52 protein-coding genes (2 of these 52 cut by a window edge) are annotated in these 57,671 nt (G+C 46.2%); 42 read left to right on the top strand and 10 right to left on the bottom strand.

Annotated elements, in window-relative coordinates; translation table 11 throughout:
- From CEF13_RS20870 to CEF13_RS20835, 9 genes are all read left to right on the top strand, one after another.
- A protein-coding gene (locus tag CEF13_RS20870) for a cation diffusion facilitator family transporter (RefSeq protein WP_102713612.1) crosses the window boundary here: on the top strand, positions 1 to 198 show its final stretch. The gene continues 720 nt to the left of window position 1, outside the view; only the last 198 of its 918 coding nucleotides appear in the window; its start codon lies beyond the left edge, outside the window; it ends in the stop codon at positions 196 to 198.
- Between the two features lie 32 nt (positions 199 to 230).
- Positions 231 to 2,246 carry a single-stranded-DNA-specific exonuclease RecJ gene (recJ, locus tag CEF13_RS20865; RefSeq protein WP_102713610.1) on the top strand — a complete coding sequence of 672 codons (2,016 nt, stop codon included), beginning with the start codon at positions 231 to 233 and terminating at the stop codon, positions 2,244 to 2,246.
- A 46-nt stretch (positions 2,247 to 2,292) separates the two neighbouring features.
- The gene (locus CEF13_RS20860) at positions 2,293 to 2,820 is read left to right on the top strand and encodes an adenine phosphoribosyltransferase (RefSeq protein ID WP_102713608.1); all 528 of its coding nucleotides are present in this window, start codon (positions 2,293 to 2,295) and stop codon (positions 2,818 to 2,820) included.
- Between the two features lie 200 nt (positions 2,821 to 3,020).
- Positions 3,021 to 5,201 (top strand): RelA/SpoT family protein, encoded by a 2,181-nt coding sequence (locus CEF13_RS20855; RefSeq protein WP_102713606.1) that lies wholly within the window; start codon positions 3,021 to 3,023, stop codon positions 5,199 to 5,201.
- Positions 5,202 to 5,253: 52 nt separating this feature from the next.
- On the top strand, positions 5,254 to 5,697 hold the full coding sequence (gene dtd, locus CEF13_RS20850) for a D-aminoacyl-tRNA deacylase (protein WP_102713604.1): 444 nt from the start codon (positions 5,254 to 5,256) through the stop codon (positions 5,695 to 5,697).
- Positions 5,698 to 5,788: 91 nt separating this feature from the next.
- On the top strand, positions 5,789 to 5,959 hold the full coding sequence (locus CEF13_RS28900) for a hypothetical protein (protein ID WP_166742735.1): 171 nt from the start codon (positions 5,789 to 5,791) through the stop codon (positions 5,957 to 5,959).
- Between the two features lie 652 nt (positions 5,960 to 6,611).
- Positions 6,612 to 7,859 carry a histidine--tRNA ligase gene (gene hisS, locus CEF13_RS20845; protein WP_102713602.1) on the top strand — a complete coding sequence of 416 codons (1,248 nt, stop codon included), beginning with the start codon at positions 6,612 to 6,614 and terminating at the stop codon, positions 7,857 to 7,859.
- Between the two features lie 55 nt (positions 7,860 to 7,914).
- Complete coding sequence (gene aspS, locus CEF13_RS20840) at positions 7,915 to 9,726, top strand: aspartate--tRNA ligase (RefSeq protein WP_102713600.1); 1,812 nt, start codon at positions 7,915 to 7,917, stop codon at positions 9,724 to 9,726.
- A gap of 32 nt (positions 9,727 to 9,758) precedes the next feature.
- Complete coding sequence (locus tag CEF13_RS20835) at positions 9,759 to 10,514, top strand: tRNA threonylcarbamoyladenosine dehydratase (RefSeq protein WP_102713598.1); 756 nt, start codon at positions 9,759 to 9,761, stop codon at positions 10,512 to 10,514.
- Positions 10,515 to 10,648: 134 nt separating this feature from the next.
- Here the strand turns inward: CEF13_RS20835 and CEF13_RS20830 are convergent, their stop codons facing one another.
- Positions 10,649 to 11,182 carry a hypothetical protein gene (locus CEF13_RS20830; protein WP_102713596.1) on the bottom strand — a complete coding sequence of 178 codons (534 nt, stop codon included), beginning with the start codon at positions 11,180 to 11,182 and terminating at the stop codon, positions 10,649 to 10,651.
- A 216-nt stretch (positions 11,183 to 11,398) separates the two neighbouring features.
- Between CEF13_RS20830 and CEF13_RS20825 the strand changes: the two genes are divergently transcribed.
- Positions 11,399 to 12,709, top strand: a complete 1,311-nt coding sequence (locus tag CEF13_RS20825) for a replication-associated recombination protein A (protein ID WP_102713594.1) — start codon at positions 11,399 to 11,401, stop codon at positions 12,707 to 12,709.
- Positions 12,710 to 12,940: 231 nt separating this feature from the next.
- Here the strand turns inward: CEF13_RS20825 and CEF13_RS20820 are convergent, their stop codons facing one another.
- Positions 12,941 to 13,861 carry an IS3 family transposase gene (locus CEF13_RS20820; protein ID WP_244917170.1) on the bottom strand — a complete coding sequence of 307 codons (921 nt, stop codon included), beginning with the start codon at positions 13,859 to 13,861 and terminating at the stop codon, positions 12,941 to 12,943.
- Positions 13,810 to 14,127, bottom strand: a complete 318-nt coding sequence (locus CEF13_RS20815) for a transposase (RefSeq protein ID WP_102709085.1) — start codon at positions 14,125 to 14,127, stop codon at positions 13,810 to 13,812. Before CEF13_RS20815 ends, CEF13_RS20820 begins: the two co-directional genes overlap by 52 nt.
- Before the next feature lie 98 nt (positions 14,128 to 14,225).
- Here CEF13_RS20815 and CEF13_RS20810 point away from each other — a divergent pair, with 98 nt between their 5' ends.
- Complete coding sequence (locus CEF13_RS20810) at positions 14,226 to 14,696, top strand: hypothetical protein (protein ID WP_146022744.1); 471 nt, start codon at positions 14,226 to 14,228, stop codon at positions 14,694 to 14,696.
- Here CEF13_RS20810 and CEF13_RS20805 read toward each other — a convergent pair.
- Both CEF13_RS20805 and CEF13_RS20800 read right to left on the bottom strand, forming a co-directional pair.
- Positions 14,663 to 15,751 carry a copper resistance D family protein gene (locus CEF13_RS20805; protein ID WP_102713588.1) on the bottom strand — a complete coding sequence of 363 codons (1,089 nt, stop codon included), beginning with the start codon at positions 15,749 to 15,751 and terminating at the stop codon, positions 14,663 to 14,665. The genes CEF13_RS20810 and CEF13_RS20805 overlap by 34 nt on opposite strands.
- Positions 15,751 to 16,305, bottom strand: coding sequence for a copper resistance CopC family protein (locus CEF13_RS20800; RefSeq protein WP_102713586.1), 555 nt, complete (start codon positions 16,303 to 16,305; stop codon positions 15,751 to 15,753). Before CEF13_RS20800 ends, CEF13_RS20805 begins: the two co-directional genes overlap by 1 nt.
- Before the next feature lie 579 nt (positions 16,306 to 16,884).
- Here CEF13_RS20800 and CEF13_RS20795 point away from each other — a divergent pair.
- Positions 16,885 to 18,246, top strand: coding sequence for a hemolysin family protein (locus CEF13_RS20795; RefSeq protein WP_243864246.1), 1,362 nt, complete (start codon positions 16,885 to 16,887; stop codon positions 18,244 to 18,246).
- Positions 18,247 to 18,348: 102 nt separating this feature from the next.
- Here the strand turns inward: CEF13_RS20795 and mnmA are convergent, their stop codons facing one another.
- Positions 18,349 to 19,482 carry a tRNA 2-thiouridine(34) synthase MnmA gene (gene mnmA / locus CEF13_RS20790; protein WP_102713582.1) on the bottom strand — a complete coding sequence of 378 codons (1,134 nt, stop codon included), beginning with the start codon at positions 19,480 to 19,482 and terminating at the stop codon, positions 18,349 to 18,351.
- A gap of 196 nt (positions 19,483 to 19,678) precedes the next feature.
- Between mnmA and cymR the strand changes: the two genes are divergently transcribed.
- The 15 genes from cymR to CEF13_RS29350 all read left to right on the top strand — a co-directional run bounded on the left by cymR (position 19,679) and on the right by CEF13_RS29350 (position 35,808).
- Positions 19,679 to 20,098: a cysteine metabolism transcriptional regulator CymR gene (cymR, locus tag CEF13_RS20785; RefSeq protein WP_102713580.1), complete on the top strand. Its 420-nt coding sequence runs from the start codon at positions 19,679 to 19,681 to the stop codon at positions 20,096 to 20,098.
- Positions 20,099 to 20,110: 12 nt separating this feature from the next.
- Positions 20,111 to 21,265 carry a cysteine desulfurase family protein gene (locus CEF13_RS20780; protein WP_102713578.1) on the top strand — a complete coding sequence of 385 codons (1,155 nt, stop codon included), beginning with the start codon at positions 20,111 to 20,113 and terminating at the stop codon, positions 21,263 to 21,265.
- 17 nt (positions 21,266 to 21,282) lie between these two features.
- Positions 21,283 to 21,819 (top strand): PRC-barrel domain-containing protein, encoded by a 537-nt coding sequence (locus CEF13_RS20775; protein ID WP_102713576.1) that lies wholly within the window; start codon positions 21,283 to 21,285, stop codon positions 21,817 to 21,819.
- 13 nt (positions 21,820 to 21,832) lie between these two features.
- A complete protein-coding gene (locus tag CEF13_RS20770; protein ID WP_102713574.1) occupies positions 21,833 to 22,039 on the top strand; it encodes a hypothetical protein in 207 nt (68 codons plus the stop codon).
- Positions 22,040 to 22,191: 152 nt separating this feature from the next.
- Complete coding sequence (locus CEF13_RS20765) at positions 22,192 to 23,262, top strand: AI-2E family transporter (protein WP_102713572.1); 1,071 nt, start codon at positions 22,192 to 22,194, stop codon at positions 23,260 to 23,262.
- A gap of 356 nt (positions 23,263 to 23,618) precedes the next feature.
- Positions 23,619 to 26,252: an alanine--tRNA ligase gene (gene alaS, locus CEF13_RS20760; protein ID WP_102713570.1), complete on the top strand. Its 2,634-nt coding sequence runs from the start codon at positions 23,619 to 23,621 to the stop codon at positions 26,250 to 26,252.
- A 38-nt stretch (positions 26,253 to 26,290) separates the two neighbouring features.
- Entirely contained in the window at positions 26,291 to 26,554 is a 264-nt protein-coding gene (locus CEF13_RS20755) for an IreB family regulatory phosphoprotein (protein ID WP_102713568.1), read from the top strand.
- Between the two features lie 23 nt (positions 26,555 to 26,577).
- Positions 26,578 to 26,994 carry a Holliday junction resolvase RuvX gene (gene ruvX, locus CEF13_RS20750; protein ID WP_102713566.1) on the top strand — a complete coding sequence of 139 codons (417 nt, stop codon included), beginning with the start codon at positions 26,578 to 26,580 and terminating at the stop codon, positions 26,992 to 26,994.
- 8 nt (positions 26,995 to 27,002) lie between these two features.
- A complete protein-coding gene (locus tag CEF13_RS20745) occupies positions 27,003 to 27,299 on the top strand; it encodes a DUF1292 domain-containing protein (protein WP_102713564.1) in 297 nt (98 codons plus the stop codon).
- Positions 27,299 to 27,610 carry a DUF1292 domain-containing protein gene (locus tag CEF13_RS20740; protein ID WP_243864248.1) on the top strand — a complete coding sequence of 104 codons (312 nt, stop codon included), beginning with the start codon at positions 27,299 to 27,301 and terminating at the stop codon, positions 27,608 to 27,610. Before CEF13_RS20745 ends, CEF13_RS20740 begins: the two co-directional genes overlap by 1 nt.
- 150 nt (positions 27,611 to 27,760) lie before the next feature.
- Positions 27,761 to 28,876, top strand: a complete 1,116-nt coding sequence (mltG, locus tag CEF13_RS20735; RefSeq protein ID WP_243864254.1) for an endolytic transglycosylase MltG — start codon at positions 27,761 to 27,763, stop codon at positions 28,874 to 28,876.
- 43 nt (positions 28,877 to 28,919) lie between these two features.
- Positions 28,920 to 29,852, top strand: coding sequence for a peptidase U32 family protein (locus CEF13_RS20730; protein WP_102713562.1), 933 nt, complete (start codon positions 28,920 to 28,922; stop codon positions 29,850 to 29,852).
- 24 nt (positions 29,853 to 29,876) lie between these two features.
- Complete coding sequence (locus CEF13_RS20725; RefSeq protein WP_102713560.1) at positions 29,877 to 31,139, top strand: peptidase U32 family protein; 1,263 nt, start codon at positions 29,877 to 29,879, stop codon at positions 31,137 to 31,139.
- Between the two features lie 184 nt (positions 31,140 to 31,323).
- Complete coding sequence (locus CEF13_RS20720) at positions 31,324 to 33,519, top strand: methyl-accepting chemotaxis protein (RefSeq protein WP_243864256.1); 2,196 nt, start codon at positions 31,324 to 31,326, stop codon at positions 33,517 to 33,519.
- A 201-nt stretch (positions 33,520 to 33,720) separates the two neighbouring features.
- Complete coding sequence (locus CEF13_RS29350) at positions 33,721 to 35,808, top strand: peptidoglycan D,D-transpeptidase FtsI family protein (RefSeq protein ID WP_243864258.1); 2,088 nt, start codon at positions 33,721 to 33,723, stop codon at positions 35,806 to 35,808.
- A 644-nt stretch (positions 35,809 to 36,452) separates the two neighbouring features.
- On the opposite strand, the gene ytvI is transcribed toward CEF13_RS29350, so the two are convergent.
- A complete protein-coding gene (gene ytvI, locus CEF13_RS20705; RefSeq protein ID WP_102713558.1) occupies positions 36,453 to 37,568 on the bottom strand; it encodes a sporulation integral membrane protein YtvI in 1,116 nt (371 codons plus the stop codon).
- A gap of 165 nt (positions 37,569 to 37,733) precedes the next feature.
- On the opposite strand from ytvI, the gene CEF13_RS20700 reads away from it, so the two are divergent.
- Positions 37,734 to 39,146 (top strand): polysaccharide deacetylase family protein, encoded by a 1,413-nt coding sequence (locus CEF13_RS20700; protein ID WP_102713556.1) that lies wholly within the window; start codon positions 37,734 to 37,736, stop codon positions 39,144 to 39,146.
- Positions 39,147 to 39,266: 120 nt separating this feature from the next.
- Here the strand turns inward: CEF13_RS20700 and ilvD are convergent, their stop codons facing one another.
- Positions 39,267 to 40,952: a dihydroxy-acid dehydratase gene (gene ilvD / locus CEF13_RS20695; protein ID WP_102713554.1), complete on the bottom strand. Its 1,686-nt coding sequence runs from the start codon at positions 40,950 to 40,952 to the stop codon at positions 39,267 to 39,269.
- A gap of 228 nt (positions 40,953 to 41,180) precedes the next feature.
- On the opposite strand from ilvD, the gene CEF13_RS20690 reads away from it, so the two are divergent.
- The 12 genes from CEF13_RS20690 to melA all read left to right on the top strand — a co-directional run bounded on the left by CEF13_RS20690 (position 41,181) and on the right by melA (position 53,832).
- Positions 41,181 to 41,885 carry a response regulator transcription factor gene (locus CEF13_RS20690; RefSeq protein ID WP_102713552.1) on the top strand — a complete coding sequence of 235 codons (705 nt, stop codon included), beginning with the start codon at positions 41,181 to 41,183 and terminating at the stop codon, positions 41,883 to 41,885.
- Positions 41,875 to 42,978 carry a sensor histidine kinase gene (locus tag CEF13_RS20685; RefSeq protein WP_102713550.1) on the top strand — a complete coding sequence of 368 codons (1,104 nt, stop codon included), beginning with the start codon at positions 41,875 to 41,877 and terminating at the stop codon, positions 42,976 to 42,978. The genes CEF13_RS20690 and CEF13_RS20685 overlap by 11 nt, the downstream gene beginning before the upstream one ends.
- 93 nt (positions 42,979 to 43,071) lie before the next feature.
- On the top strand, positions 43,072 to 44,043 hold the full coding sequence (locus tag CEF13_RS20680) for a D-alanyl-D-alanine carboxypeptidase family protein (RefSeq protein ID WP_244917110.1): 972 nt from the start codon (positions 43,072 to 43,074) through the stop codon (positions 44,041 to 44,043).
- 223 nt (positions 44,044 to 44,266) lie between these two features.
- Positions 44,267 to 44,722: a MarR family winged helix-turn-helix transcriptional regulator gene (locus CEF13_RS20675; RefSeq protein WP_102713548.1), complete on the top strand. Its 456-nt coding sequence runs from the start codon at positions 44,267 to 44,269 to the stop codon at positions 44,720 to 44,722.
- 146 nt (positions 44,723 to 44,868) lie between these two features.
- Complete coding sequence (locus tag CEF13_RS20670) at positions 44,869 to 45,897, top strand: BMP family lipoprotein (RefSeq protein WP_102713546.1); 1,029 nt, start codon at positions 44,869 to 44,871, stop codon at positions 45,895 to 45,897.
- A gap of 473 nt (positions 45,898 to 46,370) precedes the next feature.
- Positions 46,371 to 47,870 carry an ABC transporter ATP-binding protein gene (locus CEF13_RS20665; RefSeq protein WP_102713545.1) on the top strand — a complete coding sequence of 500 codons (1,500 nt, stop codon included), beginning with the start codon at positions 46,371 to 46,373 and terminating at the stop codon, positions 47,868 to 47,870.
- A gap of 22 nt (positions 47,871 to 47,892) precedes the next feature.
- Positions 47,893 to 48,912, top strand: coding sequence for an ABC transporter permease (locus tag CEF13_RS20660; protein ID WP_102716478.1), 1,020 nt, complete (start codon positions 47,893 to 47,895; stop codon positions 48,910 to 48,912).
- A 1-nt stretch (position 48,913) separates the two neighbouring features.
- Entirely contained in the window at positions 48,914 to 49,837 is a 924-nt protein-coding gene (locus tag CEF13_RS20655) for an ABC transporter permease (RefSeq protein ID WP_102713543.1), read from the top strand.
- A 14-nt stretch (positions 49,838 to 49,851) separates the two neighbouring features.
- Positions 49,852 to 50,526 carry a sulfite oxidase-like oxidoreductase gene (locus tag CEF13_RS20650; RefSeq protein ID WP_102713541.1) on the top strand — a complete coding sequence of 225 codons (675 nt, stop codon included), beginning with the start codon at positions 49,852 to 49,854 and terminating at the stop codon, positions 50,524 to 50,526.
- Positions 50,527 to 50,529: 3 nt separating this feature from the next.
- The gene (locus CEF13_RS20645) at positions 50,530 to 51,252 is read left to right on the top strand and encodes a nucleoside phosphorylase (protein WP_102713539.1); all 723 of its coding nucleotides are present in this window, start codon (positions 50,530 to 50,532) and stop codon (positions 51,250 to 51,252) included.
- A gap of 27 nt (positions 51,253 to 51,279) precedes the next feature.
- Positions 51,280 to 52,200 (top strand): AraC family transcriptional regulator, encoded by a 921-nt coding sequence (locus CEF13_RS20640; RefSeq protein WP_208414268.1) that lies wholly within the window; start codon positions 51,280 to 51,282, stop codon positions 52,198 to 52,200.
- A 135-nt stretch (positions 52,201 to 52,335) separates the two neighbouring features.
- Positions 52,336 to 53,832: an alpha-glucosidase/alpha-galactosidase gene (gene melA, locus CEF13_RS20635; protein WP_102713535.1), complete on the top strand. Its 1,497-nt coding sequence runs from the start codon at positions 52,336 to 52,338 to the stop codon at positions 53,830 to 53,832.
- Here melA and CEF13_RS20630 read toward each other — a convergent pair.
- The gene (locus tag CEF13_RS20630) at positions 53,829 to 54,443 is read right to left on the bottom strand and encodes a 3'-5' exonuclease (protein ID WP_102713533.1); all 615 of its coding nucleotides are present in this window, start codon (positions 54,441 to 54,443) and stop codon (positions 53,829 to 53,831) included. The two genes, melA and CEF13_RS20630, sit on opposite strands and share 4 nt — an antisense overlap.
- 405 nt (positions 54,444 to 54,848) lie before the next feature.
- Between CEF13_RS20630 and CEF13_RS20625 the strand changes: the two genes are divergently transcribed.
- Positions 54,849 to 56,111, top strand: a complete 1,263-nt coding sequence (locus CEF13_RS20625) for an MFS transporter (protein WP_102713531.1) — start codon at positions 54,849 to 54,851, stop codon at positions 56,109 to 56,111.
- A 70-nt stretch (positions 56,112 to 56,181) separates the two neighbouring features.
- Complete coding sequence (locus CEF13_RS20620; RefSeq protein ID WP_102716477.1) at positions 56,182 to 56,655, top strand: DinB family protein; 474 nt, start codon at positions 56,182 to 56,184, stop codon at positions 56,653 to 56,655.
- Positions 56,656 to 56,731: 76 nt separating this feature from the next.
- On the opposite strand, the gene CEF13_RS20615 is transcribed toward CEF13_RS20620, so the two are convergent.
- Positions 56,732 to 57,671, bottom strand: partial view of a CotH kinase family protein gene (locus tag CEF13_RS20615; protein ID WP_102713529.1) — the 3' portion only. 881 nt of this gene lie beyond the right edge of the window; 940 of the gene's 1,821 nt are visible here — the last part of the coding sequence; the start codon falls outside the window, past its right edge; the stop codon is at positions 56,732 to 56,734.

Below are 57,671 nucleotides of genomic sequence, written 5' to 3'. Positions count from 1 at the left end.
GAAATCGTCATTAGTGTTAATCCGCGACTTTCTGTTCTAGAAGGACATGAGATTGCTAAGCGGGTAAAGCAGCTTGTTATGAAAAAATTCATACATGTCACAGATGTATCGATTTATGTTGAGCCTTATGATCCTGGTTATCCATACAAGTCCAATCATGATCCTAATCAGGAGCAGATGCCGACACTGCTGCAATAAGAACTGCCGACAGCAGGAGAGGAGATCGCAACATGATTAAAAGGAAAACACGCTGGGCTGTAGCACCGTGGTCTGAGAGTAATGAAAGTCTGGCCAAAAATCTAGCTTTGCAGTTGAAGCTTCCGCCTCTCGTTTCCCGATTGCTTGTACAGCGCGGGTTTGCGGAGGCGGAGGCGGCAGAGCAGTTTTTAAGAGGTGGACAAGAGCTATTCCATGATCCTTTTTTGCTGTTAGGCATGAAGGAAGCGGTTGAACGCATTAAGCTTGCTGCAGAACGTAATGAGAAAATTAGAATTTATGGAGATTATGACGCGGACGGTGTGTCTAGCACGTCATTGCTCGTTTTTCTGTTTCGCTTATTAGACTATGATTTCGACTATTATATCCCGCATCGTTCGGTTGAGGGTTACGGATTGAATCGCAAAGCAATTGAGCTTGCAGCGGATGACGGCATACGATTGATCGTAACGGTCGATACTGGCATCAGCGCAGTTGACGAAATTGCATACGCCAAGGAGCTTGGCATTGATGTGGTTGTTACCGATCATCATGAGCCTCCTGAACAAATCCCTAACGCAATAGCAGTCGTTAATCCGAAGCAAGAGGGATGCAGCTATCCCTTTAAAGGGCTTGCTGGTGTCGGTGTAGCCTTTAAGCTGGCACATGCTATGCTTGGACGTCCTCCATTGGAATGGGCTGATATTGTCAGCTTAGGCACAATTGCCGATCTTATGCCCCTGATCGATGAGAATCGAATATTGGTTCGCTATGGCCTTGAACGCTTGCGAAGCAATACGAGAACGGGATTCCAAGCATTAGCTGAGGCCGGCGGGATTGAGCTGGAGGGATTAACAGCGACCGGTGTAGCATTCGGTATGGCTCCGCGCATTAATGCAGCTGGCCGACTGGATCATGCCAAGCGTGCGGTTGAGCTGCTGACAACCGAGGACTACGACAATGCCATTCTGGCAGCGGCTGGGCTGGACAACTTAAATAAGGAACGACAGCGCATCGTGGAAAGCATTGTCAAGGAAGCGGAAGAGCAATGGATGGCCAAATGTACAGAAGCTGAAACAGCAGGCCTTGCATCGCCTTCAGTGATCGTCCTGGCAGGTGAAGGCTGGAACGTAGGGGTTATTGGCATTGTAGCTTCCAAGCTGCTTGAACGTAATTATAAGCCGGTTATTATACTTGGTATAGATGGGCAAACAGGGATGTGCAAGGGCTCAGCGCGTTCCATAGAAGGCTTTGATCTTCATAAGGCATTAACCGCTTGCGATGAGCTGCTCGATCACTATGGCGGACATCAGGCGGCGGCAGGCATGAGTCTTCATCGCGATCAGCTCGCCTTGTTTGAACAAAGACTATGCGAGTTATCGACGGAATGGCTGACGCCTGATGACTGGATACCAAAAACAACGGTTGATCTTATATGCTCGGTTGGCGAAGCAACGCTCGATACGATTACGGAGCTATCGCTTCTTGAGCCGTTTGGCATGGGCAATCCTTCGCCTCGGCTTCTATTCCAAGGTGCTGAGCTTGCTGACCGTAGAGCGATTGGCAAGGAGTTTAAGCACTTAAAGCTTTCACTTGGCAGCGGACGCCGCTTGCTGGATGGTATTGGCTTTAGTATGGGTATGCTGGCGAATGAGCTTCGTCCTGGATGTAAAATTGACGCGATTGGCGAATTGTCAGTCAATGAATGGAATGGTCAACGGAAGCCCCAACTGCAGCTTCATGACCTTCACTACGATCCCGCTGCGGAAGAAACGTTCCCAGAACGCGAGCAATTTGGAGTTGTGTACCAGCAGCTAAGAAAGCTGGGATCAGCACCTGTGCGTGGATTGGAAGAACGTTTATCGAAGAGCTGCGGATTATCTGTAGAAATGGTGCAGCTTATGCTCGATATCTTCGAGGAACTGCAATTTATCGAACGGTCTAATGGATATATGGTTGCGGCAGCAGCGCCGCAAAAAAGAGATTTATCATCATCTAAGCGCTATGTACTGGCAAAACAACAGTCAGAGCAGTCGCGAGTATCGGTATAAGTAATTCATAAAAAGATAATGCTGAAATGGAAAGGGTTGACAGAATATGTCGAACACAACTTACAATTTTAAAGATTACATCCGGGTAATTCATGATTTCCCGCAGCCAGGAATCCGTTTCAAAGACATTACAACGCTGCTAAAGGACGGAGGAGCTTATCGCGCTGCTATTGAGGAAATGCGTGCAGCTGTTCAAGACCTTCAAATTGATATTATTGCTGGACCTGAAGCTCGCGGCTTCGTAGTTGGAGCGCCGCTGGCATTAGCATTGGGCGTAGGCTTTGCTCCTATTCGCAAGACTGGCAAGCTGCCAGGCGAAACGATTACAGCGACCTATGATTTGGAGTATGGCAAGGATGAGCTTGCTATGCACAAAGATGCCATCACACCAGGCCAACGTGTACTGATTGCTGATGATTTGCTAGCAACAGGAGGAACGATTGCAACTTCGATCAACCTCATTCGTCAGCTTGGCGGCAATGTGGTTGGCGCAGCGTTCTTGATCGAGCTGTCTTATTTGACTGGTCGCGAGAAACTTGACGGAATCGACGTATTCTCGTTGATGACTTACTAATAAGAAGAGCGGCGCAAGTCGGCTCGAAAATGACCGCCTTTGGCCTAATACGCATCCAGCGTGAGGAAAAGGCGGTTTTATTTTATTCATGCAGGGCTCCAGCAGTTGACGTAACACCATTATTACAGGCATAATATTATAAAAACTCGGAAAACGCATGAATGGGATCCGCCAGGAGTGTATTCAGAAAGGGACGTTTCATGGGCATTGAGCATTTACTAGAGAAGGCATCCGCCTATATGAAAGAGCAGGACCTTATACGCATCCAGGAAGCCTATGATTTTGCGGAGCAAGCTCATCACGGACAAGTGCGGAAATCGGGAGAGCCATATATATTGCACCCCGTTGCGGTTGCGGAAATACTTGTTGATATGCAAATGGACGTGCTGTCTATTATTGCGGCATTGCTTCATGATGTCGTTGAAGATACGACGGTGGACCTAAAAACGGTTCATTCGAAATTTGGCGAAACCTGTGCGATGCTGGTAGACGGTCTAACGAAGCTCGAGAAAATTCAATTTCGTTCCAAAGAAGAACAGCAGAACGAAAATTATCGTAAAATGTTTGTCGCAATGGCGCAGGACATACGCGTTATTCTCATTAAATTAGCGGATCGACTGCATAATATGCGGACGCTTAAATTTCAATCAGAGGAAGCACAGCGTCGTATTGCTTATGAAACGCTGGAAATTTTTTGTCCGATCGCTCATCGTCTTGGTATATCGGCTATCAAGTGGGAAATGGAAGATATTGCGCTTCGATACTTGAACCCACAGCAATATTACCGTATTGCTAACTTGATGAAGAAGAAGCGTGCGGAACGCGAGCAGTTTATTGCAGATGTCATCTCGCGCATTACGGAGAAGATGGAAGAAATGGGCATCGAAGGCGATATTTCGGGACGCCCTAAACATCTATACAGCATTTACAAAAAAATGACCGACCGCAATAAGCAATTTACTGAAATCTACGATTTGCTTGCTATTCGCATCATTGTGGAAAACATCAAGGATTGTTATGCGACACTCGGAATTATCCATACACTATGGAAGCCGATGCCAGGCCGCTTTAAGGACTATGTGGCGATGCCGAAGGCGAATATGTATCAATCGCTTCATACGACAGTAATAGGACCAAATGGAGAGCCTACAGAGGTTCAGATTCGAACATGGGATATGCACCGCACCTCCGAGTACGGAATCGCGGCCCATTGGGCATACAAGGAAGGCTCGCTTGTGCCGGGCGGCAACTTCGAGGACAAAATGTCATGGTTCCGCGAAATTTTGGAGCTTCAACAAGAAGCTCGAGATGCGTCAGAATTTATGGAATCCTTGAAGATGGATTTTTTCTCCGACTTGGTGTTCGTATTTACGCCAAGCGGCGAGGTTATTGAGCTGCCAGCGGGTTCCGTACCGCTTGATTTTGCGTACCGAATCCATACAGAAGTTGGCAACCGGACGATTGGCGCGAAGGTGAACGGTCGCATTGTTCCGCTCGATCATAAGCTGAAGACCGGCGACATCGTTGAAATTTTAACGTCCAAGCATTCTTATGGTCCAAGTCAGGATTGGGTGAAGATTACACAATCCTCGCATGCGAGAAGCAAAATCAGGCAATGGTTTAAGAAGGAAAGACGTGAGGAAAACGTTGCTAAGGGCAGGGATTTGCTTGAGCGGGAGCTGAAGCGCCTCGGTCTTGAGCCGTTTGTATGGCTTACGGAAGATAAGCTGCAGGAGGCTGCGGCCAAATTTGCTTTTAATGATACAGAAGATATGATGTCGGCTATTGGCTTTGGCGGCATTACGGCAGCTCAAATTTGTACCAAGCTAACCGAGAAGATGCGCAGGGAAGCTGAGCTTGCGAGCCAAATAGAATTAACGAATGAAGTAAAGGAAATAAAGTCGCCGGGGAACCGGAAGACAAGACTGAATCAAGGCGTGACGGTTAGGGGAATTGATAATTTGCTCGTCCGTTTTGCACGCTGCTGCAACCCTGTGCCTGGTGATGACATTATCGGCTACATTACACGCGGGCGCGGAGTATCCGTCCACCGAATGGATTGCCAGAACATCCCGTTTGGCGACCAAGGCGAAGAGGGCGATCGCGTTATTGAGGTTGAATGGGAAGAGTCCATTGAGGCTAATTATAGCGTGGACATCGAGATAACAGGCAGTGACCGCAGAGGGCTTCTAAACGAAGTGCTGCAAGCTGTATCAGAGAGCAAAACGAACATATCTACCGTAACCGCTCGGACGGTGAAGAACAAAATGTCTTTGATCCATATGACGGTGCTTATTAGCAATGTGGATCATTTATCAGCGGTCGTTGAAAAAATAAAACGTGTTCAGGACATTTATACGGTGCAGCGTATTATGCAATAATAGGGAACTGCATGCAGTATACAATGAGATTGGATATCGGAGGTTTAGTGAAGTGAAGGTAGTCGTGCAGCGCAGCAAGCGGGCGAAAGTCATCATTGAGGGCGAAACAGTCGGTGCAATTGATTTCGGGCTCGTGCTGTTAGTTGGTTTAACACATGAAGATACGGAAGAGGATGTCCGCTGGATGGCGAACAAGATCGCAAATCTGCGTATTTTTGAAGATGAATCCGGTAAAATGAATCACTCCGTAACCGATATTGGTGGACAGCTGCTGTCGGTTTCGCAGTTTACCTTATACGGAGACAGCCGCAAGGGCAATCGGCCCAATTTTATGGCTGCAGCAAGGCCGGAGCAGGCGGAGGAGCTATACGATAAGTTTAATGACGCGCTGCGCGGACTAGGGCTAATCGTGGAAACCGGACGCTTTGGGGCGATGATGGATGTTGAGCTTGTGAACTCTGGTCCAGTAACGTTAATTTTGCAAAGCGGCGCTTAATAAAGCGGACGTGGGAAACAATATACAGTAAGCTTGCATGGCTGCTACTTACGCTGCGCAGGCGGTATGCTGTATGGGAGGACTACCGCGTATGCATCAATCACGCAAGGAACAAGGAATGGAACGTATGTCTAGAAGGCTGCTGCATCCGGACCGCAGAGAGGCAAAGGTGTTTGCAGAGCTGGAAGATGATATTGAGGTCGCAGAAGAGTGGGCAGGCTTTCCTCAACAGCCGCGCCGTGACAATCCTGGGCATGTATAGCCTTAACGAAGATGGCCGCCAAGCTTATAGCTTGGTTGGCCGTCTTCTACATAAAAACGCTTTCTAATTTGTAATATTATTGTAATCAATCTCTAACTTTCCTTTAACATCATTAACCTATAATGAAATTCGACCCCCTTTTTAAAAATATATTTTACTTTTGGACCTACAAACTGGTTTTGTAGGTTTTTTTCTGTCCATTTTTGTTAGATGCTCTGTTGTCTATCGTCAATGGGCAGATGAATGTTGACTTTAAGCATCGCGACAGGTAAAATAAATTATCAATATGATTTACTTATGAATAGGATTCGTTGATGGGACAAAGTAATTCTTCACGCTATACTCAGAGAGGGACGTCAATTGGCTGCAAGCGTCCTTATATCGGTGGAATGAACAGACCTCCCGGAGAACATACGGCGAAAGCGCGGAAGGTATAAGCACGATGCTTAAATCGGACGTTTAGTAGCTGTAATGCGATTGACGGGCGTTAACCGTCTTGAAGCGGGCTATGCATGTGATGCATGCTCGGAATGTGGGTGGTACCACGGGAGCTATACTCTCGTCCCTTTCGGCGCAAGCTGTTAGGAACGAGAGTTTTTTTGTGTTTTCTGATGTTGATTAGGCAGAAATAAGGGGTCAGGAGGGGTTAATAATGGCATTTCAGAAATCACCGGGAACGCAGGATATATTGCCAGGTGCCGTAGAGAGATGGCAGTACGTGGAGCAAAAAGCACGCGATATTTGCGGACGCTACAATTTCCGGGAAATACGGACGCCGATTTTCGAGTCGACAGAGCTTTTTCAGCGTGGCGTTGGCGAGACAACGGATATCGTAGAGAAAGAGATGTATACGTTCACCGATCGAGGAGACCGCAGCTTAACGCTTCGTCCTGAGGGTACAGCAGGCGTTGTACGATCTTATGTGGAAAACAAGCTTTATGGCGAGCCTGACGTATCGAAGCTTTATTATATCGGACCTATGTTTCGTTATGAACGGCCGCAGGCGGGACGTTATCGCCAGCTGCATCAATTCGGCGTCGAAGCAATTGGCTCTGTTGATCCGGCTATTGATGCAGAGGTTATCGCCTTGGGTTATACCTTCTATACGGAGGTTGGCCTGAAAGGTGTTCGAGTTGAAATCAATTCCGTCGGCACTCCTGCCGTTCGTGCTGTATTCCGCGAGCGTCTGCTTGCCTTCTTGGAGCCGAAGCGGGCTCTGCTTTGCAAGGACTGTCAATCAAGAATGGATCGTAATCCGCTCCGTGTACTGGATTGCAAGGTCGATCAAGAGCATTTTGTCGAAGCGCCGTCCATTCTGGACAGCTTGGATGAGGAATGCCAAATTCATTTCGACAAGGTCAAGATGTATTTGTCGGATATGGGAATTCCGTATGAAATCAATCACCGGCTTGTTCGTGGATTGGACTACTACACTCACACCGCTTTCGAATATAAAGCGGAAGGGATCGGCGCTATCGATACGATTGGCGGCGGGGGCCGCTATAATGGGCTTGTAGCGGATATTGGCGGTCCTGACCAGCCTGGAGTTGGTCTTGGCCTTGGACTTGAGAGGACGATATTGCTTCTGCAGCATCAGCAGACCGAGCTGCCTGCAGCCAATCAAGTCGACGTTTATCTTGTTGCGCTTGGCGAGGCTGCTGAACGCGAAGTTACAAAGCTCGTGTACCAGCTTAGAGGACGCGGCATACGTGCGGAACGTGATTACCTGGGTCGCAAGATGAAAGCCCAAATGAAATCGGCAGACCGCCTTCAGGCTCGTTATACGGCCATTCTTGGCGATGATGAGCTTGTGCGCGGTGAAATTGCATTAAAAGATATGAGCAAGGGCGAGCAGCGTTTCGTTGCCATAGACAAACTTGCTGATGAAATAAGCGGTTAAGCAAGAAGCAATAAAATAATTAACTAAATTAACTAAATGAGGAGAATGAAAAATTATGTTGCTAAAAACACATCACTGCGGCCGCTTAACGAAAGCGGATGTAGGCCAAAGCGTCATCCTTAACGGCTGGGTACAACGTCGCCGCGATCTTGGAGGCGTCCTATTCATTGATTTGCGCGACCGTTCAGGTATTGTTCAAACTGTATTTAACCCGGATTTCTCCGGCGATGCGTTGGCTATTGCAGATCGCGCCCGCAACGAATTCGTGCTTGCGATTGAGGGTACAGTTGTAGAACGTGACGCTGAAACGTACAATGCAAACCTGGCAACAGGCGAAATAGAAGTTCGCGTTACTAAGATTGAAGTGATGAACGCTGCCAAAACACCTCCGTTTCCAATTGAAGACGGCGTTGAAGTGGATGAGTCACTTCGCTTGAAATATCGTTACCTGGACCTGCGTCGTCCAGAAATGCAAAAAACGTTGTTCCTTCGCTCCAAAGCAGCGAAAGTATTCCGTGATTTCTTGGACGGAGAAGGCTTTATCGACGTTGAAACACCGATTCTTACGAAGAGCACGCCGGAAGGCGCGCGTGATTATTTGGTGCCAAGCCGTGTGCATGAAGGCGAGTTCTTCGCATTGCCGCAATCGCCGCAAATTTTCAAGCAGCTTCTAATGGTAGGCGGTATTGAGCGTTATTATCAAATCGCTCGCTGCTTCCGAGATGAGGATCTTCGTGCAGACCGTCAACCGGAATTCACGCAAGTGGACATCGAGACATCATTCCTGTCACAGGACCAATTGCTTGCTATGATGGAACAGCTTACGGCTAAGCTCCTTCGCGAGACGGTCGGAGTTGAGCTTGAGCTTCCGTTCCAACGCATTACGTATGCAGATGCTATGAACAAATACGGCTCTGATAAGCCTGATCTCCGTTTTGGACTTGAAATTGAAGATATTACAGATATCGTAGCTGCTAGCGACGTGAAAGTATTCGCAAGCGTTGCAGCAGGCGGCGGCGTTGTAAAAGCATTGAATGCTAAAGGCTGTGCAAGCTGGAGCCGTAAAGAGCTGGATGATCTGCAGCCGTTCGCTGCACGTTATGGCGGTAAAGGTCTAGCTTGGATTACGGTGAAGGAAGGCGAATGGCGCGGACCGATCGTTAAATTCCTTAAGCCGGAGGAAATTGCTGCATTGACGGAGCGTTTGCAAGTAGAAGATGGTGATTTGCTCACTTTCTCTGCGGATAAGAAGAAAGTAGTTGCAGACGTTCTTGGCAACCTTCGTTCGAAGCTCGGTAAGGATCTGGGCTTGATCGACGAATCCAAATTCAAATTTGCTTGGGTCGTGGACTTCCCGCTTCTTGGCTGGGATGAGGATGCGAAGCGTTATGTAGCGGAACATCATCCATTCACACGTCCGAATGAAGATGACCTTCATTTCTTCGAAACGGACCCAGGACAAATTCGCGCACAAGCGTATGACCTTGTATTGAATGGCTATGAAGTAGGCGGCGGCTCCATGCGTATTTATAAACGCGAGGTTCAAGAGCAAATGTTCAAAGCACTCGGCTTTAGCATGGAAGAGGCGCAAGAGAAATTTGGTTTCTTGCTTGACGCTTTCGAATATGGCACGCCTCCGCATGGTGGTATCGCGTTTGGCTTCGACCGTCTGGTTATGCTTCTAACAGGCCGTACGAACCTGCGCGAGACAATTGCATTCCCGAAAACGGCAAGCGCGACAGATTTGCTTTGCGATGCGCCGTCTGAGGTTGAACTATCCCAGCTGGAGCAGCTTCATATCCGGACTGTGCTTAAGGCTAAGCAACCCGTTGCCGCAGCAAATGCTGCAGCAGAAACAAAAGAATAATAATTGATCAATGCTAAGGAGGCGGCAGCCTAATGCTTCACCAATTTTCACGTACAGAGCTGGCTATCGGGCCAGAAGGGCTTGCGCTTATGAAGGGGAGCACGGTTGCCGTGCTCGGCATCGGCGGCGTTGGCGGAATAGCTGCTGAGGCTCTTGCACGTACGGGCGTGGGACGAATCATTCTAATTGATAAGGACGTTGTGGATATCACGAACGTCAATCGGCAGATTCACGCGCTTACGACAACGGTGGGACAGCCGAAAGCAGATCTCATGCGCGACCGAATTAAGCTTATTAATCCGGATTGCGATGTGGTAGCGCTGCGGATGTTCTACACAGAAGAAACGTACGAGCAATTTTTTGAGTATCCACTTGATTACGTCGTTGACGCATCCGACACGATTTCGTACAAAATCCATTTGATCAAGCAATGCTTGGAGCGGAAAATACCTATTATTTCAAGCATGGGTGCTGCAAACAAAATGGATCCGACCAAATTTCAAGTCGTTGATATTTCAAAGACACACACAGATCCTCTAGCGCGGGTCATCCGTACGAAATTACGTCAGGAAGGCATCAAAAAGGGCGTGAAGGTCGTATTCTCAACGGAGCTTCCCATGAAGCCGCGTGAAGATGTGACGAAACGGATCGTTCCGGACAATGCGCCTGAAATTCGTAAAGCAAAGCAGCCTCCTGCCAGCAATGCATTCGTTCCTCCCGTCGCTGGACTAATTATGGTTAGCGTCGTAGTGAAGGATTTGCTTAAGAGTGGCGGCATTGAATATTAAATAGCAGTATACTTGCAAAGTATATCTGATGAATAAAGGGATTGAATTAGCCGTATTGAGTGAGGAGCGCATATGCTCTTCTGCTCATGCGGCTTTTTTTTGATCACAATATATTGCACTAAACTGGAATGAAATCAGCTTGGATACTTGAGCCAATTGAATGATGGCATGTTCATATACATTTGATGGGTATCGAAGAGAACGGGAATAACATAATCGCCCTTATAATACGTTTCATTTCCGATCTTCTCCATAGGAATTCGAAAGCTGACACGCAGCGCACGATAGAAGACTGGCTCCAGCAAGGAAACGAAATAACGATAATGATGCTGATCAGCAAAAAATACGATGGAGGATAAGAGATCGGACAAATAGCTGCCTCGATAAGATTTCAGCAGGGCGATCTTATCGATTTCGGCTACCAAGCCTTTCTCGGCAGCAGCAAGTATATGTTTATGAAGCGTAGCCACTTTCATTAAGGAGCTGCAGTTTTTGTTAAATGAATTTATTTCAGCGGTACCTATGTATTGGCCGTCAGGTGTTACAATAATGTATCTCGCCAAGGGATGATCGCTATATTCTAATTCATATCCCTTTTCCTTCCATACACTAGTCCAAATGTCATTAAAAACCTCAATTTCTTTTTCATTTTCGACAAATTTAAACAAAATACATCAACCTCCCCATGTCTTTAGACTTATTAATTACAAAATATACACTTTTATTACAAAATACAATTATTCGACAGCAATATTATACTCATTGTCCCAAATTTTGTAAACCGCGCAAATGTGATTTAGTGTTGTCATCCTAGCAAATCTAGCGAACAAATGTGCTTGTATGCTATGATCGAGGTAACAGACTGAAGAAGGTTGTGAGGCTAGATGGATTTATTTTCTTATCAAGAGACAGAGGCTCCGCGTGCACGGCTGCTTGCTGACCGAATGCGGCCGCAAACTTTAGATGAATATATTGGACAAGAACATATAGTAGGAGAAGGAAAACTGCTCCGGAGAGCGATTGAAGGAGATCAAGTTTCATCCATTTTGTTATACGGTCCCCCAGGCTGCGGAAAAACGACGCTTGCGCATATCATTTCCGTCCGTACTGCAGGTGAATTCGTTAAATTAAACGCAGTAGACGCCTCGGTTAAGGACGTGCGGGAAGTGATTGATCTGGCACGCACAAATAAAGCGATGTACGGTAAGAAAACGATTTTGTTTTTGGATGAGGTCCATCGCTTTAATACAGCCAGACAGGACGCGCTGCTTCCAGCTGTTGAACAGGGAATTATCATTTTCATTGGAGCTACAACCGAAAATCCATTTCACCATGTGAATGGAGCATTGCTTTCTCGCTCGACGCTCTTTCAGCTTGAGCCGCTGGGCGAGGAGCATGCCTATGAAGCTATGAAGAGGGCGTTAGCCGATCGTGATCGGGGTTTAGGGTTTATGGACCTGCATGCGGATGAGGATGCGCTTCGGCATATTTCAGCTATGGCTGGAGGAGATATACGTCGCGCGCTTAACGCGCTGGAGCTTGCCGCAGTGACTACGCCATCGGAGATGGATGGTTCTGTCCGCTTGACGCTTGAGGTAGCTCAGGAATCGATCAGGAAGCCGAGCATTCGTGCTGACCTGTCGACGCAATACGATGTGCTCTCGGCTTTTCACAAAAGTATACGGGGCTCAAGCGATGCGGCATTATTCTGGTTTCTGTATGCCGTGGAGAAGTTGGGAATGGATCCGATGACCTTCCTGCGCAGGCTGATCGTGGCTTGCAGCGAGGACATTGGCCTTGCTAATCCACAGGCTATGATTCAGTCGGTTACCGCGATGGATGCTTATCATAAGATCGGCTGGCCGGAGGCCAAATATAATATCTCGCAAGCGATTCTGTTTGCAGTGGAAAGTCCGAAATCAAACGCTACTGCAATAGCAATCGGCAATGCTGAGGCTGCAATTGAGCGTGCTGGGGGAGCGGCGGTACCTCTGCATTTGCGTGATACGCATTACAGCGGAGCTCAGCAACTCGGACATCAGGGGTATAAATACCCGCATGATTACCCCAATCATTATGTGAAGCAGCAGTATTTGCCCGACACGCTGGGCGGAATCAGTTTCTATAAGGCAACTGAGCAAGGTATGGAGGACAAAATAAAGCAAAACCAGCAGAAACGCAAAAACCAACAATAAAAACGATGGAAGTAAATAGCGGATAGGAGTTCGAACGACGAATGTTGAGTGAATAGAGCTAGAAACTAGCTCTATTCTACAAACTCTGGTTACTTTTGGTGAAATAGAGCTAGAAATTAGCTCTATTATCAGGGGGAATGGCGGATATGAGCTCGTATGGCAGATGCTGAACGGAATAGAGCTAGAAATGGACCTCTGTCAATAAAGTGGACACTTATTTAGAAGAATTAGCTAGCGCTTTTTCTTATGAAAAAGCGCAGCAAAGCGAACTGGTGATAAATAGCCAAGTGAGCTATGGATACGTTTGCGATTATAGAAAAGCTCAATGTATTGGAATATTTCATCATAAGCTTGCTTCTTCGTCTTGAATGTCTTGCAGTAAACCAGCTCTTTCTTGAGTACGCTATGAAAAGATTCCATACTCGCGTTGTCATAACAGTTACCTTTACGGCTCATGCTGGCTGTCATCTTATAGGAGGAAAGCTTTTCTCGATATTCGGCAGAAGCATACTGCGAACCACGATCGGAGTGATGGATAAGTCCCTTTTTGGGTTTTTTCGTCTTAAAAGCATCTTCTAATGCGCCAAGGACAAGTTCAACAGTCATTCGAGCAGCAAGCCGCCAACCTACAATTTCACGTGTACAGAGGTCGAGAACACTGGCCAAATAAAGTCGTCCTTCACGACAAGGAATGTAGGTAATATCCGCTGCCCACACCCGGTTAGGCTCCTCTGTAGCAAACTGTTGATTCAGGATGTTCGGAACTACAGGTTGGTCATGGTTGGAATCGGTGGTGTTTACTCTGAATTTCCTTGAAACACAGGAACGCAATCCTACCTCATTCATGTAGTTGCTTACCGTACGTTCACAGGTGTTTATGCCCTCTAACGAGAGCATATGGGTAATCTTCGGACTACCATAGATCCCTTTGGTATCATGGAAATGATCGGTGATTCGCTCGATTACAGCTGCCTTGCGAAGCTTTTGCTCACTAGGTTTAGCTAGTTTCCACTTATAATAACCGCTCCGAGAAATCTCCATGACCTTGCACATCTTCTCTAGTCGATACTCAGAGCGATGATCTTCGACAAATTGGAACCTTAGTTCTTTTCTTTGCTGAAGATGTGCAGAGCCTTTTTTAAAATGGCCAATTCTTCTTGGAGATCTGCTAGCGCTCGCTCTTTCAGTTGATTTTCGCGTTCTTTCTCTTTTAATTGTTGTTCTAATTGACGAACTTTCTCGGGGTTTGCTAAAGATTCATTGTCGAATTCTCGGTACTTGGCTAACCATTTGTGTACAGTACTCGAGGAAATATTTAATTCTGTAGCAATCTCCGGTACGGACTTCGTCTGATCCTGAATATATTTAACCGTTTGCTTCTTAAAATCTTCATTAAATCGTTGACGTTGCTCCCCCATAAAGGACACCTCTTTCTTCGTTAAGTAAATTATCCATTTCTCCTTAACAGGTGTCCACTTTTTATTCTAGCTCTAAAACTAGCTCTATTCCACAAACTTTGGTTACTTTTGGTGAAATAGAGCTAGAAACTAGCTCTATTATCAGGGAAAATGGCAGATATGTTCTCGTATGGCAGATGCTGAACGGAATAGAGCTAGAAACTAGCTCTATTCCACAAACTTTGGTTAGTTTTGGCGAAATAGAGCTAGAAATTAGCTCTATTATCAGGAAAAATGGCGGATATGAGCTCGTATGGCAGATTCTGAACGGAATAGAGCTAGAAACTAGCTCTATTCCACAAACTTTGGTTACTTTTGGTGAAATAGAGCTAGAAATTAGCTCTATTATCAGGGGGAATGGCGGATATGAGCTCATACGGCGAAGGCTTTCCCTCTCTCGTAATCTGCTGACGCAAGCAAGCAGCAACACGTTCAAAAAAAGCCGAACAGGTATAGCAAACCTGTTCGGCTTTTTTAATAATATGGGGGAAGTACTCTACAAAGCAATGGAGAACATCAATCCGAAATAACCAAATACGGCGATGAACATTCCCATTATTAAAGCAGGTATTAAGCGTTTGGAGTTATACATCCAAATAAGGCCGATAACCATAAGCGCTGCTGCCGCGAACATGAGAATACTCTCCAAATAAAGCGTGAAGTGCAATGTAATATCGGGACTGAATTGACCTTTGTATAATGCCGTAAATAAGGGAGAAGGCGCTACGGTTTGAAGTGTTTCCTTGACCGTGTGAGGCGGCGCCTGCCGTCCGAGCACACTCGTTGCTGCAAGAACCAGTAGTGCGAATATGCTCTCCGCCTGCAGCCAGCGCTTTGGATTAAAGGAAGAATCACGGTCGGCCAGCTTCTTATATTTGAACCCGTTTGTGTAGGCAAAAACCAGTAAAGGAACGATAAGCAAATGCTTAATGAGCAGTGTTTGCCCATATGGAAGTATCCATGCTTCTACATAGTTTGATGTCGTGAATGACATAAGCAGAATTCCAGCTATCAGTGTGATCAGAACGGAAACAATCGCAACGGGCGAAAACCACTTCAGAAAAGCAGGCCAGTTGGCTTGATCTTTGGAAAACCAGCTAATCACGAACAAAATACCAATCCACACGCTTACTGCAAGGAAATGCGCAGCGTGCGTAATCAACCCTTTCAAGCCATAAAGAGCCGAAGCGTGGCTCGCATATCCGAGCCATACGATTAGAAGAAGGGTTACAAATAACGCAACCTTGGGCATATGCTTGTCATTGCGGAAGGATTTCAGGCCCAGTAAAAATGCGAGGCCAGCAGAGCCAATGGCTGTCCACAGCCAGGCTTTGCCGGAATTAATATCAAGCAATATACTTTTGAGAACAGCGCCGTAAGACATATCAAAGTCTTTGGTAAATAAAAGGGCAAGCTGATGAATCGGGACAAAAGACAAAATAGGAATCGCTATTACGCAAGCTAGCAGCAAGCCATCCGGAACGTGGACCGTAGGTCTTCTGTTCTCCGGCACGATTCGCAGTATTAAAGCTCCTGTCAAAATAGCGAAGCAAATATATAGAAGGCCTTCGCTAACGTAGATCATTATTTACGCCTCCGAAGAAGCAAGAATAATGCCGCAACGACAATAATAGCGCCGATGATTATAGTAGGCGTGTAATTGGTATTGTCCGTATTTTCAGTAGCTGCGCCTTGATCAGCAGTTGCTTCAGGAGAAGGAGCGGTTGTTTCAATTGGCGTCGTCGTTGCTTCCGGTTCAGGAGTCGGCTCTACCGTAGGCTCAACAATTGGCGCTTCGACTGTAAATGAATAATTTCCTTCCACAGAATGACCATCTGCTCCGATAATGGTCCATTTGACCGTATAAATCCCATTAGGCAGCTCGGAGAGTACCTTGCCGCTCATAGTTGCGCCATTAACTTCTGCTTTCTCGGTATCCATTTCTTCACCGGCAGCATTAAACAGCTTGAAGTTGCTCAGCTTCTCGATCTTAGTGTTAAAAGTCATCTCAATCTGCTGAGGTGACGCATCCAGTGTCTCATCCTGTGCCGGCACTGCCAATTCTATTTTTGAATGTGCCATCGCAACGCTGGGCATAAGCCACAAAGCAGCTAGGAAAATAAATAATATTCTTTTCATTTGAATCCTCCTTAAAGTTTTGTGAAGCAAAACTCACTTCGTAAGCATAAGCTTAAAGTTTTGTGAAGCAAAACTCACTTCGTAAGCATAAGCTCAAAGTTTTGTGAAGCAAAACTCGCTTCGAAAGCATAAGCTCAAAGTTTTGTGAAGCAAAACTCGCTTCGAAAGCATAAGCTCAAAGTTTTGTGAAGCAAAACTCACTTCGAAAGCATAAGCTTAAAGTTTTGTGAAGCAAAACTCGCTTCGTAAGCATGTTGATTGCAATTATAGCAGATTAAGAACGGCCTTTCCGATCAATAATTGAGCAATTCGTTGCGGCTTTATGAACTTTTGATGAATAGTGTGTTGGCTCGGCAAATTATTAAGCGAGAAAAAACTCCATAAAATAGCGTATAATGGCTAGCCTATAACGAATACACATAAATACAGTCATCGAAATAGGAATAACGGTATCGTTTGACACGGCGGCTTGTCAGCATGAAGTGTTCACACATTACACAAAGATTGCCGTATCTTTGTTTCAAAAGGAGGTGCACCTGTTATCACTCCGGCAGGAGGAGGGTGATAAGCAGGGAATCGTTGAGTGACCCTTTACCGCTCGCTTTGTCACTGGCGCTTATTTTGTTGTTAATCGTGATGAATGGTTTTTTTGTTGCAGCCGAATTCGCAATGGTTAAGGTTCGAGGCAGTCGAATTCATGCGCTCGCAGCCGAAGGACATTATTTCGCAAAGCTCGCAGCTCATCTGATGGGCAATTTAGATGCTTATTTGTCAGCGTGCCAGCTGGGCATTACACTGGCCTCGCTCAGTCTTGGCTGGGTCGGCGAACCGATTATCGCAAGAACGATTGAGCCAATGTTTGTTTGGGTTGGATTCCACAACATGACTGTCATTCAAGTGAGCTCATATTTCTTGGCATTCGTCTTCATTACGGTGCTTCATATTGTATTGGGAGAATTAGCACCCAAAACGATAGCGATTCGCAAATCGGAGACGATTACGATGATAGCGGCAATGCCGCTTGTTTATTTCTACAAAATAATGTATCCCTTCCTGTGGCTGCTGAATGGCATGGCCAATCAGCTTCTCCAACTAATCGGCGTAGAGGCGGTAACCGAGAAGGATGCTGCCCATACGGAGGATGAAATTAGAATACTGATGAAGGAAAGCCACAAAAACGGATTAATAGACAATACGGAGCTCACGCTAGTCGATAATATTTTCGAATTTACCGAAACCAATGCACGTGAGATCATGATTCCTCGTACGGAAATGATTTGTTTAAATACGAGTCTTACTCTCGCTGACAATAAAAAAATAGCTTTGGAGCAATTGCTGACGCGATACCCAGTATGTGAGAACGACAAAGACAATATTATTGGCTTTGTTCATATTAAAGATTTGCTGAAGGATAATTCCAATGCCCTGCACGATATTAAACAAATAACAAGGCCGATTACAACAGTACCTGAATCGATGCAGATCAGTACCTTATTGAAGCTTATGCAAAAGCGCAAATCGCAAATCGCGATTTTGATTGATGAATACGGCGGTACCTCCGGACTTGTGACGCTGGAGGATATTATGGAGGAAATTGTTGGTGAAATTCAAGATGAATTTGATGAGGAACGAGATCCTTTGGAAAAAAGGGAAGATGGCACTTATTCGATTAGTGGATTAATGCTCATTGAGGAAGTAAACAGTTTCTTTGGACTTGATATTGGTACAGATGATTGTGATACGATTGGCGGCTGGGTATATTCAACACTAGATACGCCGCCGGTAATCAATCAACGAATAGCCCACCCCAGCGGATATGAATTTAGAATCGAGGAAACGGAACATTTGCGCATTACTCGCCTGATTGTTTGCAGAAGTCGAGAACGGAAGAATGAGCAGAGCAGCAAGGACGGTAGTCAGAAGAGCAAATGGAGTAATTGAAAAAGGAAAAAGAGAACTATAATAAAAAACAGTCGAGCCGGATTCATCCTGCTCGACTGTTTTATTATGATCGAAAGCTGTTAAAGATAACGAAATTTATTGTTACGCTTGTTGAGCTAGAAATGCTTCGCTTTCGATCTTCTGAACCTTATCGATCGTACCTCCGCCAAGACAAACCTCACCGTCGTAAAGCACAACCGCTTGTCCGGGAGTAATCGCCTTCTGCGGCTTATCGAATACTATATGAGCGGTGTTATCCGGCCCAATCGTGACTGTTACCGCTTGATCTGCTTGGCGGTAGCGGAATTTGGCTGTGCAGCGGATTGTAGCGGCATCACTGGTTGGCAATATCCAATTCATGCCGGTGGCAGACAAGCTCTCGGAGTAAAGACTCGGATGCTGCTCGCCCTGCACGACATACAAAATATTGCGTTCCAAATCCTTATCGGCAACAAACCAAGGCTCACCTGAACCCGATCCGCCGATTCCTAGTCCTTGACGCTGACCAAGTGTATAATACATAAGGCCATCATGGCGTCCCTTGTTCTCGCCATTGCGAATATCAATCATATCGCCCGACTGCGCAGGCAAATAGCCGCTGAGGAATGTTTTGAAATTTCGTTCGCCTATAAAGCAGACACCGGTGCTGTCCTTTTTCTTGGCCGTATACAAGCCGGCCTCCTCAGCGATGCGGCGCACTTCCGGTTTAGGAAGATGCCCGATCGGGAACATCGCTTTCGCAAGCTGCTTCTGATTGAGCGCGCTTAAGAAATACGTCTGGTCCTTGTTGGAGTCTATGCCGCGAAGCAGCTTGGTCTGTCCATCCTCCGAGCGTTCAACACGCGCATAATGGCCGGTTGCCAAGTAATCGGCACCAAGCTCCATAGCCCGCTGCAAGAAATCGCCAAACTTAATTTCGCGATTGCACATGACATCCGGGTTAGGTGTCCGACCACGCTTGTACTCGTCAAGGAAATAGGTAAACACCTTGTCGAAATATTGCCGTTCGAAATTAACGGTATAATAGGGAATGCCGATTTGTTCACATACGCGGCGTACGTCTTCTGAATCCTCTTCAGCCGTGCAGTGTCCGAGTTCATCGGTATCGTCCCAGTTTTTCATAAATATGCCGACAACGTCGTAGCCTTGCTGCTTAAGCAGCAGCGCCGTGACAGAGGAATCGACTCCGCCAGACATGCCGACAACAACTCTTGTCGAACCATTTGGTTTTTCCATCGTAAACACCACCTTGTTGAATGAAACACCTCTCATTGTAACATAGGATGAAATCTTTTTCATGAAGATGTCAACCTTTTTGCACACGATGTGGGTATGATATGTTAACATAGAAGTGATATGGGAATACAGAGATATAACAATTATTTGTACAACTCATGAAATGACTCAAATAATAAATAAAAGAGGTGCCAATTTGAAGATATCAACGAAAGGCCGCTATGGCTTAACGATTATGATGGAGCTAGCGGCTAAATTTGGCGAAGGTCCAACTTCGCTTAAAAGTATCGCAGAACGCAATAACCTATCCGAACACTATTTAGAGCAATTGGTTGCGCCGCTTCGCAATGCAGGGCTAGTCAAAAGCATTCGAGGCGCCTATGGCGGTTATATTTTGTCTAAAGACCCTGAAAGCATTACATCAGGCGATATTATTCGTATTCTCGAGGGTCCTATTTCGCCAGTGGACTTCACGGAAGAGGATGATCCTGCAAAGCGTCATTTATGGCTCAGAATTCGTGACAGCATTGCAGATGTACTTGATTCGACAACACTTGCTGATCTTATCTCTTTCGAGGACGAAGGAAAACCAGACAGCTATATGTTCTACATTTAAGGAAGCTGACCGATGAAAACATATTATTTTGATCATGCAGCCACGACCCCCATGCATCCAGATGTTGCGAAAGCAATGCTGGAGGTCATGCAGGGGCCTGGCGGCAATTCGTCGAGTATGCATGCGTTCGGAAGAGCAGCGAAGCAGCAGCTCAATCGCTCGCGGGACCGTATAGCGGCTGCCATTGGCTGCAAGCCTGCAGAGCTGATGTTCACCTCAGGCGGAACAGAAAGCGATAATGCTGCTATAATCGGCGCCGCTAGAGCGCAGCGCAAGCAAGGCAAGACCCATATCATTACATCAGCGGGTGAGCATCACGCTGTTCTTCATACATGCGAGTGGCTGAGCAGGGAAGAAGGCTTCAGCCTTACAGTGCTTCCAATTGACAGCGCTGGACAAACAGCGCCTCAGCTAGTCAAGGATGCGATGACGCCGGAAACGGCATTAATTAGCATTATGCACGGAAATAACGAAGTTGGAACCTTGCAGCATATAGAGGAAATAGGCGCAATTGCAAGAGCAGGCGGAGCGCTTTATCATGTGGATGGAGTACAAACACTAGGATGGAGCACATCTCGGCTGAATGAGCTTCCTGTTGACTTGATGAGCTTTTCTGCTCACAAGATTAACGGACCACAAGGCGTAGGCGCGCTTTATGTGACGAATGGAACGCTGCTGGAAGCCATTCAGCACGGCGGGTCACAGGAACGAAAGCGGCGTGCAGGCACAGAAAATATTGCAGGCATCGTCGGTTTCGCCGAGGCTGTTGAAATTTCTGTGAAAGAACGTGAAAAGAAGCAACCTTTTATGGACGAGCTTCGTAAAAGATGGGTAGAGTTATTGCAAGAGCATGTCCCGGTTCCCGTTGTCGTTAATGGTCATGAGAGTCAGTATTTGCCGCATATCGTGAATGTCAGCTTTATTGGCGTTGACACAGAAACGATGCTGATGAATCTGGATATGGAAGGCATTGCCGCAGCAAGCGGATCAGCTTGCACATCGGGTGCGCTGGAGCGGTCACACGTTCTGCGTGCCATGCATGTATCGGAAGAGCGAATACAATCGGCTGTAAGATTTAGCTTTGGTTTGGGGAATACTTTAGAGGAATTAGAAGAAGCCGCACTGAAAATTGGAACGATCGTGAGGCGTATTCGTAATAACTACTAGGAGGACTCCGGCTAAGCGTGATTAAACTTCAACAGCTTATTGGGCTTCCCGTTATCGTAATTCATTCCGGCAAGCAGGTCGGAACCGTTAAGGATGCTTGGTTTGATGAGCATTGGCAGTTGAATGGTCTCATACTGGAGTGTGCGAAATGGTTTGCTTCATCTGTGAAAATAGTCGCGTGGACCGACGTGTTATCCTGCGGAGAGGACACCGTTATCATAGCAAGTGAAGAAGCGATCATTCGGATGAAGTCGAAGCAATTGCTGCGTTCTTTTTACACAGGATTAGTGAAATTAAAGGATTTACCCGTAGTCACGGTTCAGGGTTTGCAACTTGGACGCGTATCGGATGTTTATTTTTACCCAAATCAGGGTACACAAATAATAGGCTACGAGCTTACGGACGGTTTTGTTTCGGATGTGATGGAAGGGCGTAAATGGCTGAGAGCGCCGAGTGATCCGGATGCCGTGTTACTCGGGGAAGACGCGATTATTGTTCCTGCTGTCAGTGAAGCGGAATTGGAGCCTGTCGCAGCTTCCAATTTCAAAGGATAGGGAGAAATTAAATATGATGAGATGTCCGAACTGTAATTCCAAAGATATCGGAAAAATTGGTTCCCATCAGTTTTATTGCTGGGGCTGTTTCATTGAACTGACAGTCAACGGCGAGAAAATGTCGGTTTACCAAGTGGAAGAGGACGGTACGTTAAGCTCGCTTGACGATTTGTTCTTTGAAGAAGAATTATCAGATGTGCATGAAGTGCATGTGAATTAACGAGCTTTATCCATAAATATGATAATCGAAAGACGGTCCTTGGCCGTCTTTTTTTTGTGGTTACGGATGAATTTCATTGCTTGTACATATACTGAATTAGTTCTAGTTTGCCTGTGGCAAAATTGGAAAAAGCTAGTTCGGAGGTGAGGACGGTGGAACGGTTTACGAAGAACCGTCTGTTCGTTTGGCTCATTTATTTCATACTAAGCTTGCTCGCTATCTATTTATTGCTGCTTATCAAGCCTCTTATCCTTAATGTGTATGTTTTCTTGCGAGCTGTGCTCGCGCCTTTTATTATTGCCATGATTATCTCTTATGTGCTTAATCCTGTCGTTACGCTGCTGCATGAGAGAAAGATGCCGAGAACGATTGCGGTGCTGCTTATTTATGCTGTATTTTGTGCGGTAATAACCGTGCTGTTAATTAATTTAATTCCAATGTTCATCGAGCAGGTGCAGGAGCTTAACCGGCATGTGCCGGAGCTGTCGATGCGTGCACAGGATATCGTAACCGATATAAACAATACTTCCTTTTTGCCGGAAAGCATTCGAGGCGGTATGAATAAAACGCTGGTTCATATTGAAAAAATGCTCTCGGAGAGCTTGTTAGATTTTGTGAATAATATCGGATCTATGCTGAACGCAGTGTTCATCGCGTTCATCATTCCTTTTCTTGCCTTCTATATATTAAAGGATTTCGAAGTGTTTGAGCGTACGGTCATTACCTATGTACCGAAAACGCATCGAAAAAATACGGTCCGGCTGCTGAAAGATATTGATTCCGCACTGGGAAGCTACATCCGAGGACAGTTTCTCGTTTGCGTCATTGTTGGCATTCTTGCGTATTGCGGCTATTTGATTATTGGGATGCCTTATGCTTTATTGCTTGCAGGCATTGTTGCCATTACGAATGTAATTCCCTATATGGGACCGTTCTTCGGTGCAGCTCCCGCAATACTGATGGCATCGACTGTTTCTCTCAAAATGGTTATACTGGTCGCCATAATCAATACGCTGTGCCAAATCCTTGAAGGGAATGTGATATCGCCTCAGGTTGTGGGACGAACGCTGCATATGCATCCTTTATCCATTATATTCGCTTTGCTTGTCGGCGGGGAAATTGCAGGCATTATCGGGATGATTCTGGCTGTGCCAATCTTTGCGGTAGGCAAGGTCATTGTTCAGCATATGTTCGCTTATTATGTAAGGAGAAAGATTATTTGACAGGTGCCGAGGCTCTAGCTATACTTTTGGAATAGTAGTGTTTACATCTAATGAAAACGTTGACGAATTGAAGTAAGCCATTGCCCGTTAGCCAGAGAGAAAGCTTCTTCGCTATCGCTCAATTATGAGTGCTATTAGCGTCGGTTGAGAAAGCTTTTATAACGAAGAGTGGCCGAAAGCTCTTTTCGGAGTGTGAATGAACTTCACCGGGTGGACCCGTTATCGTCTAATGAAGGCGATTGCGCATGCCTATTGGCAGTAAGCGCAATAACCAGGGTGGTACCGCGAAATCATTCGTCCCTGTCTATGACAGGGGCGTTTTTTGTGTTTTATAAGCTAAAGGGGGGCTCCTACTAATGAAAGCTAGTGAAATCCGTGCCAAATGGCTTGCTTTTTTCGAAAGCAAAGGCCACAAAATTGAACCAAGTGCATCACTCGTACCGCATAATGATCCATCTTTGCTTTGGATTAACGCAGGTATGGCGCCATTGAAGCCTTACTTCGACGGACGCATCATTCCAGAAAATCCACGCATTACGAATTCACAGAAATGTATCCGTACAAATGATATTGAAAACGTAGGCAAGACAAGACGTCACCATACTTTTTTTGAGATGTTGGGCAATTTCTCAATCGGTGATTATTTTAAAGAAGATGCGATCACATGGGGCTGGGAGTTTCTAACAGATAAGCAGTGGATTGGATTTGATCCGAACCGTTTGTCCGTTACGGTATATCCGGAGGATGAAGAAGCATTTAAATTATGGAATGAGAAAATCGGTCTTCCTGCGGAGCGTATTTATAAGCTGGAGGAAAATTTCTGGGATATCGGCGAGGGCCCTTGCGGACCTTGTACAGAAATTTTTTATGACCGCGGCGACAAATATGGCGACTTGTCTGATCCAGAGTGCTGGCCAGGCGGAGAGAATGAGCGCTTTCTAGAGGTATGGAATATTGTATTCTCGGAATTCAACCACAATAAAGACGGCAGCTATACGCCGCTTCCTAATAAAAACATTGATACAGGCGCGGGCCTTGAGCGATTTACTTCTATTTTGCAGGATGTTGACTCAAACTTCGATACCGACCTGTTTATGCCTATTATTGAGAAAACCTGCCAAATTGCGAAAGTAAGCTACAAAACGAATGCAGAATATGATGTTGCGCTTAAAGTAATTGCGGACCATATTCGTACTGTTGCTTTTGCAGTAGGAGACGGCGTTATGCCTTCAAATGAAGGCCGAGGCTACATTATTCGTCGATTGCTTCGCAGGGCGGTACGCTACGGAAAAACGATCGGTATTGACCGTCCATTCTTGCATCAATTGACTGCTGTCGTTGGCGAAGTCATGGGTGTGTACTACCCAGAGGTAGTTGAGAAGCGTGAATTTATTGAAAGAGTTATCCGTACGGAAGAGGAGCGCTTCCACGAGACGCTGTCCGATGGCCTTGCAATGCTCTCTGAGCTCGTTGCTGCTGCTGGTAAAGCAGGAAGCAAAGAAATTAACGGCGATGATGCATTCCGGTTATACGATACGTATGGCTTCCCATTTGATTTAACGGAAGATTTCGCTTCCGAGAATGGGATGACGGTTGATCGGCAAGGCTTTGATGCCGCGATGGAAGCGCAGCGTGAACGTGCGCGTGCAGCGCGTCAAGATACAGGAAGCATGAAGGTACAGGGCGGTCCACTCGGTGATTTTACGGTTAAAAGTGAGTTTATTGGCTATAATGAACTGGTAACACAAGCTCAAATAATGGCTGTCGTTCATAACGATATATTGGTGGAATCCGCTGAAGTAGGCAGCAAGGTTCTCGTTATTCTTGATCATACGCCATTCTATGCGGAAAGCGGCGGCCAGGTCGGTGACAAGGGGCTAATTTCTGGCGATAGCTTCACACTGCAAGTGGAGGATGTAACGAAAGCACCGCACGGTCAAAGCGTTCATCATGTCGTTGTAATAGAAGGTACTGTTCGCACGGGACAAGCAGTTAAGGCTGTTGTTGATAGAGCAGTGCGCGATGATGTAATTAAGAATCATACGGCTACCCATTTGCTTCATAAGGCATTGAAAGAGGTGCTGGGCGATCACGTTAATCAAGCGGGATCGCTTGTAGAAGCAGACCGTCTGCGTTTCGACTTTTCGCATTTCGGCAGCATTACAGCTGAGGAGCTTGTGGAGATCGAGCGCCGGGTAAATGAGCAAATTTGGCTTAGCACTCCGGTTTCGATCAGTATAAAATCGTTGAATGAGGCAAAAGCAATGGGCGCTATGGCATTGTTCGGCGAAAAATACGGCGACGTGGTACGTGTAGTTCAGGTTGGAGCTTATAGCTTGGAGCTATGCGGAGGCTGTCATGTCGGCAATACGTCGCAAATTGGACTATTTAAGCTGCTGAGCGAGAGTGGAATCGGATCCGGCGTACGAAGAATTGAAGCTGTAACGGGCAAACATGCGTATAACTACCTAGAAAGCCAGCTTGATCTGCTTAAGCTGTCGGCTTCTTTATTGAAATCGAATACGAATGACGTTCCTAAACGAATTGAAGCCTTGTTCGGACAAGTGAAGGAGCTTTCCCGCGATAATGAATCTCTCCAAGCGAAGCTTAGCCGAATTGAAGCGGGCTCCTTAGAGGAAAGCGCGAAAACCGTGAACGGCGTGACTATATTATGTGCGAAAGTGAACGCTCCTTCGATGGATGCACTCCGTGGCATTGTCGATGAGTTGAAGCTAAAGCTTGAGTCCAGCATTATCGTGCTTGGCGCCGTAGCTGATGATAAGGTAAATCTTGCGGCAGCCGTATCAGCGGATTTGGTTAAAAAAGGCTTCCATGCTGGTAAAATTGTAAAAGAAGCTGCTGTTCATTGCGGCGGCAGCGGCGGCGGTCGACCTGACATGGCACAAGCGGGCGGCAAAGATACGTCCAAGCTTGATGAAGCGTTGAAACTTGCGGAAAAACTAGTTCTGGACCAATCAAATGTGGTATGATAAGAAAGAATAGTGGTTTGGAAAGTGAGGTGCTGGCGATGAGTTCTATGGACAATACGATGAAATTTAACGTGAAGGCGGAAGGGGTTGAATCTTCTCAGGACATTTTGCTGTCAGTGTATGAAGCACTTCTAGAGAAAGAGTATAATCCGATTAACCAGATCGTTGGGTATTTGCTGTCCGGAGATCCCGCGTATATTCCGCGGCATAACAACGCCAGAAGTCTCATTCGGAAGAAAGAACGAGACGAATTGATTGAAGAGCTTGTCCGGTTTTATTTAAATCACAAGAAACAACAATAAATGAGGCAGGAGCCGGACAAGACATGAGAGTTATGGGATTGGATTATGGCGACCGCAGAATTGGCGTGGCCGTTAGTGATGCGTTTCGCTGGACCGCGCAAGGAACCGAAGTGATTGAACGCAGACGTGACGGCGGTGAAGTTGACCGAATTGCTGATCTTGTGAAAGAGCATGAAGTCAGTGAAATAGTGGTTGGCCTGCCGAAAAACATGAACGGTACTATCGGTCCGCGAGGCGATATTTCTAAAGTATTTGCAGAAGAACTTCAGCAGAAACTAAACATACCTGTTCACCTTTGGGACGAAAGGCTGACGACAGTTGCTGCCGAACGGACGCTTATCGAAGCGGACGTCAGCCGGAAGAAGCGAAAACTTGTAATAGACAAAATGGCGGCGACGCTGATTTTGCAAAATTATCTCGATTCTAAAACGAAAAGGTGAGGGTAAAAATGACAAACGAAGAACTGGAATATGAAGAACCGGAAATTATCTATATCCCCGATGAAGAAGGTAACGAAGAGGAATTCGAAGTTATCATGAAGTTCGAAGTAGATGGTTCCGATCAGAAATATATGATGGTTGTTCCTCTAACAAGCGATAATGAAGAGGAAGATGAAGTTTACGCTTTCCGTTACGAAGAAGATGGAGACGACCTTAAGCTATACACGATTGAAGATGAAGAAGAATGGAACATGGTCGAAGAAACGTTTAATACGCTTCTCGGCGAGATGGAGGAACAGGACTAATGTCAGGCAACGAACAGCAATCGCCAAAAATGCTGAACAGCTTGAAAACAGCTTTCGGTAACGAGGTAGAGTTGGAAGCGGATGACGGAAGTGTTGAAGTATATGATATCAAAGCGGAATTTCAGCTGGGTGATCGTATATATGCAGCTCTGCAATCAGATTCCATGCGCAGTGAGGATGAGGTAGAATTATTCCGTGTTACGGAAACAAACGGTGAGCCTCAACTTGAAACGATTGAAGACGACGAAGAATGGGAAGCAGCTTCAGAAGCATATGATGATCTATTGTTTGCGAACACGGAGCAGCCTTAAGAAATGAAGCTACAAACAAAAGGGCGGCTTATAGCCGCTCTTTTGTTCAAGTATGAGAAATAAGACTGTAAAGCTAAGCTGAGTCGCCATAGGATGGTCTCAGCATTTTCGCCTGCTTAAATCGACAAACCTGAAAGAGGAGGTCTAAGGTTGGATCATTCATCTCAGCAGCTAGAGCAGCGTGACCAGCATTCACCATCTGGTCCGAAGCGAAGCCGCATTACACTATGGGTTATTTTAAGCTTATTAGGTATTATGATCGCAGGAGCAGGGGGAGCTTTCCTTTATGTTTGGAGCAGCTTGCAGCCAGCTTCAAGCGGCGATGTGCAAAGGGTGGAAATTCCGAGAGGTACGTCAGCAAACAAGGTTGCAGATTTGCTTGAAGAGCAAGGGATTATAAAAAATGCTTTTATTTTTAAATATTACTTGAGGTTCAACAATCAAGGCGCTCACTTTCAAGCTGGATTATACGAGCTTAACCCTGGCATGGACAAAGATGCGATTATCGCCAAGCTGAACGCCGGCGATACGGTAGCAGCCGAAACGATCCGATTTACGATACCGGAAGGCTTTACTGTATTACAAATTGCGGACAAGCTTGCGGCTGATAAGCTGATTGATAAACAAAAATTTCTTGAGCTTGCTGCGACTAAAAAAACATGGGGCGGTGCCGAGGCTGTTCTCTCTATTCCAGATATAGATACGCTGCATCAAAGACTGGAAGGCTATATGTTTCCAGAAACCTATGAAATGAAAAAAGGCAGCACGGAAGAGGATATTATTAAACGAATGGTTACTCAGTTGGATCTTAAGCTTGCATCACTGCCAGAAGGTTGGCAGGATGTGCTTGAAGAGAAAGGCTTGACGGTTCATGAAGTGCTAACCATTGCATCGCTAGTGGAGCGTGAGGTTGTTGTTGACGCAGAACGGGCTCTAGTAGCAGGTGTTATTTATAACCGGATTAACGACGGCATGCCGCTGCAAATTGATGCTACTGTTCAATATTCGTTAGACAAGCCTAAAGAAAGATTGTATGAAAAGGATTTATTGATCGATAGTCCTTATAATACGTACAAAGTATCAGGCTTGCCGCCTGGGCCAATCGCTAACCCAAGTATCGATTCCATTATTGCAGCGATCTATCCTGAGGAAACCGAGTACTTCTTTTATGTGACCAAAAAGGATGGAAGTCAGACTCATTTATTCGCAAAAACGTATAAAGAGCATTTAAAAAATATTGATAAAAGTAACGCAGCAGCAGGATAGTCTAATACGAAATAAGCAGGATGTTTTTTGAGGGGGATTTGAAATGGCGTACAAGCCGGAATTGTTAGCTACGGCCGCATCGTTAGAGGAGCTAGAGAAGCTCATGGCTGCAGGCGCAGACGCTTTTGTCATCGGTGAAGCACGTTACGGTATGCGGTTAGCTGGAGAATTTAATGTTGAATTAATTGCCGAAGCGGTAAAGCTGGCGAAGCCCAAAGGTGTCCGTATATATGCAGCTCTTAATAATTTGATGGATAATGATACGGCAGATTCACTTGGCCCATATATCGCTTCGCTCCATCATATCGGGGTCGATGCGATTGTATTTGGTGATCCGGCCGTGCTTATGGCAGCCAAAGTACATGCGCCAGGTATGGCATTGCACTGGAACGCAGAAATGACATCAACCAACTATGTCACCGCAAATTATTGGGGCCGCAGAGGAGCGACAAGATACGTGCTAGCCAGGGAGCTTAATATGGAGCAGGTTGTGGACACGACTGCAGGTACAGAGCTGGAGCTGCAGGTACAGGTTCACGGCATGACCAATATTTATCATTCCAAGCGTTCGCTGGTAGATAGCTATATGGAGCATCAATCGGATTCTGAGAGATTGCCTGTGAAGGATAAAGAGCGCGGTCTTTATGTGATTGAGACGGAACGGCAGGACGAGCGTTATCCGATCTACGAGGATGCGAATGGCACTCATATTATGAGCTCTGATGATATTTGCATGATAGAAAACCTTCATGAGCTGATGGAAGCAGGCATTCACAGCTTGAAGATAGAGGGAATTATGAAGTCGATGGCATACAATGAAACCGTCATTCGAGCTTATCGTCAAGCGATTGATGCATACGTTGCAGATCCTGCAAGCTATGTTTTTCAAGAAGAGTGGCTGGAATCAATTCAAGCGGTGCAGGATTCCAATCGAGAGCTGAGCTATGGATTCTTTTATAAAGAGCAAGTGTACTGAGAAGTGTGGGAGGTTGAATAACGAATGACAACAACAATGAAAACAGCTCCTCGTTTCCAAGGAAAAAGGCATCGGCTTGACAAGCCAGAGCTGCTTGCTCCGGCAGGTAATTTAGAGAAGCTGAAATTTGCGGTCCATTACGGTGCGGATGCAGTCTATATTGGCGGGCAAAAATACGGCTTGCGATCCAATGCGGATAACTTCAGCTTTGAAGAGATGAAGGAAGGCGTGCAGTTCGCTGAGCGTTACGGAGCGAAAGTGTTTGTAGCAACTAATATATATGCGCATAACGAGGATATGGATGGCCTTGAGGATTATTTGCGCGAGCTGGAAAATGCCGGGATTTCTGCGATAATTGCTGCGGACCCCGTTATTATCGAGACAGCTCAGCGTGTAGCGCCGAAGCTTGAGGTGCATTTGAGTACGCAGCAATCCACGCTTAACTGGCAGGCTGTACAGTTTTGGAAGGATGAGGGTTTGCCGCGTGTCGTGCTGGCCCGGGAAACAAGCTTCAAGGATATTGCTGAAATTAAGAAGCATGTAGATATTGAAATAGAAGCTTTCATTCATGGCGCTATGTGCTCGTCCTTCTCAGGGCGATGCGTGCTTTCAAACCATTTCACGGATAGGGACTCCAATCGCGGCGGCTGCTGTCAGTCTTGCCGGTGGAAGTATGATCTCTTTGTCGACGATATGCCACTGTACCCAGAGGATGAGGATAAGTTTACAATGGGCTCCAAGGATCTGTGCATGATCGAGTATTTGCCAGAGCTGATTGAGGTCGGTGTAGACAGCTTCAAAATCGAAGGCAGAATGAAGAGCATTCATTATGTGGCTACGGTTGTCAATGTATATCGTCAGGCGATAGATGCCTATTTCGACGATCCGGAGCATTTCGAGCTGAAGCGTGAATGGATCGAGGAGATTAATAAGGCGGCTAATCGACCGCTTAATACAGGCTTTTTCCTTGATACGCCGGGAGCCGAGGACCACATTTACGAGCCGGAGGAGAAAGCTGCGCCCTATGATTTTGCGGGAATTGTTATGGATTACGATGCGAAAACGGGATTTGCTACGATACAGCAGCGCAATCACATTAAGCTGGGCCAGGAAGTAGAATTTGTTGGTCCGCAAGGAACTTTCTTTAAGCAGACCATTACGGAAATGACAGATGCGGAAGGCCAATTACTTGATACGGCGCGGCATCCGCTGCAGCATATTCGAATTCGGACACTTAAGCCCGTAAGACCAATGGATATGATGCGAAAAAAAATAGGCAAGAAATAAAGTGATATGCGACTAGAGTCTTATTTTTATTTATAAAAATAGGACTCTTTTTTATTTTTCTTATTATGAATTGACATCCATCTGCCGATATAAAATAATAGACTCAAAATACATATTTCGGCAAGATTCGCTAGCACCCTATGAACTATAAATGACACTTAAAATTAAAGGCGGAGGTCTTTCCATGAAAAAGGAAAAAATGAAAAAAACAAAGCAGCAAAAGGAAGTTGAGCTAGGTGACGTGAGTACCGATGGTGCAGCGAAGGAGCATACGAAAATGAAGGCGCTCTCAAAAGCGGCTAAATCAGCAGCTGGCAATGTGAAAGCTGCAAGAATATCGAATCCGCTGAAATCAGTAGGACTCCAGCTCTTTTTGATCATTTTTTGCAGCATAATTGCATGTGTACTAACCGTAGGTCTTATGGCATATTCCAAATCAAAAGATATTATCGAGAATAAGGTTTCGAATGCAAGCTTGCAAACGATCACTCAAGTGGCCAATAATTTAGACATCATTTTTAAAACGTATGAGGATATGACGTTTCAAATACTAATTGATAAAAGCTTCCACGAAACGGTTCGGAAGATAATCGATAGCCCAGATGACTTTAGCAGATTTGAGTCAACACGCCTCTTAGGCGATAAAATGCAAACTTATGTATTAGGCAATAACTCGATTACAGGGCTTATTCTATTGCCTCTCAAACCAAATCTCGCAGTTGTTACAGCTGGCACTGCAAGCACAACAAGTGTAGAGAAGCTTGCTGCCACAGATTGGTATAAGCAAGTCATTGAACTTAACGGCAAAGCCATGTGGATTGCACCACAGAAGGACGGTTTCGCAGGATCGAACAATACGCCTACAGTCGGCATAAGCCGAGTGATTAAAGACAGCGTAACGAATGAAGCCTCTTATGTACTGCTTCTGGAAATTAAGCTTGATTCCATCGCTAGTCGCTACAGTGAAGTTAATCTGGGCGAGGGCAGCGAAATAACGATTATTGACGAAAATGGCAATTACATAACAAATAACGATGCAGCTTTAATAGGTACACCGACCGTAGTTAATATATCTGCTGAAGGTGAAAAAGGTGAGCACGGGACTGAAAAAGTTTCCATAAAAGACGGTGGGAATGTTCTCGCAGCATTCAAAACCTTTGAAACAATGGATTGGAAGCTGGTTGGCGCTGTGCCGGTAAATGAGCTTGTAAAGGATGCCACAGCTATTCGTAACATGACATGGATTACCGTGTTTGTAGCTGCATTAATTGCAATTGGTATCGGAATAATGGTTATTTTACAAATTGCAAGACCGCTTGTGAAGCTAAGCAGCCTTATGACAGACGGTGCTAGCGGAAACCTGACCGTTCGTTCAAAGCTGAAGAAGCGGTCTGATGAAATAGGTCAGCTTAGTGAAAGCTTCAATATGATGATGACGCAAATAACAGCTCTTGCTGTTCAGACGACTCGCTCAGCAGAGGATGTGCTTCTAACAGCGTCTGATCTGAGTGAAGCTTCTAAGAAAACGGCATTATCTGCGAAGGAAATAGCAGTTGCTACTGAAGAAATTGCAGGCGGCGCAACAAGCCTTGCGATGGAAGCAGAAAGAGGCACCGATTTAACTTCGAACATCAATGTGCAAATGAAAAAAGTAATTGATGCGAATCAACAGATGGTCCATTCGGCGAACGAGGTTGAGAAGGCTAGTGAGCAAGGAACCTCATACATGGGCATTCTGATTGAGAAAACAGGCATGACGGAAGAAATGACGCGTACGATGGTCGAGAAAGTAGATGCGTTGAAGGAAAGCACAGTGTCAATCGTCAAAATTTTGGACGTGCTGAACAACTTAACGAAGCAAACGAATATTTTATCTCTGAATGCAGCAATCGAGGCAGCTCGCGCTGGCGCAGCCGGCAAAGGCTTTATGGTCGTAGCTGACGAGATTAGGAAGCTTGCGGACCAGTCTCGTCAATCTATCGATGTGGTTGGACAGATTACGGAAAAAATCAGGGGAGAAATTGATGAGACGGTACTCGTATTGTCTGATGCATATCCACTGTTCCAAGAGCAAATCGGTTCCGTTAAAGAAGCCAATCAAATTTTCTTGACTGTACAAGGCCAAATGGGACAGTTTGTCGAGAGATTGGATATTGTAACAGAATCAATCGGTCAGCTTGACGAGTCTCAATCCATATTGGCGGTAGCGATGACGAATGTGAGCGCGGTTGCCGAGGAATCATCAGCGACATCTGAGGAAGTAGCATCTCTCAGCTCCGAGCAGCTTAGCATAAGCGGCAGCATGGTCCTTCTATCTGAGAAGCTGGATACGGTATCTCGTGAGCTTCAAGAGTCATTATCGAAGTTTAAGATGAATTAGCCCTTATAGGGCAATCAGGGAAAGAGCTGTTCAGGCATTTATTGCTGAATGGCTCTTTTTTTGTTACTAGGATGTCGACATCCGTTTATGTTCGGGTGAGTTGAATAGTGATGTTTGAACCGATGGAGGAGAAGGAAATAATGATTATATGATGAACTTTGAACGATTAAGAGCAAGCTGACAAATAACGGGAGTGACATCATGGGTATGTTTAGACGCATTTGGATCGCTGCGATATTTATTAGTTTAATCATGACCGTCTACATCCTGCGATTGGCTTGGCTTCAGCTCATGCCAAACAGCACCTCTGCTTCTATTTATTCCAGTACGCCAGGCAGGGGAAGCTGGCAGAAGCTTTCTGTCGCCCAGCGTCAGCGTAATTTAGTGCTGGATACGGGAAGAGGAGATTTCTATGATCGCAATGGGCGCCCCATAACCGGCGAAACCTATTCGGCAGTCGCTTTTTTTCCAGTCAGGCCTGATGCTCGCGGAAGTGAGAAGGCTATATCTGAGCTCAGTAAGCTTCTAGGAGTGTCTGAGGACAAGCTTGTCCAAACTTGGAATCATGTAAAGGAACCTATCTTTTGGAAAGTGAATGAGGATTTGCTGCCTATGAGGCTGACTGAAGAGCAAAAGAAACGTATAGAGGCGCTTAAGCTGAACGGAATTCGTGTGCTCCCGTACCGAAACCGTTATTTGCAGCATTCAGGGGCTAGACAGGTTATCGGAATTACGAGCCAGCATCCGGAATGGCTGCAGGCGAACCATTCGAAGGAGCTTGTAAGCGGCAAGCGCAAGCTGACGGATCAGGTAGGAGGCTCAGGGCTGGAAAAGTCGCTTGACAAGCTGCTGCATGGCGTAGGAGCCACTTCCGTTTCGTATTTCATTGATGGTCGCAATGGCCCTTTGCATGGACTGGATATGAGGATCACGCAGCCTAACAACCGATATTATCCACTGCAGGTTATGACGACACTCGATATGGAGCTGCAAAATAGGATCGAGGCTTATGCGGATAAAATGGGTTTGCAGGAGGGAGCGATCGTGGTGCTCGATGCCCATAATGCAGACGTAGTCGCAATGGTCTCCCGTCCGAAGCTGAAACCGGGCAAATTTCAAGCTGCCGACGGTTCAGAATGGGCAAATCATGCGCTGAAGGCTGCAGCTCCCGGCTCCATTTTTAAACTTGTTACGGAGGCTGCTGCTTTGGAAGCGGGAGTAACAAATAAGCGTGAAACTTTTTTTTGTGATGGTGAATATGGCAAGTACGGCTTATCCTGCTGGAAGGAAGGCGGTCATGGCCTGTTGACCTTGCAGGAGGGACTAGCACAGTCGTGCAACATTGTTTTTGCAACTATAGCAGAGCGGCTGAAGCCCTCGCAGCTCCAACGTACCGCAGACGCGCTCGGCATAGGCAAGCAGGCCGGCTGGCACCGCGAGCGTGCCTTCGGTCCTTTCACCGCTCCGCTGCGGCTGCTGGAGGAAGAAGAGGCCGGAGCGCTCTTTGCGCCTGCTGGAACAGCGGCGAGCGGCGCGGGGCATGGCGGGAGTGTGGAGAGCGATGGAGCTGGGACAGCGGGGAATCGAGCGAGTGTGGAGCGTCGTGGAGCAAGCGATGGAGCTGGAGCAGCGGAGAGCGGAGGGAGTGTGGAGCGTCGTGGAGCAAGCGATGGAGCTGGAGCAGCGGAGAGCGGAGCGGAGCGAGGAGGGAGCGAGAAGCGGAGCAGGAAGCAAGAGCAGCAGCGTCAGCTGCGCGAGCGAGCGGCGGCTCTTGCAGCCGTCGATGGCGGCGTGCTCGCGCAAAGCGGAATTGGGCAGCGTGATGTAAGGATGTCGCCGCTTCAAGCGGCAAATCTGATTGTAACGCTGCTGAATGACGGGCGCGTAATGGAGCCGCGCCTAGTCAGTGAGATCCGCTATGCCAATGGCCAGCGGATGGCAGAGCTGCCCGCGCAGCGTGCGCAGGGCAGCAGTGGCCGGATCATGCCGGCCACTGCTCGTGCGCTGCAGCGCGGCATGGAGGCGGTCGTCGACCATGGAACTGGTCGATCGATCCGCCAAGGGCTGTGGCCGGTTGCCGGGAAATCCGGCACGGCCGAAACAACGCGGGCCGGAATTGCCCGCAACCACCAGTGGTTTGCGGGCTACGGCCCGATTAAGCAGCCTCGCTACGCTATCGCTGTGCTCGTGGAAAACCAGCCGCCTGGCAGTGCGAGCCAGGCAACAAAGCTGTTCCGCGGCGTAATGGATATCGCCGCTAGCATGGACCAAAAAAGCTTGTCCCATTAGGTAAACGGGACAAGCCTTTTTTAGTTTGGCATAGCTTTCATAAACCCACCTTTTCACTGATCGCTCAAGTGAAACGAATGCCGCATATGCTGAAGCTAACGGACATAGGAGACGCTAAATACTGAAATGAGCTCGTTTTGGGAAGTTTACTGACACCAAGGCCGTTATTTATGTGCTTGACATTAAATATGACTCATTTGTGAGGGAATAGCGTATCTGATGTCCGTAAACACTTCAAATGCGGCAAAACCAACCCAATAACGTCTCCTGTGTCCGTTAGCGGCGTAGATGATCTGATTCAACTGATTCTAGTTACCTATAGTCGAAGTTATGTCGTAAGAATGCAAAATTTCGAGGTTGAGCCAAATAAGTGCAGATGTTAGTTAAACGAATGGCAATTCAGAACCCATATAGTAGATATAACAGATTTTATCGGCCACTTTGTATGTACATAACACTTAAACCGCGCTGTCTCCCCAATACTGACCAAATGCAGGCTCTGAAAACACACTTCAATAAAGCTATTATACGATACGAGTATAGAAAGCCAGTGCACACAAAAGAGGGCTTCTACAAAGGATAATACCAATGTAGAAGCCCTTACCAAGGTCTTAAAGCGCTGGAATCCAGTGCCCTAACTCAATTTACTGAGGTGGGTTATTTGGAGGTCCGTCGAACTCACCCTGCGGTGAACGAATCCAGCGGTGGAAGTAGCCGTGGTCGTACAGAGCCTTGATCAGAATGATTAAGATGGGTGATAAAATAACGCCCGCGACTCCGAACAGCGATAGAGAAATGATCATGAAGGCGAGCATGGTGAAGGCGGATACGCCTAAGGAATCACCAGTTATTTTGGGCTCGAGTATTTGGCGCGTCAGCACGACGACTAGAAATAACGCGGATAACCAAATCGCAAGCGAAATTTTTCCGACGATTATTAAATAGATAATCCAAGGGATAAATACAGTTCCTACGCCTAGCAGCGGCAATATATCGAATATCGCTGTTACGACAGCAATCACGAATGCATTTTCCACACGAAGCAGAATGAGCGAAATTAATATAACGATAAATGTAATGCTGATCATTTTGGCTTGAGCCTTTATGTAGAGTGCGATTCCTTTTAAAACATTATTGCGCAGGAAAAAGAAAGCTGTTTTAAATGTTTTTGGTGTTTTGTTCTCAGCTGTTTGTTTCCAGGTCGTAATTTCAATGCTTAAGAAATAAGCTAATATAATCCCAATTACAAAATTGATGATGAAGCTAGATACGGATGAAACATAACCGACGATACCCATCAGCAGCGCTTTTGCGAAGTTTTGCAGCGTCGCGGCTGAGCCTTCAATTAAGTCCTTAGAGCGTTCGACCAAATCCAGATCAGGAGGAAGCGCATTAAAACGCTGTTGGAATTGTTCGGTTATATTGGCAATTTGTAACGCAAGCATTTCTTGATATTTCGGGAAATTGGTTATAAGGGCCGTTCCTTGCTTTGTAATGAGGTAAGCGGCTCCTGAGAATGCGCCCAGTATAAGGAGCGTGAAAAGCAGTACAGAAATGCCGGATGCGATTGATTTCTTCATGCCCAGCTTGTTCAGCCATCTTGCCAGAGGCTCAATACATAAAAATATAAGAAATGATAAAAATATAGGAGTTGCAATTCGGTACAAATAGCTGAAGGAATACATAATTAAATATACAGTGAGTGCGATAAGTGCGATGTCAAAAGCGGTTTTCCAATACTTTTTGTAAAATGGCAGCATGGTTATACTCCTTCTATTTCGATAATCATATTTCCATAAAGATTGTACTATAGTTTTTAAAAAGATGCCTATTTTAATTGTGTTATGCTACAATTAGAGTTATCGTTGTTGTTTTGTACCGCTATCTATTCGTCGAATAAATCATATAACGGTGGGGAAAACAAAATGGAAAATTTGCTGCTATGGGGATTTTATGTATTTACATTTTATGCCTTTCTCCCAGGTCTCATTAGCCGCACCTTTGGTTTTCGAGTATTTAAGAAAGGCAGCGTAGACAAGGAGATATGTCTTACCTTTGATGACGGACCGGATCCGACTTATACGCCGCAGCTGCTTGATCTACTCGCTCGCTATAGCGCGAAGGCGACCTTTTTTGTCGTTGGTGTACATGCTGAAGCAAATACGGAGCTGCTGCAGCGAATGAAGGCAGAAGGTCACATTATTGGTATTCATAATTACGTTCACAAATCGAATTGGCTTATGAGGCCTCGGACGGTTAAGCGTCAAATCGAGCGTACTGCTGATATTATCGAGAACGCTACGGGTCAGCGCTCGACTTATTATCGTCCGCCTTGGGGTATCGTAAACGTATTCGATTATGCGAATTTAGGCCATTTGCAAATTATTTTATGGTCTGCGATGTTTAATGATTGGCGGATTCGTGTAGGGGAGAAGCGTCTGACTAAGCGTATGATGAAGAAGCTTAAGCCGGGCGAGGTTCTACTGCTGCATGACTGCGGCAGGACATTCGGCGCTGACAAGGATGCACCTAGAAATATGCTGATTGCATTAGAAGCGTATCTGAAAGAAGGAACGAAGAAAGGCTATCGTTTTGTCGGCATTGATGAAATGATCAAGCTGACCGATGCCGCAAGAGCTGCGCATTCGCCTATATGGAAGCGTGCGATGATTTGGCTTTGGCTGCTCTGGGAGAAAGCCTTCCATATCGCGTTTCGTTTAAAAACAGTTGGTGACACGAAGGATCCGGCTTTTCATTATCGGGTAACCACATACAATGGCGTACCGATTACATTTGCAGAGGGCGGCGGTGTAGCGAAGGGTGATCTTGTTGCTGAATTGCATTTCGACAACAAAATGCTGTCTACAATAGCAGCCACCTCCAAATCGCCGGTAGCAACGGGTATCCGTATGCTTCGCGAGGTGGAACAGGCGCTTCCGCTTTTGGCTAACCAACTGGCTGACGACGCAGAGGCGAAGAATATAAAAGCTGTTTACGGCGTCACGATGATTCACCGAGGGGCTGATCGACTTGGCTTCGAAATATTCCAACTGCCGGAGGGCTGGTTTGCTAAGTCCACGCGTGTCTATCTGCGCATACTTATTAGAGTACTCACGACCAAGCACAAAACAACTAAGAACCATTCATCTAAGAAGAAGAAAGAAGTAATCTCGCCGCGAATGCTGCTCATGCCTGCAGCGACCATTAGTCGTTATGCTGCGGTGAAGCTGAGTAAGATTCATGAAGAAGCAGAACGGATCACCGATGCTGTAGAGCGGACAATAAACGCAGCGACCGACGAAGCTGCGCAGCTAGGTACGAAAACAACAGCTATTTAATAAAACAACTAATGATAATGCTAATCCTGCAGCTTAGGGGCTATGAACCTGAGCTGCTTCATTAAAAAAATGGCGTACAAGCGGATATTGCTGCTTGTACGCCATTTTAATATTTAACAATTACATTTTCATTACGCCGCCAGTGCTTGCGGAAGTAACAAGGTGAGCATAACGGGCAAGATAGCCGCGTTTGATCTTTAGCTCGAAGCCTTTCCATTCTGAACGGCGCTTCTCGAACTCCTCGTCGCTGATAAGAAGATCCATCGTGCGGTTATTCATGTCAATCTCGACAATATCATCGTCATGAACGAATGCAATCGGACCGCCCTCAGCTGCTTCTGGTGATGCATGACCGATGCTGATGCCGCGTGATGCGCCAGAGAAACGTCCGTCAGTAACAAGCGCTACCTTCGCTCCTAGGCCCATACCAACGATCTGCGATGTTGGAGCAAGCATTTCCGGCATACCCGGACCGCCGCGAGGTCCTTCATAACGGATGATGACTACATGGCCTTCTTTTACTTTTCCGTTCGCAATAGCATGAAGAGCTTCATCCTGCGAGTCGAAGCAAATAGCAGGCCCTTTGTGATAGCCGCCAACCGATTTATCAACTGCGCCTGTTTTGATAATAGCGCCGTTAGGGGCAAGGTTGCCGAATAGGACAGCCAAGCCGCCGCGTTCAGTATGCGGGTTGTCAATGGTACGAATAACGTCTGTATCTTGGATTTCGCAGCCCATTACGTTTTCACGCAGCGTTTTGCCGGTAACTGTCATGCAGTCGCCATGCAATGCGCCTTCTTTCTTAAACAGCTCGTTAAGAACTGCGCTCACGCCGCCTGCATTATGCACATCTTCAATGTGGTAATCAGAAGCGGGAGCGATCTTCGCAAGATGCGGCACGCGCTCTGCAACTTCGTTAATGCGCTCGATTGGGTATTCGATGCCTGCTTCATGCGCAATAGCAAGCGTATGAAGAACGGTGTTTGTCGATCCGCCCATTGCCATGTCTAGCGCAAATGCGTTATCGATCGTATCTTTAGTAACAATATCACGCGGTTTAATACCGAGATCAATGATTTTCATAAGCTGACGTGCAGCTTGCTTAACGAACTCTTTGCGTTCTGGAGCAACAGCAAGAATCGTACCGTTGCCAGGCAGCGCAAGTCCAAGGCCTTCTGCCAAGCAGTTCATCGAATTGGCTGTGAACATACCGGAGCATGAACCACATGTAGGACAACCAAATTGCTCGAGCTCCATCAGTTGATCGTCATTGATTTTACCAGCTTGGTGAGCGCCTACGCCTTCAAATACACTGGAAAGGGAAATGGAACGGCCATCGGATGTTTTACCGGCTTTCATAGGTCCGCCGCTTACGAGCATCGTTGGAATGTTGACGCGAAGCGCGCCCATAATCATGCCCGGTGTAATTTTGTCGCAGTTCGGAATACATACCATTCCGTCAAACCAGTGCGCATTAACGACTGTTTCGATGGAATCGGCAATGATTTCACGGCTAGCGAGTGAATAGCGCATACCAATGTGACCCATTGCAATACCGTCATCTACACCGATTGTATTAAATTCGAAAGGAACGCCGCCTGCCTCGCGGATTGCTTCTTTAACAAGCTTACCGAACTCCTGCAAATGCACGTGACCAGGAATAATATCAATATAAGAGTTGCAAACCGCGATAAACGGCTTGTCAAAGTCTTCCTCTTTAACGCCTGCGGCACGCAGCAAGCTGCGATGTGGTGCACGGTCGAAACCTTTTTTGATCATGTCGGAACGCATTCTTTTGGTCGCCATGTAAGTGCCCCCTATAATTAATAAATTATCAATACTCTCCATTTTATCACAATGGACAAGTGTTGGCTATATTGCGTAAAATCCGAATAACAAACCTCAAACGTTAAAAAAAGATTAAGAAATACTTAAACATTGTGATTTTACGCGCAATGTGAAGACATGATCTTTGCAATTCATGTATAGTATGCTCATTGGACATTATGAGGGTAACAAGGAGGCAGATTGCTGATGGATAGACGGGTATTAATTGTAGATGATGAGCGGGAAATCGCAGATCTTATAGAAATTTATTTGAAGAATGAAGGCTTTATAACGGAAAAGGCATATGATGGCGAACAAGCGCTGCTCAGCTATGGACGGGAGCCATTCGATCTAGTCATATTAGATATTATGATGCCCAAGATCGACGGTTTAGAAGTATGCCGAAAATTAAGGCAAGATCAATCTGTGCCGATTCTGATGCTGAGCGCGAAGGCTGAGGATATGGATAAAATTATGGGACTGATGACCGGGGCTGATGATTATATGATCAAGCCGTTTAATCCTTTAGAGCTTATTGCACGGGTTCGTTCGTTACTTCGTCGCTCTTATCAGTACAGCTCGCAGGGGGAGAACGGAAGCACAGCACGCTCAGATAAGGAGCTGCGCCTAGGACCGCTCCGGATCGATAAGCTTAGCCATTCCGCTGAGGCGGACGGGAAACCGCTGCAATTGACTTCAACGGAGTTTGGTATTCTGCATCTGCTAGCCAGCCATCCGGGTAGAGTATTCAGCGCGGAGGACATTTTCCAGCAGGTTTGGAAAGAGAAATATTTTGACTCAAATAATACAGTTATGGTGCATATCAGCAAGCTGAGGGATAAGCTCGACAAGGAGCTTGGCGATAAGATGATTGTCACCGTATGGGGGGTTGGCTACAAAATTGAAGGATAACATCGCTCTCCGCTTATTCGGCCGTTCATTATTACACTTAATCGTCAGTATTGCATTGGTTATTATTGTTGTTGGAGCATTAATTTTGTTCAGTGAATTTTTTTTGAGTGTGTTAGGAGTGCTGGGAATTCGTACAGCAGTAAGGAACATGGTTAGAGGATTCGGGGAAAGCTACGTCATTTATGGAATAAGCATTGTTTTGTTTATTCTGTTCTTCTCTTGGATGCAGTGGAGATTATTCGGTTATTTCAACAAAATGAACAAGACGGTTAAAGATATGGCCGAAGGAAGATTACACTTAGATCATAAAATGGAAGTGCGCAGCAGCAATCCTTTTGGAGATATGGCTGGTAATGTAAACCGTTTAGCAGGTAGATTACATCTTGCCTTGGAAGAGGAACGGCGAGCAGAGCAGACCAAGAACGAATTGATTACAAATGTGTCCCATGACTTAAGGACACCGCTTACTTCGGTGCTCGGTTATTTAGGCCTGATTGAGCAGGATCGATATCGTGATGAGGTCGAGCTGCGACATTATGTGCAAATTGCGTATGATAAGTCGCAAAGGCTGAACGTTCTCATTAACGATCTCTTCGAATATACGAAAATGCGAAATGATACGAACGCTCTCAAACAGACGAATTTCAATATTGTTGAAATGCTGGGACAGCTTCTTGTGCAATATCATTTGCCGCTTCAAGATGCCGGCATGCAAAGTAAGCTGGTGGCTCGTGAAACGCTTATTACGGTACAAGGTGATGCGGCAAAACTTGTGCGTGTTTTCGAAAACCTGATTGCAAATGCGATGGCATATGGAAGAGAAGGCAAGCGTGTGGTGCTTGCTGTAAATAAGGAAGGGAATGAAGTTGTTGTCGAGGTTATCAATTACGGCGAGCCGATCCCAGCTATCGATTTACCGCATATTTTTGATCGATTCTACCGAGTCGACAGATCGCGAACGCAGTGGACAGGCGGCTCTGGCCTTGGTCTAGCGATTTCAAAAAGCATCGTGGAAATGCACGGTGGTACGATCTCAGTATCAAGTGATCAGAATGAAACCTCATTCCGTGTATCGTTACCTATTGTTAACTGATAATTAAGGTATTCTTATGATTTGGTTACAATCTTCTTAAGCTGCTGCTTCTATACTTGGTTTTATAGAAGGAAAGGCGAGAGGGGAACGAGCATGATGGAAAGTAGAAGGGGCGCTCATAAGAGTAATCATTCATTTATATTTATGCTGATAGCAGCTGCTGTTATCATATGCATGCCCTATCTTGTTTCAATGAAAGATAGCCCGAAAGAATCGGAGCTGGCACTCGGCGCAAGCGCTGCCGTACTGATGGATTTGGATACAGGCAAAGTGCTTTACGAAAAAAATGCCTATGAGGCACTGCCACCTGCCAGCATGTCTAAGATGATGACAGAGCTGATTGTGCTCGATCTGGCGAACGAAGGCAAGCTCGCATGGAATGAGCTTGTGTTGACAAGTCATTATGCAGCGGAGGTGCCAGGCTCGCAAATAGGCTTTGATGCGGGTGAACGCTACACGGTTAGAGAGCTGTTCGAGGCGATGGCGGTTCATTCTGCTAACGATGCTGCCGTTGCGCTGGCAGAGCATATAAGCGGTAATGAAACGGCATTCGTCATGCTGATGAATGCACGAGCCGCTAGAATCGGTTTATCAGAAAGCGCTCAGTTTGGTAATGCAACGGGATTAACCCATGAAGATTTGTTAGCTTTCCCAGAGGCGTCAGCTCAGCGTGATACGATGATATCAGCTAAGGATACAGCTGTGCTCGCCGGGCATCTGCTGAAGAAATATCCTGAAATATTAGAAGTGTCGAAACAGAGCAGCGTTAAGCTGGCAAGCACGATGAAGAAGCTGCCCTCGACGAATTTGATGCTAAGTGGAATGACTTTTGCTTATCCCGGCAACGATGGTTTGAAAACAGGTTATACCGTGCAGGCGGGCTATTGCTTCACGGGAACCGCAAAGCAGGAAGGAAGACGGCTTGTCTCTGTTGTAATGGGAGCCAGCACACCAGAGCAGCGTTTTGAAGAGACGGGGAAACTGTTTCAGTATGGGTTTCAAGAAAGCAGGCTTGAAAGCTGGATTGGCCGTATTCAGAGCAAATTAGGTATACAAGTGAGTTAATAGAAGAAGAAATAAGTGGATGCATGAGAATGGAAGGATAGGAACAGGTCAGCTGGATTGCCAGGCTGGCCTTTTTTTTGACGAATAATTGGAAATCATATACACATCTATTTTAACTGTAGCTGGTGCGGTCAACATAAGGTATGATTCATATGAAAGTGAAGTATTTATTGCATTATTAATGAAACGAAATCCGGGTGGAATAGAATGAGGAGGTAATAAAGTGTATGAATTAACCGAGGAAAAAATGCGATTAATGAAACGACTGGATGAATCCTTTCGTCAGGTGCGCAGATTAATCAATTCGGAATGGAATACTCATAACGTCCATGGCCTAGGTATGACGCATGGCAGGATGCTTACTATATTGGCGAATACAGGGCCGCAGAAGGCATCAGCATTGGCGGAACAGCTTCTCATTACGAGTGGAGGCGTTACGGGTATAGCAGATCGGTTGATCGAGCTTGGTTATATTAAGCGGGAGCGGGGCGATAAGGATCGTCGTGTCGTGATGCTGGATATTACAGAAGAAGGAATGAAAAATGTGGAGCTCATAGAAACGGTCCGGAAAGAGCTAATGCTAAAGCTATTCCGAGGGATGTCTGCAGCCGAAATGGAGAAAGGTCTGTCTATATTTGAGCGAATGAGTCGAAATATGGAAGAAGATGTTACGAAATGATGAATAATTAATCAATACATATCCCAGGAGACCTAATTTATTGTAGAATAAACAAGAAATTTGTCGATTATATACTATTGACAAATCCCGATAATACAACTAGGATTAAAAGGAATTAAATATACAATGGTTTAGGGGAGATTACGATGAAGAAGGCTATTGCTTTAGCGGTATCTTTGTTTTTGATGGTAGCGGTCGTTGCGGCCTGCGGAGCTAGTAAAAACGAAGAGGGCAACAAATCGGGCGGCGACAAAGCGGCAAAGAAAAAAATCGCACTTGTTCTGCCTGAAAAAATCGGTGTTAATAAATTTTTTGTTCTGATGGATGAAGGCTTTAAGAAAGCAGGCGCAGAATTTGGCGCTGATGTAAAAACAATTGAATCTACTGATCCCGCTGGCTTCGAACAAAACCTTCGCGCGACAGTAGCAGAAAACTATGATCTTATTATTACAGCAACCTTCCAAGCGGAAGATGCATTAACTAAAGTAGCTACCGAAAACCCGGACAAATCCTTTGCAGTCATTGATACTGTAGTTGATCTGCCGAACGTTCGCAGCGTAAATTTCCGTGAGCAAGAAGCTTCTTATTTGATGGGTGCAATGGCTGGTCTTGCAACCAAAACCAATATTGTTGGCGCAGTAGTTGCTATGGATGTACCGCTGCTTAGCAAATACACTTCCGGCTTTGAGCAAGGTCTGAAAAGCACAAATCCAGAAGCGCAGTTCCTTATTAACTATGTTGGAGGCTTCACAGATCCAGTAAAAGGTAAAGAGCTTGCTTTGCTTCAAAACACGAAGGGCGCTGACTTTGTTGCAGGTATGGCGGCAGTTGGCGATAACGGCGTTTTTGAAGCTGCGAAAGAGAAAGGCTTCTACACTGCTGGTCAAGATACGGATCGTACCGAAGAAGATGCTGAGCATATTGTTCTATCGCAATTGAAAGGTACAGATGCAGTAGCTTATGAAACAGTAAAAAGCTTTGTTGAAGGTAACTTCACATACGGCGTTGCTGATTACGGCTTGAAGGAAGGCGGCGTAGGTCTTACATTCGTAACGCATGACAGTACTTCACCGCTAAGCGCATTTATTGGACAAGAGAATGTAGACAAAGTAAAAGCTATAGCGGATGATATTATTTCTGGTAAAATAAAAGTAGTAAATCCGTTAGTTAAATAGTAAAAATACCGGCTGCTGCCATGCAGCCGGTTTGTTTGCTTGTTACTTCTAGGACAGCCCTTTCTATACGATCTTCTGCGTACGGGCTCATATCTGATCGTTTTTTTGGAAATAGAGCTAATATTTAGCTCTATTTCTTCAAGAATAAGTGAATTTGGTAGAATAGAGCTAGTTTCTAGCTCTATTTCGCTCATTTATCATCATATGGGCTCATATCTGATCGTTTTTTAGGAAATAGAGCTAATAATTAGCTCTATTTCTTCAAAAGTATACGAATTTGGTGGAATAGAGCTAGTTTCTAGCTCTATTCCACCAAATTATATTGTAATTTTATAAAGCATATCTCTCAGGTATTTGACTTATGGAACAGCCCCGGCTTTTTTGTTTTTATGATTGGGAAACGAATCTTTGCCGCCAGAGTACAGCAACAGCTGTTTACGCATGATCGGCTTATGGAAGGGGAGGGCGTGTGCATGCTGCTGCAAATGAATAGCATCACGAAGTCGTATGGGAATGTAACCGCTAATAGCAATGTGAATTTCACTCTGCAAAAAGGAGAGATTCACGCGCTGGTTGGTGAGAATGGAGCGGGCAAAACGACGCTCATGCGTATTTTATATGGAATGGAAAGCCCAACAAGCGGCGAAATTGTGCTTAATGGGAAGCCGGTAACGTTCGAGAATCCAACCGATGCTATTCGGCATCAAATCGGAATGGTGCATCAGCATTTCATGCTTTTCCCTACTTTCACCATTTCCGAGAATATTGTGATTGGACGCGAGCCGTCCAAAGGGATTGGCTTCGATCGGAAGACAGCGGCAATGGAAACTGAACAGCTCGGCAAGCAATTTGGCATGCCGATTGATCCATGGAAGAAGGTAGCGGATTGCTCCTTAGGCATGCAGCAGCGAGTTGAAATTTTGAAGGTGCTTCATCAAGGAGCAGAAATTATTATTTTGGACGAACCGACAGGTGTTTTGACTCCGCTTGAAGTGAAAGAGCTGCTTATTGCGATCAAAACATTGGCTTCACAAGGAAAAAGCTTTATTCTGATTAGTCATAAGCTGCAAGAAATTATGGATGTAGCCGATCGCATTACAGTATTGCGCGACGGAAAAGTAACTGGAACGGTTTTTTCGAAGGACACTAATGCCGAACAATTATCACGGCTTATGGTAGGCCGGGATTTAATTCATATATCCCGAAACGCAACGGAAGTCGGCCAAGCTGTGCTTGACCTTGAAGGCATAAGTGTTCGAGGCAGCAAAACAAAGCCGCTGCTCAGCGATGTTAATCTTCATGTAAATGAAGGTGAAATCGTAGGCATCGCAGGCATATCTGGCAACGGACAGTCAGAGCTTATTCAAGCGATTTCTGGACTGCTGAAACCAGATGAAGGCATGATTAAGCTGCTTGGGCAAGATGTAACGGGGGCGCCGGTTGGCGCGATTCGGCAAATCGGGCTTGCTCATATACCTGAGGATCGCTATCAATGGGGCGTAGCTAAGGATGCAACTGTAACGGAGAACGGTCTCATGGGTCATACAGGCAAGCATCAGAAATATGGCGTATTAGGCGGGCAGGGCATTCGTCAGATGGTAAGCGAATGGGTAGAGCGATTCGGTATAAAAACTGGCTCATTATCGACGAAGGCACAGTACCTGTCTGGAGGTAATTTACAGAAGCTTATCGTAGCCCGCGAGTTGGCTCAGAAAACCCCGTTTCTTATAGCAGCGGAGCCTACGCGAGGGGTGGATGTTGGCGCTATGGAAATTATTCATGGAGAGCTGCTGAAGAAACGGGATGAAGGTGGAGCCATTTTGCTCATTTCATCTGAGCTGACGGAAATATTGAAGCTGTCAGACCGTATTTTGGTCATGTTCGAGGGGATGATCGTAGGCGAGCTGAATGCGGCTGAGGCTACAGAGGAGCATATTAGTTTGTTAATGGCAGGAGGAAGAGCGGTTGGATAAGCTGTTACAATTCGGACGTTCAATGCTGCAGCCGCTGCTAGCTATCTTGGTTGGCTTAGCGGCAGGCGCAATCGCTATCGTCATCGTCGGGGGCTCCGTCATGGACACCTACGCAGAAATGTGGAAGGGCGCCTTTGGAAGCTTTTATTTTTTTACGAATACGCTTAGCAGAGCTACGCCGATTATATTGATTGGTCTTGGCGTCGCGCTTGCTTTTCGTGCTGGTTTTTTTAATATGGGCTCGGAAGGACAAATGGTACTCGGTGCGCTGAGCGCTGCGCTGACGGCTATTTATTTGCCGGGACCAGGCTGGTTTAAGCTTGTAGCAGCCATTATGGCGGGAATTATTTCCGGGGGAATATGGTCTGCTTTTGCTGGTTGGCTGGATGCCAAGTATAAGATGAATTTGCTCATTACGACCTTATTGCTTAATTATATTGCTACTCTTTTTGCAGGTTATATCGTATCCTACCCGCTTAAGGATCGGTCGGGTTCTGCCGCGATGGCGCAAACAGTTATGATTGACAAAAGCGTATGGCTGCCTAAGCTGTTCCACGGGATGAGCGTTCATGGCGGATTTATTATTGCTGCTGTCTCAGCAGTGCTGCTCTTCTTCTTTATGAAATTTACTGTTAAAGGCTATGAGATTCGAATGCTGGGCGGCAACCCTTTGTTCGCGAGCTACGGCGGCGTACAGCGCGGCAAAATGATGCTGCTCAGCATGTTCGTAAGTGGTGGCTTCGCAGGACTTGCAGGTTCTGTAGAGGTGCTCGGCACCCAATATCGTTATATAGACAGCGCATTAACCTCGCCTGGTTATGCTTGGTCCGGTATTATGGCTACGCTGCTAGCAGGCTCTCACCCGCTCGGCACTGCTGTTGCTGCCATATTGCTGGCAGCGCTGCAAACCGGCGGCATGGGCATGGAGCGCAACACTGACGTACCTCTGGAGGTTTCCAGCATTATTCAAGCTGTACTTATTTTATTCGTATCGGCAAAGCTGTCTTATTCATTCCTTAAGCGCAAGAAAGCGAGGTCATAGTATGGATCAAATATTTGATGTCTCGCTGTTTGCTTCAACGCTGCGAATGATTACTCCTATATTGCTAGCTGCGCTTGGCGGTGCAATTTGCGCTCGTGTAGGGTTGTTTAATGTAGGCTTGGAAGGACTTGTTCTCATTGGAGCATTCTCTGCAATCGTGGGCAATCATTTCACCGGAAATGTATTCCTAGCCGTTCTATTTGCTGTATTTTGCTCATTATTGTTTTCTATTCTATTCGGTTATATGAGTATACAACTCAAGGCGAATGTCATTGTTGTGGGGATCGCGCTTAACTTCCTCGCGCTTGGCTTAACGACATTCTCACTGCGTGCGGTCTTTAATGTGAAAGGCGCATACTACAACAAGGATATGGTTGGCCTGCCCAAATGGGATATTCCTGTGCTCAAGGATATACCTTGGCTGGGAGATGTATTATCCGGGCATTCTCCACTTGTTTATTTGTCTCTGGTGCTTGTTGTATTATTGCAGCTGTTTCTTTTTAAGACGGTTACAGGCTTCCGCCTGCTGGCTGCTGGTGAGAATCCAACTGCCGCTAAGAGCCTTGGCATTAAAGTAACTCGAATTCAATATGGCGCAGTGCTCATGTGCGGCGTATTATGCGGACTTGCAGGCGCTCAGCTTTCGCTCGGCAATGTAACGATGTTCACAGAGGGCATGACCTCTGGCAGAGGATTTATTGCGCTCGTTGCAACGATGCTGGGCCAGTCCAATCCGCTTGGCGTAGCTGCTTCCAGCTTGTTATTTGGCTTTATGGATGCACTGAGCATTAGGCTGCAGGGCTTCGCGCTGCCAACTCATTTCACTATGATGCTGCCTTATATCGTTACGATTGCGGCTATGCTTTTCTTCAAAGACAAAGGTTATATGCAGGAAGCGCGTAAATCGAATGAAAGCTCAAGGTAGAGGAGGTTCTCAGGATGCATAAAAAAGCAGAGCGTTTAAAAAAAGTGACTGCCGTTAAAAAAACAGAGCTTCCGCCTGAGCTTGCACATCGCGTGCCGCCAGGCCAGACCGTAACGGAGCGTTTCCCCATTCTGCATGAAGGTGAAGTTCCGCGCTACGATATAAATACCTGGTCGCTTCGAGTATTCGGAGAAGTAGAGCAGGAGCGCTCATTCCGCTTCGAAGAGCTGCTGGCGCTGCCGCAGACGAAGATCAAGTGCGATATTCACTGCGTTACACGCTGGTCCAAGCTCGATACAGAGTGGGAAGGTGTACGTTTCTCAGAGCTATTGAAGCATCTTGGCGTTAAACCGGATGCTCGTTACGTGATGATTCATGCGGATGAGGATTATGATACGAATGTACCGCTGGAGGATTTGCTGCATGAGGATGTGCTGCTTGCTCATCGCTTCGATGGTGAGCCGCTGACGGACAAGCATGGCTGGCCGCTGCGGCTGCTTGTGCCGCATTTATACTTTTGGAAAAGTGCAAAGTGGATTACTGGCATTGAGTTCATGAAGGAAGACCGTGAAGGCTTCTGGGAGCGCAATGGCTTTCATAATTATGCAGATCCCTTCAAGGAGCAGCGTTTCTCAAGCGATGAGAATATGATGCCCGAGGATGAATGGATCAAAAAGGAGTTTGATTAATCAATGCTGCCGATTTTAGAAGTAAATCCAGCTGATTTGCCGCCATATGCAATCGTATGCGGTGATCCGAGACGTGCGGAGGTTATCGCACAAAGGCTGACCAATGTTCGCGAGCTGGCTTACGCCCGTGAATACCGGACGTTTGTTGGTGATTATGAAGGCGTTCAACTAGCAGTAGTGAGCCATGGCGTAGGCTCGCCGGGCGCAGCCGTATGCTTCGAGGAGCTTATTCGCGGCGGTGTGACAACTCTTATTCGTGTTGGTACCGCTGGGTCCTATTCCGCAGATCACCCAGCAGGCAGCCTTGTCGTAAGTACGGCGGCCGTTCGAGCAGAGGGGCTTACACACCAGCTTGTTCCTGCGGGTTTTCCGGCTATTGCCGACAGCGCAGTTACAGAGGCACTTTACGAATCAGCACTTGAGAGTGAAGGTATTGTGAAGAAAGGGATTACTGTAACACTTGATGTGTTTTTCTCTGGCGTTGTAGAATTTCCGCATCGTCAATATAAGCAGGCGGGTGCTATTGCCGTTGAGATGGAGATTGCCGCTTTGTACGTCATTGCTTCGCTGCGCGGCGCTCGTGCAGGAGCGATCCTAGCGCTTGACGGCTATGCGGATTCTGATCTGGCGGGCGAATATGATCCACATACAGATGCAGTGGCGAAAGCGATTGAAAGAGAGATTGAAACAGCGCTGCGCGCTATGGCTAAGCTAGCAGCCAAATAAAGAAAATGCCGGTAGGTCTAGGAGGGAATGTTCGTGAGCGAGACGCTCTTTAAACCGGAATGGATGGCAGGTGATTCCTATCCGCATGTATTTGCTTATTATTTTAAGCAGTGGGCGGATTATTCGATGAGCTTTCATACCCATGATGCCATTGAAATCATGTATGTCATTTCTGGTCAATGCGGAATCGAGGTAGAGGCTACCAAGGCAGCCCCGGCGTGTGAAATGACACTGGGGAAGGGTGAATTTATTGTTCTCGACGCGAATATTCCTCATCGGCTTACAGTTGATGAGCGCGGACCTTGTCGAATGCTAAACGTAGAATTCGATTTCAGGGAACGTCAAACGGCGTTTCCTTCTATGCGCCAGCTTGCTTTAGAGGATGAATTAGTGGCCAGCTTGATCACTGAGCCGTCCTCTTATTTGTTTTTACGCGACCAAAGCGATCTGTACCCCGTACTGAAGAGTCTTGTGCTGGAGCTTGATAGCCGCGGCAAAAGTGTGAATGTGAGAACGGAGCTATTGTTCGCCCAGCTTATTGTGACAATTGCACGTATTCATCATGAGGCGAAAGCGAAGGGCATTAATCCGGCTAATCTTTATATGAAGCAAGCCATTGAATATATGCATCATAACTATGACCGCGATATTAGAGTTAAGGATATAGCTGCGGCTGTCAGCTTGCATCCGGGTTATTTGCATCGTCTTTTCCGCACGCAGCAGGGCCAATCATTAACTGGTTATTTAACGGAGCTGCGAATGGAGAAGGCCAAAATGCTGCTCCGTGAGACCGATATAGCCATCACTGATATTTGTGATTATGTAGGTGTAGGGAGCCGTCAATATTTCCATGCCATGTTCAAAAAATATTCGAATCAAACGCCGATTGCTTATAGGTACTCGGTCAATACGCAGCATTTGGACAGTCGGGGACGGATTGAAGAGTAAGAAAAAGTGACGATTTCTGACACTTAAGCAAGCAGATAGTCACAATATTGATAACGCTTTCTAATAATCGTTGCTACAATGTAGAGGAGATTTAAACTAATAACTCTATTAAACGATATTTGGAGGCTGATTGGCATGTCTACATTCAAAATTGCGTTTATCGGTGCTGGATCAATCGGGTTCACGCGCGGATTGATGCGTGATTTGCTTGCTGTTTCTGAGTTTCAGAACATCGAAATCGCATTTACAGATATTAATGCACATAATCTGGAGATGGTTACGGCTCTTTGCCAAAGAGATATTGAAGAAAATGGCTTATCGATAAAGATCCAATCGACAACAGATCGTCGTGAGGCGCTTGCGAATGCGAAGTACGTTATTTGTACGATCCGAGTTGGCGGGTTGGAAGCTTTCGCAACAGATGTGGATATTCCGCTTAAATACGGTATTGACCAATGCGTCGGAGATACGCTTTGTGCCGGCGGGATCATGTATGGGCAGCGGGGCATTGCCGAAATGATGAACATTTGCCGTGATATTCGCGAGGTGGCTGCGGAAGATGTGCTGCTGCTGAACTATGCCAATCCTATGGCGATGATGACTTGGGCATGCAATAAGTACGGCGGAGTGCGAACGATTGGACTTTGTCATGGTGTACAGGGCGGACATTGGCAAATTGCTGAAGCGTTTGGATTGAAGCAGGAGGAAGTTGATATTATTTGCGCAGGAATCAACCATCAGACCTGGTATATCCAAATTAAGCATAACGGTGAGGATTTGACGGGAAAGCTGCTTGAGGCATTCGAGAAGCATCCGGATTTCAGCCGCACGGAGAAGGTTCGGATCGATATGCTGCGCCGCTTCGGTTATTACAGCACCGAGTCGAACGGTCATTTGAGCGAATATGTGCCTTGGTATCGTAAGCGGCCGGAGGAAATCAATGATTGGATTGATCTTAGCTCTTGGATTAACGGAGAAACAGGCGGCTACTTGCGTATTTGTACAGAGGGCCGGAATTGGTTCGAAACGGATTTCCCGAACTGGATGAAGGACCCTGCGAATGAATTTAAGAGTGAGCTGCGCAGTCATGAGCATGGCTCGTACATTATTGAGGGGCTCGAGACGGGACGAGTATACCGAGGTCACTTTAACGTCGAGAATAAAGGTGTTATTGCCAACCTGCCATCGGACGCAATCATTGAAGCGCCAGGTTATGTTGACCGCAATGGCGTATCAATGCCGACAGTCGGCGACCTGCCGCTTGGTGCTGCTGCCGTATGCAATGTAAGCATTTCGGTACAGCGCCTCGCAGTTGAAGCAGCTATTCACGGCGATGATAAGCTGCTGCGGCAAGCGTTCATGATGGATCCTCTAGTGGGGGCTGTATGTAATCCAAATGAAATATGGCAGCTTGTCGATGAAATGCTGGTAGCGCAGGAGAAGTGGCTGCCGCAGTATTCAGATTCGATCGCTGCAGCTAAGAAGCGCCTGATTGAGGGCCCGCTGCTCCCAACACGCGATTATCAAGGCGCAGCACGCCTTAAAGTGAAAACAGTGGAAGAGATGCAGCAGGACCGTGATGCCGCTAACAAGAATGCGGGAGAATCAGATAAAGGGAAAGAGCGCGTCTAACGAGCCGCGTATTTCAGTTCGATGGCTTGAAGCTTCGCCCCTGGCGGGCTCCAAGCCGGCGGACCGAATTTCTTCAAATAAGCGAGCGTATTAAGCTGCTCGGAAACGGCCTGCTCCTCGTCAAGCTTACGGAAAAGCTCCCAGCAAGCGATGACATCATTGAGCGCTCGATGTCCGCCGACTAATGGAATGCCATATCTGCTGCACATATCCGATAGTGTATGAGGATATACATGTCTAGCTCGGCTTAGTGTTAATGTATCAATAAAGCTGTTATGAAAAGACCTTCCTGCAATTCGAAGCAAGGAATGATGTAAGAATCCGAGGTCAAAGGCTGCATTATGAGCAATGATTACGTTATCGCCAAGCATGCGATTCAATATACGAAATGCTGTATCCTCATCCATGCCTGTTGCGGTCATCTCATCCGTTATGCCGGTTAGCTCTGTAATTTTGGCAGACAGCTTGCCATCATAGCGGACGAGCGTACTGAACTCACTAGCGATCTCTCCATCGACGCAGCGGATCGCCGCCATCTCGATGACTCGATCCTTCTTAGGATCAAGCCCGCTCGTTTCGAAATCAATAACGGTATAGGAATGCTTTGTCATAGTTGTTTCACCACTTTTTCTAGTAATAGATTGTAGACTCTTAAATATTCTACAAAAAGAGCTGTAAACCCTTTAGAAGTGCTAGATATAATCATTCTATTTAATAAATAAACCCTTATTGCTCCCGTTAATCAACAGGAGAAGAAGGGTTTTTTAATTGTTGAATAATAGGTTTTGACGGGGCAAGCCGTTTTCCACCTTTCTTTCAAGTTGGAGATGTAGGTCGAATCATGCGAACAACGGATTAAAACAGTGATTAGCATTCTTTATACTGCCTACACGCAAGGAGACAGACAATTTTGAAGCAGAGAGCGCTTTCTTTGAACAGAGGATAACGTACGTATGTGATAAAATAAACAAAAAAGACAACGTTAACCAATTGGCGAGCAACGGGAGAGGCTGCAAATGCGGATGGGATCGGGTTTATGGTCAAGATTAGGCATGTTGAAGGGAGCTCCGCTACCACCTGAAAGTAAGCTGGGGAAGGATGCAATTACCGCGTTGTGGATTCACTGCTGTTTTCAATTTGGCGCTTCCATGTCAGGCTTGTTTCTTAATTTGTATTTATGGCGGCTGACGCAAAATCTAGTCGTGAACGGCGTGTATAATATTACAGTGTTTTTAGTTACGCCATTTGCGTTCGCACTCGGCGGATGGATTGCCAAAAAACGAGATCGAATGGTCACTTATCGCCTAGGTATTGTTATGATTGCAATCTTCTATTTCATGGTTGTCATTGCTCAGGAGCAGGTAGCTCATTATTATATTTGGTTTGCTATATTTAACGGATTCGCTGCGGGATTTTATTGGACTGGTTATTTAGTTATTCAATACGATGTATCGACAGAAGCGAACCGGATTCGGTTTCTGGCTGTTAATATGATTGTATTCAATACCGCCGGCCTTGCCGGACCTGCGCTTGCGGGTTTCATTATTCAGCGGAGTGAAGGATTGCAGGGATATATTATTATTTTTACATTGGCCTTTATTATGTTTCTTATTGCTGCGCTAGTGAGCTTCCGCATACCGAAGATCCAATCCCATCATAAAGCTTATTACTTGCGGTTTATGGGGCTGGTCATGCACAAGAACAAGCGCTGGCTAAAGGCACTTTATAGCTTTTTTATACTTGGGCTATTTCAAGGCATTATGCTTTTTTTGCCTAATATTATGCTGTTCCGGACAGTTGGCCGCGAGGACTGGGTCGGTTATTTGGGTGTATTCTTCTCAGCCTTAACTGTTGCGACTGGCTATGTCATCTCACGAAAGGCACAGAAGGAGCATGTGAGGAAATACGTATTGCTATCGACAACAGGCGTCGCACTCGGCGCATCATTGCTTCTCATACAAGTTGAATTCTGGTCCGTGGCGATGTTTATGATTCTGTTCTCGATATGCAACCCGCTTGCCGTAAATACACTGACATCTTACTATTACAGACTAATAGGTACGCTGCCGCTTAAAGGCCAGCTGCGCGTGGAGTCAGTCGTTATGCGTGAGCTGTTTCTGAACGTAGGAAGGGTTGTGTCGATCACGCTGCTTCTAGTGCTGGCCCATGACATGGCATCAATCTGGCTGCCAATCGTGTTGTTTGGCATGGCTGTCATGCAGTATGTATGTGTATTTCTTATTCAGGAGAAACAGAATGCGGAGAACAGCGTCGAATAAGGATAAAATAGTAGCTACTGCCTACTTGTTTAACCTTCAGGCTGCTAATCAACTTAAGGAGGATATTACGATGAGCTATGATTTTAACAGGGACTGGTTATCCAAAAAGTTCGAAGAAATCCAGAGGCGAATCCTTAAAGCGCTGCAGCAGCTTGATGATGAGCAAGTGAATTGGAGACCGGATCATACGAGCCATAGCATATCGACTCTAGTAAAGCATATAGATGGAAACATTCAAGAAAGAATCATGAAAGGAATCCTCCATCAAGATGTAAATAGAAATCGTGAGGATGAACTAAAACCAACTTATATCAAGAAGTCAGAGTTGGAGAGTGTTATTCAACACAGTCTGCAGCTGGTCATTAATACGGTTAATCAAATTACCGATGAACATTTGGAACAAAAACAAGTGGTGAGAAATAGGGAAAGATCAAATCTGGATATGCTGCATCAGTGTGCGGCACATTACTCGGAACACATGGGTCAAATATTTTATATTGCAAAGCAGATTCTAAAAGAGAATTACAAATCTACATCCATATAACGTACATATATTAGATATAAAAAGATCGCAATCCATCCTGCTATTTTTGCAGAATGGAGCGATCTTTTTGGTTATGTTATATTCGTTTACGCTTGTAAAATACGACGAAAGCACAGGAAAGCAGCAGAACAATAATTGCGATTCCGGCAGTAGCCGCCTCTTTGGCGCTGCCCTGAGGCTGAGCGGCGGTTTGTCCTCCTGGGAAGCCGCCCATGCCACCACCGCCCATGCCGCCCTGCATGTTCGGTCTGCCGCCCCCGAAACCGCCCTGCATGCCGTCAGGCATTTGGCCGTCCGGCGGCACCATGCCCTCTGGGAGAGCATTTCCATCAGGAGGTACCATTTCGCCGGGAGCACCCTGCCCGTTAGGAGCCGCAGTGCCAGTGTCGCCTTCTGCGACTTGGCGGATTACTGCAGATGCTCCGGTTTCCATTTCAGCCGTTTGAATGTTGGTCGTCATGGCTGATTTGCTGCTGCTTTGAAAGGATGCAGCAGTAGTGTCTGCTCCTCCAGCTTGGCCGGCACCTTTCTGCGTATTCTGTGGAGTGTTGCCCATGCTGCGATTTCCGCCGCCCATACCGCGGCCGCCTCCGCCGCCAAATCCACCGCCCATACCGCCGCTTGCTGAGCCGGAACCATCACCGGAAGAAGCGATCGTGCCGTCAAGCTGCTGCTTAATAGAGCTTGTTTGTGTTTTGTTAAACGAAACAACCTGCGTTACACCTTGCTCAAATTGCTCATAGGTGTAGAACGCGGAAGGGTCCGCTTTAACATAAGATGAAATCATATTTTTAATCTCTTCCGTTCTTGCCTGGAAAGTATCTTCGGCTAAATAGCCCTCTATCATTTCTTTAATAATCTCATGATATTTTTCCTTGTATGCATCTACTTTAAGCAACTTATCGATGAGAGGACGGTCTGTCAAAGTGACTGTTGTAGGCTCGTCAATAAGAACGCCAGTCCCGCCAAATACACCGAATGACATATTGTAGTCCCACGGCAAAATATTGAATTTG

Source organism: Paenibacillus castaneae (assembly GCF_002884445.1).
GTDB lineage: Bacteria > Bacillota > Bacilli > Paenibacillales > Paenibacillaceae > Pristimantibacillus > Pristimantibacillus castaneae.
The sequence above is the reverse complement of the archived record's forward strand: the minus strand, read 5'-3'. Positions and strand labels throughout refer to the sequence as shown.

Excerpts from the sequence above, each read along its gene's own strand:
- recJ (WP_102713610.1), top strand. The coding sequence starts at position 231 with ATGATTAAAAGGAAAACACGCTGGGCTGTAGCACCGTGGTCTGAGAGT.
- CEF13_RS20860 (WP_102713608.1), top strand. The coding sequence starts at position 2,293 with ATGTCGAACACAACTTACAATTTTAAAGATTACATCCGGGTAATTCAT.
- CEF13_RS20855 (WP_102713606.1), top strand. The coding sequence starts at position 3,021 with ATGGGCATTGAGCATTTACTAGAGAAGGCATCCGCCTATATGAAAGAG.
- CEF13_RS28900 (WP_166742735.1), top strand. The coding sequence starts at position 5,789 with ATGCATCAATCACGCAAGGAACAAGGAATGGAACGTATGTCTAGAAGG.
- hisS (WP_102713602.1), top strand. The coding sequence starts at position 6,612 with ATGGCATTTCAGAAATCACCGGGAACGCAGGATATATTGCCAGGTGCC.
- aspS (WP_102713600.1), top strand. The coding sequence starts at position 7,915 with ATGTTGCTAAAAACACATCACTGCGGCCGCTTAACGAAAGCGGATGTA.
- CEF13_RS20835 (WP_102713598.1), top strand. The coding sequence starts at position 9,759 with ATGCTTCACCAATTTTCACGTACAGAGCTGGCTATCGGGCCAGAAGGG.
- CEF13_RS20825 (WP_102713594.1), top strand. The coding sequence starts at position 11,399 with ATGGATTTATTTTCTTATCAAGAGACAGAGGCTCCGCGTGCACGGCTG.
- CEF13_RS20815 (WP_102709085.1), bottom strand. The coding sequence starts at position 14,127 with ATGGGGGAGCAACGTCAACGATTTAATGAAGATTTTAAGAAGCAAACG.
- CEF13_RS20805 (WP_102713588.1), bottom strand. The coding sequence starts at position 15,751 with ATGATCTACGTTAGCGAAGGCCTTCTATATATTTGCTTCGCTATTTTG.
- CEF13_RS20800 (WP_102713586.1), bottom strand. The coding sequence starts at position 16,305 with ATGAAAAGAATATTATTTATTTTCCTAGCTGCTTTGTGGCTTATGCCC.
- mnmA (WP_102713582.1), bottom strand. The coding sequence starts at position 19,482 with ATGGAAAAACCAAATGGTTCGACAAGAGTTGTTGTCGGCATGTCTGGC.
- CEF13_RS20780 (WP_102713578.1), top strand. The coding sequence starts at position 20,111 with ATGAAAACATATTATTTTGATCATGCAGCCACGACCCCCATGCATCCA.
- CEF13_RS20770 (WP_102713574.1), top strand. The coding sequence starts at position 21,833 with ATGATGAGATGTCCGAACTGTAATTCCAAAGATATCGGAAAAATTGGT.
- alaS (WP_102713570.1), top strand. The coding sequence starts at position 23,619 with ATGAAAGCTAGTGAAATCCGTGCCAAATGGCTTGCTTTTTTCGAAAGC.
- CEF13_RS20755 (WP_102713568.1), top strand. The coding sequence starts at position 26,291 with ATGAGTTCTATGGACAATACGATGAAATTTAACGTGAAGGCGGAAGGG.
- ruvX (WP_102713566.1), top strand. The coding sequence starts at position 26,578 with ATGAGAGTTATGGGATTGGATTATGGCGACCGCAGAATTGGCGTGGCC.
- CEF13_RS20745 (WP_102713564.1), top strand. The coding sequence starts at position 27,003 with ATGACAAACGAAGAACTGGAATATGAAGAACCGGAAATTATCTATATC.
- CEF13_RS20740 (WP_243864248.1), top strand. The coding sequence starts at position 27,299 with ATGTCAGGCAACGAACAGCAATCGCCAAAAATGCTGAACAGCTTGAAA.
- CEF13_RS20730 (WP_102713562.1), top strand. The coding sequence starts at position 28,920 with ATGGCGTACAAGCCGGAATTGTTAGCTACGGCCGCATCGTTAGAGGAG.
- CEF13_RS20725 (WP_102713560.1), top strand. The coding sequence starts at position 29,877 with ATGACAACAACAATGAAAACAGCTCCTCGTTTCCAAGGAAAAAGGCAT.
- CEF13_RS20720 (WP_243864256.1), top strand. The coding sequence starts at position 31,324 with ATGAAAAAGGAAAAAATGAAAAAAACAAAGCAGCAAAAGGAAGTTGAG.
- CEF13_RS29350 (WP_243864258.1), top strand. The coding sequence starts at position 33,721 with ATGGGTATGTTTAGACGCATTTGGATCGCTGCGATATTTATTAGTTTA.
- ytvI (WP_102713558.1), bottom strand. The coding sequence starts at position 37,568 with ATGCTGCCATTTTACAAAAAGTATTGGAAAACCGCTTTTGACATCGCA.
- CEF13_RS20700 (WP_102713556.1), top strand. The coding sequence starts at position 37,734 with ATGGAAAATTTGCTGCTATGGGGATTTTATGTATTTACATTTTATGCC.
- ilvD (WP_102713554.1), bottom strand. The coding sequence starts at position 40,952 with ATGGCGACCAAAAGAATGCGTTCCGACATGATCAAAAAAGGTTTCGAC.
- CEF13_RS20690 (WP_102713552.1), top strand. The coding sequence starts at position 41,181 with ATGGATAGACGGGTATTAATTGTAGATGATGAGCGGGAAATCGCAGAT.
- CEF13_RS20680 (WP_244917110.1), top strand. The coding sequence starts at position 43,072 with ATGATGGAAAGTAGAAGGGGCGCTCATAAGAGTAATCATTCATTTATA.
- CEF13_RS20670 (WP_102713546.1), top strand. The coding sequence starts at position 44,869 with ATGAAGAAGGCTATTGCTTTAGCGGTATCTTTGTTTTTGATGGTAGCG.
- CEF13_RS20665 (WP_102713545.1), top strand. The coding sequence starts at position 46,371 with ATGCTGCTGCAAATGAATAGCATCACGAAGTCGTATGGGAATGTAACC.
- CEF13_RS20660 (WP_102716478.1), top strand. The coding sequence starts at position 47,893 with ATGCTGCAGCCGCTGCTAGCTATCTTGGTTGGCTTAGCGGCAGGCGCA.
- CEF13_RS20655 (WP_102713543.1), top strand. The coding sequence starts at position 48,914 with ATGGATCAAATATTTGATGTCTCGCTGTTTGCTTCAACGCTGCGAATG.
- CEF13_RS20650 (WP_102713541.1), top strand. The coding sequence starts at position 49,852 with ATGCATAAAAAAGCAGAGCGTTTAAAAAAAGTGACTGCCGTTAAAAAA.
- CEF13_RS20645 (WP_102713539.1), top strand. The coding sequence starts at position 50,530 with ATGCTGCCGATTTTAGAAGTAAATCCAGCTGATTTGCCGCCATATGCA.
- CEF13_RS20640 (WP_208414268.1), top strand. The coding sequence starts at position 51,280 with ATGTTCGTGAGCGAGACGCTCTTTAAACCGGAATGGATGGCAGGTGAT.
- melA (WP_102713535.1), top strand. The coding sequence starts at position 52,336 with ATGTCTACATTCAAAATTGCGTTTATCGGTGCTGGATCAATCGGGTTC.
- CEF13_RS20630 (WP_102713533.1), bottom strand. The coding sequence starts at position 54,443 with ATGACAAAGCATTCCTATACCGTTATTGATTTCGAAACGAGCGGGCTT.
- CEF13_RS20625 (WP_102713531.1), top strand. The coding sequence starts at position 54,849 with ATGCGGATGGGATCGGGTTTATGGTCAAGATTAGGCATGTTGAAGGGA.
- CEF13_RS20620 (WP_102716477.1), top strand. The coding sequence starts at position 56,182 with ATGAGCTATGATTTTAACAGGGACTGGTTATCCAAAAAGTTCGAAGAA.